This window comes from Patescibacteria group bacterium (genome assembly GCA_028715115.1).
In the GTDB taxonomy this organism is placed as follows: domain Bacteria; phylum Patescibacteriota; class Patescibacteriia; order UBA2591; family UBA4787; genus JAQUSN01.
Map to the genome: position 1 here is coordinate 1 of JAQUSN010000002.1, position 56127 is coordinate 56127.

General features: G+C 39.0%; 66 protein-coding genes, 6 tRNA genes and 1 other RNA gene (1 of these 73 only partly in view). 51 read left to right on the forward strand and 22 right to left on the reverse strand.

Translation table 11 applies throughout. From position 1 onward, the window contains the following. The 9 genes from PHV78_02515 to avd form a co-directional block, all read left to right on the forward strand. A partial coding sequence (locus PHV78_02515) for a hypothetical protein (protein ID MDD5396099.1) occupies positions 1–1169 on the forward strand: 1169 nt, incomplete at its 5' end. A gap of 4 nt (positions 1170–1173) precedes the next feature. After that, positions 1174–1389, forward strand: coding sequence for a hypothetical protein (locus PHV78_02520; protein MDD5396100.1), 216 nt, complete (start codon positions 1174–1176; stop codon positions 1387–1389). Next, positions 1379–1891: a peptidoglycan recognition family protein gene (locus PHV78_02525; GenBank protein MDD5396101.1), complete on the forward strand. Its 513-nt coding sequence runs from the start codon at positions 1379–1381 to the stop codon at positions 1889–1891. Before PHV78_02520 ends, PHV78_02525 begins: the two co-directional genes overlap by 11 nt. Positions 1892–2528: 637 nt before the next feature. After that, on the forward strand, positions 2529–2990 hold the full coding sequence (locus PHV78_02530) for a PH domain-containing protein (protein ID MDD5396102.1): 462 nt from the start codon (positions 2529–2531) through the stop codon (positions 2988–2990). 20 nt (positions 2991–3010) lie between these two features. Then, a complete protein-coding gene (locus PHV78_02535; protein ID MDD5396103.1) occupies positions 3011–3454 on the forward strand; it encodes a reverse transcriptase in 444 nt (147 codons plus the stop codon). 22 nt (positions 3455–3476) lie between these two features. Beyond that, positions 3477–4100, forward strand: coding sequence for an RNA-directed DNA polymerase (locus PHV78_02540; protein ID MDD5396104.1), 624 nt, complete (start codon positions 3477–3479; stop codon positions 4098–4100). Next, positions 4097–5563, forward strand: a complete 1467-nt coding sequence (locus PHV78_02545; protein MDD5396105.1) for a type II secretion system protein — start codon at positions 4097–4099, stop codon at positions 5561–5563. The genes PHV78_02540 and PHV78_02545 overlap by 4 nt, the downstream gene beginning before the upstream one ends. 323 nt (positions 5564–5886) lie before the next feature. After that, positions 5887–6150 carry an NYN domain-containing protein gene (locus tag PHV78_02550; protein MDD5396106.1) on the forward strand — a complete coding sequence of 88 codons (264 nt, stop codon included), beginning with the start codon at positions 5887–5889 and terminating at the stop codon, positions 6148–6150. Between the two features lie 119 nt (positions 6151–6269). Further along, positions 6270–6605, forward strand: a complete 336-nt coding sequence (avd, locus tag PHV78_02555) for a diversity-generating retroelement protein Avd (protein MDD5396107.1) — start codon at positions 6270–6272, stop codon at positions 6603–6605. On the opposite strand, the gene PHV78_02560 is transcribed toward avd, so the two are convergent. Together PHV78_02560 and PHV78_02565 are read right to left on the reverse strand one after the other, a co-directional pair. Then, entirely contained in the window at positions 6606–6785 is a 180-nt protein-coding gene (locus tag PHV78_02560; protein MDD5396108.1) for a hypothetical protein, read from the reverse strand. Between the two features lie 213 nt (positions 6786–6998). Then, complete coding sequence (locus tag PHV78_02565) at positions 6999–8048, reverse strand: reverse transcriptase/maturase family protein (protein ID MDD5396109.1); 1050 nt, start codon at positions 8046–8048, stop codon at positions 6999–7001. A 23-nt stretch (positions 8049–8071) separates the two neighbouring features. Here PHV78_02565 and PHV78_02570 point away from each other — a divergent pair, with 23 nt between their 5' ends. Further along, entirely contained in the window at positions 8072–8425 is a 354-nt protein-coding gene (locus PHV78_02570) for a four helix bundle protein (GenBank protein MDD5396110.1), read from the forward strand. A 603-nt stretch (positions 8426–9028) separates the two neighbouring features. Here PHV78_02570 and PHV78_02575 read toward each other — a convergent pair. The 3 genes from PHV78_02575 to PHV78_02585 all read right to left on the reverse strand — a co-directional run bounded on the left by PHV78_02575 (position 9029) and on the right by PHV78_02585 (position 12561). Continuing rightward, a complete protein-coding gene (locus PHV78_02575; GenBank protein ID MDD5396111.1) occupies positions 9029–9856 on the reverse strand; it encodes a hypothetical protein in 828 nt (275 codons plus the stop codon). Between the two features lie 315 nt (positions 9857–10171). Further along, positions 10172–10936, reverse strand: coding sequence for a hypothetical protein (locus PHV78_02580; protein MDD5396112.1), 765 nt, complete (start codon positions 10934–10936; stop codon positions 10172–10174). A 290-nt stretch (positions 10937–11226) separates the two neighbouring features. Further along, on the reverse strand, positions 11227–12561 hold the full coding sequence (locus PHV78_02585) for a recombinase family protein (GenBank protein MDD5396113.1): 1335 nt from the start codon (positions 12559–12561) through the stop codon (positions 11227–11229). Between the two features lie 305 nt (positions 12562–12866). Between PHV78_02585 and PHV78_02590 the strand changes: the two genes are divergently transcribed. After that, positions 12867–13721 (forward strand): thermonuclease family protein, encoded by an 855-nt coding sequence (locus PHV78_02590; GenBank protein ID MDD5396114.1) that lies wholly within the window; start codon positions 12867–12869, stop codon positions 13719–13721. Here the strand turns inward: PHV78_02590 and PHV78_02595 are convergent, their stop codons facing one another. The 3 genes from PHV78_02595 to PHV78_02605 are packed head-to-tail and all read right to left on the reverse strand — an operon-like array spanning position 13722 to position 16631. Next, positions 13722–14927 (reverse strand): hypothetical protein, encoded by a 1206-nt coding sequence (locus PHV78_02595; protein ID MDD5396115.1) that lies wholly within the window; start codon positions 14925–14927, stop codon positions 13722–13724. Beyond that, a complete protein-coding gene (locus PHV78_02600) occupies positions 14845–15297 on the reverse strand; it encodes a hypothetical protein (GenBank protein MDD5396116.1) in 453 nt (150 codons plus the stop codon). The genes PHV78_02595 and PHV78_02600 overlap by 83 nt, the downstream gene beginning before the upstream one ends. After that, positions 15294–16631, reverse strand: coding sequence for a DNA methyltransferase (locus PHV78_02605; GenBank protein MDD5396117.1), 1338 nt, complete (start codon positions 16629–16631; stop codon positions 15294–15296). Before PHV78_02605 ends, PHV78_02600 begins: the two co-directional genes overlap by 4 nt. A gap of 309 nt (positions 16632–16940) precedes the next feature. Here PHV78_02605 and PHV78_02610 point away from each other — a divergent pair, with 309 nt between their 5' ends. From PHV78_02610 to PHV78_02680, 15 genes are all read left to right on the forward strand, one after another. Beyond that, positions 16941–17588, forward strand: coding sequence for a S24 family peptidase (locus PHV78_02610; protein ID MDD5396118.1), 648 nt, complete (start codon positions 16941–16943; stop codon positions 17586–17588). A 176-nt stretch (positions 17589–17764) separates the two neighbouring features. Then, positions 17765–17941 carry a hypothetical protein gene (locus PHV78_02615; GenBank protein ID MDD5396119.1) on the forward strand — a complete coding sequence of 59 codons (177 nt, stop codon included), beginning with the start codon at positions 17765–17767 and terminating at the stop codon, positions 17939–17941. A 52-nt stretch (positions 17942–17993) separates the two neighbouring features. Beyond that, positions 17994–18587, forward strand: coding sequence for a hypothetical protein (locus tag PHV78_02620; protein MDD5396120.1), 594 nt, complete (start codon positions 17994–17996; stop codon positions 18585–18587). A gap of 9 nt (positions 18588–18596) precedes the next feature. Beyond that, complete coding sequence (locus PHV78_02625) at positions 18597–19376, forward strand: hypothetical protein (protein MDD5396121.1); 780 nt, start codon at positions 18597–18599, stop codon at positions 19374–19376. Next, positions 19373–19711, forward strand: a complete 339-nt coding sequence (locus tag PHV78_02630; protein MDD5396122.1) for a hypothetical protein — start codon at positions 19373–19375, stop codon at positions 19709–19711. Before PHV78_02625 ends, PHV78_02630 begins: the two co-directional genes overlap by 4 nt. Before the next feature lie 361 nt (positions 19712–20072). Next, positions 20073–20636 carry an AAA family ATPase gene (locus PHV78_02635; protein MDD5396123.1) on the forward strand — a complete coding sequence of 188 codons (564 nt, stop codon included), beginning with the start codon at positions 20073–20075 and terminating at the stop codon, positions 20634–20636. Positions 20637–20648: 12 nt separating this feature from the next. Further along, positions 20649–21389, forward strand: coding sequence for a sulfite exporter TauE/SafE family protein (locus PHV78_02640; GenBank protein MDD5396124.1), 741 nt, complete (start codon positions 20649–20651; stop codon positions 21387–21389). Positions 21390–21469: 80 nt separating this feature from the next. Continuing rightward, positions 21470–21814, forward strand: a complete 345-nt coding sequence (locus PHV78_02645; protein ID MDD5396125.1) for a DUF488 family protein — start codon at positions 21470–21472, stop codon at positions 21812–21814. A gap of 14 nt (positions 21815–21828) precedes the next feature. Further along, complete coding sequence (locus PHV78_02650) at positions 21829–22713, forward strand: EamA family transporter (GenBank protein MDD5396126.1); 885 nt, start codon at positions 21829–21831, stop codon at positions 22711–22713. Between the two features lie 138 nt (positions 22714–22851). After that, positions 22852–22936: transfer RNA gene (locus PHV78_02655), tRNA-Ser, on the forward strand. A gap of 199 nt (positions 22937–23135) precedes the next feature. Beyond that, on the forward strand, positions 23136–24614 hold the full coding sequence (locus tag PHV78_02660) for a hypothetical protein (GenBank protein MDD5396127.1): 1479 nt from the start codon (positions 23136–23138) through the stop codon (positions 24612–24614). A 164-nt stretch (positions 24615–24778) separates the two neighbouring features. Beyond that, positions 24779–25006, forward strand: a complete 228-nt coding sequence (locus PHV78_02665) for a DUF1653 domain-containing protein (protein MDD5396128.1) — start codon at positions 24779–24781, stop codon at positions 25004–25006. Between the two features lie 26 nt (positions 25007–25032). Continuing rightward, the gene (locus PHV78_02670) at positions 25033–25479 is read left to right on the forward strand and encodes an NUDIX domain-containing protein (GenBank protein MDD5396129.1); all 447 of its coding nucleotides are present in this window, start codon (positions 25033–25035) and stop codon (positions 25477–25479) included. Between the two features lie 23 nt (positions 25480–25502). Next, on the forward strand, positions 25503–26018 hold the full coding sequence (locus PHV78_02675; GenBank protein ID MDD5396130.1) for a hypothetical protein: 516 nt from the start codon (positions 25503–25505) through the stop codon (positions 26016–26018). 7 nt (positions 26019–26025) lie between these two features. Further along, positions 26026–26097 (forward strand) — tRNA-Arg (locus PHV78_02680). A gap of 53 nt (positions 26098–26150) precedes the next feature. Here the strand turns inward: PHV78_02680 and PHV78_02685 are convergent. From PHV78_02685 to smpB, 7 genes are all read right to left on the reverse strand, one after another. Further along, positions 26151–26229 (reverse strand) — tRNA-Asp (locus PHV78_02685). A 28-nt stretch (positions 26230–26257) separates the two neighbouring features. Continuing rightward, positions 26258–26602 (reverse strand): 50S ribosomal protein L20, encoded by a 345-nt coding sequence (gene rplT, locus PHV78_02690; protein ID MDD5396131.1) that lies wholly within the window; start codon positions 26600–26602, stop codon positions 26258–26260. 26 nt (positions 26603–26628) lie between these two features. After that, the gene (locus tag PHV78_02695) at positions 26629–26814 is read right to left on the reverse strand and encodes a hypothetical protein (protein ID MDD5396132.1); all 186 of its coding nucleotides are present in this window, start codon (positions 26812–26814) and stop codon (positions 26629–26631) included. 12 nt (positions 26815–26826) lie between these two features. Continuing rightward, positions 26827–27324 (reverse strand): translation initiation factor IF-3, encoded by a 498-nt coding sequence (infC, locus tag PHV78_02700; protein ID MDD5396133.1) that lies wholly within the window; start codon positions 27322–27324, stop codon positions 26827–26829. Between the two features lie 64 nt (positions 27325–27388). Then, positions 27389–27637 carry a GIY-YIG nuclease family protein gene (locus tag PHV78_02705; protein ID MDD5396134.1) on the reverse strand — a complete coding sequence of 83 codons (249 nt, stop codon included), beginning with the start codon at positions 27635–27637 and terminating at the stop codon, positions 27389–27391. 89 nt (positions 27638–27726) lie between these two features. Continuing rightward, positions 27727–28076: a transfer-messenger RNA gene (ssrA, locus tag PHV78_02710) on the reverse strand. 144 nt (positions 28077–28220) lie between these two features. Beyond that, positions 28221–28670, reverse strand: coding sequence for an SsrA-binding protein SmpB (gene smpB / locus PHV78_02715; protein MDD5396135.1), 450 nt, complete (start codon positions 28668–28670; stop codon positions 28221–28223). Positions 28671–28811: 141 nt separating this feature from the next. Here smpB and PHV78_02720 point away from each other — a divergent pair, with 141 nt between their 5' ends. The 16 genes from PHV78_02720 (at position 28812) to PHV78_02795 (ending at position 46065) form a co-directional block, all read left to right on the forward strand. Continuing rightward, positions 28812–29954 (forward strand): glycosyltransferase family 1 protein, encoded by a 1143-nt coding sequence (locus PHV78_02720; protein MDD5396136.1) that lies wholly within the window; start codon positions 28812–28814, stop codon positions 29952–29954. Between the two features lie 26 nt (positions 29955–29980). Next, positions 29981–30409, forward strand: coding sequence for a hypothetical protein (locus PHV78_02725; GenBank protein ID MDD5396137.1), 429 nt, complete (start codon positions 29981–29983; stop codon positions 30407–30409). A 67-nt stretch (positions 30410–30476) separates the two neighbouring features. Continuing rightward, positions 30477–31826 carry a hypothetical protein gene (locus tag PHV78_02730; GenBank protein ID MDD5396138.1) on the forward strand — a complete coding sequence of 450 codons (1350 nt, stop codon included), beginning with the start codon at positions 30477–30479 and terminating at the stop codon, positions 31824–31826. A gap of 9 nt (positions 31827–31835) precedes the next feature. Beyond that, positions 31836–32156 (forward strand): hypothetical protein, encoded by a 321-nt coding sequence (locus tag PHV78_02735; protein ID MDD5396139.1) that lies wholly within the window; start codon positions 31836–31838, stop codon positions 32154–32156. A 4-nt stretch (positions 32157–32160) separates the two neighbouring features. Continuing rightward, positions 32161–34881, forward strand: coding sequence for an AAA family ATPase (locus tag PHV78_02740; GenBank protein ID MDD5396140.1), 2721 nt, complete (start codon positions 32161–32163; stop codon positions 34879–34881). 18 nt (positions 34882–34899) lie between these two features. Further along, positions 34900–36009, forward strand: a complete 1110-nt coding sequence (locus PHV78_02745; protein ID MDD5396141.1) for a glycosyltransferase family 1 protein — start codon at positions 34900–34902, stop codon at positions 36007–36009. Between the two features lie 3 nt (positions 36010–36012). Next, a complete protein-coding gene (locus tag PHV78_02750) occupies positions 36013–36963 on the forward strand; it encodes a hypothetical protein (protein MDD5396142.1) in 951 nt (316 codons plus the stop codon). A 5-nt stretch (positions 36964–36968) separates the two neighbouring features. Further along, positions 36969–38018 (forward strand): YCF48-related protein, encoded by a 1050-nt coding sequence (locus tag PHV78_02755; GenBank protein ID MDD5396143.1) that lies wholly within the window; start codon positions 36969–36971, stop codon positions 38016–38018. 80 nt (positions 38019–38098) lie between these two features. Further along, the gene (locus tag PHV78_02760) at positions 38099–40117 is read left to right on the forward strand and encodes a ribonucleoside triphosphate reductase (protein MDD5396144.1); all 2019 of its coding nucleotides are present in this window, start codon (positions 38099–38101) and stop codon (positions 40115–40117) included. Between the two features lie 35 nt (positions 40118–40152). Next, positions 40153–40305, forward strand: a complete 153-nt coding sequence (locus PHV78_02765; protein MDD5396145.1) for an anaerobic ribonucleoside-triphosphate reductase — start codon at positions 40153–40155, stop codon at positions 40303–40305. Between the two features lie 28 nt (positions 40306–40333). Next, positions 40334–41344, forward strand: coding sequence for an endolytic transglycosylase MltG (mltG, locus tag PHV78_02770; protein ID MDD5396146.1), 1011 nt, complete (start codon positions 40334–40336; stop codon positions 41342–41344). After that, complete coding sequence (locus PHV78_02775) at positions 41344–43572, forward strand: S8 family serine peptidase (GenBank protein ID MDD5396147.1); 2229 nt, start codon at positions 41344–41346, stop codon at positions 43570–43572. Before mltG ends, PHV78_02775 begins: the two co-directional genes overlap by 1 nt. Further along, positions 43569–44021, forward strand: a complete 453-nt coding sequence (locus PHV78_02780; GenBank protein MDD5396148.1) for a GtrA family protein — start codon at positions 43569–43571, stop codon at positions 44019–44021. Before PHV78_02775 ends, PHV78_02780 begins: the two co-directional genes overlap by 4 nt. A gap of 5 nt (positions 44022–44026) precedes the next feature. Next, positions 44027–44482, forward strand: a complete 456-nt coding sequence (locus PHV78_02785; protein MDD5396149.1) for a dTDP-4-dehydrorhamnose 3,5-epimerase family protein — start codon at positions 44027–44029, stop codon at positions 44480–44482. 3 nt (positions 44483–44485) lie between these two features. Next, the gene (rfbD, locus tag PHV78_02790; protein MDD5396150.1) at positions 44486–45346 is read left to right on the forward strand and encodes a dTDP-4-dehydrorhamnose reductase; all 861 of its coding nucleotides are present in this window, start codon (positions 44486–44488) and stop codon (positions 45344–45346) included. Then, the gene (locus PHV78_02795) at positions 45343–46065 is read left to right on the forward strand and encodes a sugar phosphate nucleotidyltransferase (GenBank protein ID MDD5396151.1); all 723 of its coding nucleotides are present in this window, start codon (positions 45343–45345) and stop codon (positions 46063–46065) included. Before rfbD ends, PHV78_02795 begins: the two co-directional genes overlap by 4 nt. An 11-nt stretch (positions 46066–46076) precedes the next feature. Here the strand turns inward: PHV78_02795 and PHV78_02800 are convergent, their stop codons facing one another. Then, positions 46077–47531: a hypothetical protein gene (locus PHV78_02800; GenBank protein MDD5396152.1), complete on the reverse strand. Its 1455-nt coding sequence runs from the start codon at positions 47529–47531 to the stop codon at positions 46077–46079. On the opposite strand from PHV78_02800, the gene murA reads away from it, so the two are divergent. Further along, positions 47532–48788 carry a UDP-N-acetylglucosamine 1-carboxyvinyltransferase gene (gene murA, locus PHV78_02805; protein ID MDD5396153.1) on the forward strand — a complete coding sequence of 419 codons (1257 nt, stop codon included), beginning with the start codon at positions 47532–47534 and terminating at the stop codon, positions 48786–48788. It abuts the gene before it with no gap. Between the two features lie 55 nt (positions 48789–48843). Here murA and PHV78_02810 read toward each other — a convergent pair. From PHV78_02810 to PHV78_02820, 3 genes are all read right to left on the reverse strand, one after another. After that, positions 48844–48917, reverse strand: a tRNA-Ala gene (locus tag PHV78_02810). Positions 48918–49036: 119 nt separating this feature from the next. Then, positions 49037–49108: transfer RNA gene (locus tag PHV78_02815), tRNA-Arg, on the reverse strand. A 132-nt stretch (positions 49109–49240) separates the two neighbouring features. Then, positions 49241–49417, reverse strand: a complete 177-nt coding sequence (locus PHV78_02820; GenBank protein ID MDD5396154.1) for a hypothetical protein — start codon at positions 49415–49417, stop codon at positions 49241–49243. Positions 49418–49578: 161 nt separating this feature from the next. Here PHV78_02820 and PHV78_02825 point away from each other — a divergent pair, with 161 nt between their 5' ends. After that, entirely contained in the window at positions 49579–49956 is a 378-nt protein-coding gene (locus PHV78_02825; GenBank protein ID MDD5396155.1) for a polymer-forming cytoskeletal protein, read from the forward strand. A 48-nt stretch (positions 49957–50004) separates the two neighbouring features. Beyond that, the gene (locus PHV78_02830) at positions 50005–50784 is read left to right on the forward strand and encodes a diacylglycerol kinase family protein (GenBank protein MDD5396156.1); all 780 of its coding nucleotides are present in this window, start codon (positions 50005–50007) and stop codon (positions 50782–50784) included. 55 nt (positions 50785–50839) lie between these two features. On the opposite strand, the gene recR is transcribed toward PHV78_02830, so the two are convergent. Further along, on the reverse strand, positions 50840–51442 hold the full coding sequence (recR, locus tag PHV78_02835; GenBank protein ID MDD5396157.1) for a recombination mediator RecR: 603 nt from the start codon (positions 51440–51442) through the stop codon (positions 50840–50842). Positions 51443–51490: 48 nt separating this feature from the next. Then, positions 51491–52921, reverse strand: coding sequence for a replicative DNA helicase (gene dnaB, locus PHV78_02840; GenBank protein MDD5396158.1), 1431 nt, complete (start codon positions 52919–52921; stop codon positions 51491–51493). 99 nt (positions 52922–53020) lie between these two features. Here dnaB and PHV78_02845 point away from each other — a divergent pair, with 99 nt between their 5' ends. Beyond that, positions 53021–53260, forward strand: coding sequence for a hypothetical protein (locus PHV78_02845; protein MDD5396159.1), 240 nt, complete (start codon positions 53021–53023; stop codon positions 53258–53260). A 15-nt stretch (positions 53261–53275) separates the two neighbouring features. Further along, positions 53276–53349 (forward strand) — tRNA-Lys (locus tag PHV78_02850). 128 nt (positions 53350–53477) lie between these two features. Here PHV78_02850 and PHV78_02855 read toward each other — a convergent pair. Next, a complete protein-coding gene (locus PHV78_02855; GenBank protein MDD5396160.1) occupies positions 53478–54794 on the reverse strand; it encodes a recombinase family protein in 1317 nt (438 codons plus the stop codon). A 188-nt stretch (positions 54795–54982) separates the two neighbouring features. Between PHV78_02855 and PHV78_02860 the strand changes: the two genes are divergently transcribed. The 4 genes in view from PHV78_02860 to PHV78_02875 are tightly spaced (at most 19 nt apart) and all read left to right on the forward strand, a layout consistent with a single transcriptional unit that may run on beyond the window. Next, positions 54983–55246 carry a DUF5320 domain-containing protein gene (locus PHV78_02860; protein MDD5396161.1) on the forward strand — a complete coding sequence of 88 codons (264 nt, stop codon included), beginning with the start codon at positions 54983–54985 and terminating at the stop codon, positions 55244–55246. 19 nt (positions 55247–55265) lie between these two features. Further along, positions 55266–55601: a NifB/NifX family molybdenum-iron cluster-binding protein gene (locus tag PHV78_02865; GenBank protein MDD5396162.1), complete on the forward strand. Its 336-nt coding sequence runs from the start codon at positions 55266–55268 to the stop codon at positions 55599–55601. 2 nt (positions 55602–55603) lie between these two features. After that, positions 55604–55951 carry a NifB/NifX family molybdenum-iron cluster-binding protein gene (locus tag PHV78_02870; protein MDD5396163.1) on the forward strand — a complete coding sequence of 116 codons (348 nt, stop codon included), beginning with the start codon at positions 55604–55606 and terminating at the stop codon, positions 55949–55951. 16 nt (positions 55952–55967) lie between these two features. Beyond that, positions 55968–56127, forward strand: partial view of an ATP-binding protein gene (locus PHV78_02875; protein MDD5396164.1) — the beginning only. 704 nt of this gene lie beyond the right edge of the window; only the first 160 of its 864 coding nucleotides appear in the window; it begins with the start codon at positions 55968–55970; its stop codon lies off the right edge, out of view.

Genomic DNA, 56127 nt, shown 5'->3' on the forward strand with positions numbered 1-56127 from the left:
GGTTTCCTGCTTTCCACACAAGAAACTTCATGGGAGGAACTTTCAACAACTGGATTGCCGGCGTGACCAATCCTGCCAGATATTTGCAAGCTGATCAGATAGCCAGAGGATCAAAAGGAACAATTACCACCAAGCTCGGGACTAAATACGGATACGAGCAAATAAAAGAACTGGCAAGTAAATTAGGAGTCGTCGGTCAGCCGGGATATTTGGATGTCATGAAAGAAGTGGAAAAAGATGTCACTAAAGGGCCGGTGGCCAAGCTTATGGGAACACCTGCAAAAGCAATGGAAGTCGTGGAAAACAGACTGCGACTGCCACTGTTTGTTGATCGATTAATTAAAGGCGATGCACCCGAACAGGCCGCCAAAACAGTCTTCCAATTTCACTTCGACTATGCACCGGAAGCCCTAGCACCATTTGAGCAAAACATCATGAAGCGGTTATTGCCGTTTTACAGATGGACTCGTGGAAATATTCCTCTGCAACTTGAACAAATGGTCAAACAGCCAGGCAAATATTCAGCCATCGGAAAAGGATTGCAGAACCTACAATCAGACAAAGAGAAAGCTCAAGAGGAATTCGCCTCATTGCCTCCTTATATGCGAGAGGGGTTGCCGGTCCGACTTGGCGAAAAAGACGGCTTTTCGCAATACATCTACGGCTTCGGTTTGCCCGTTGAGGATATAAACCGACTTTATAAAGGAAGTGCAAAAAGAACTGTGGCCAGCATGGTTGGCGAATTATCTCCGCTTTTGAAATACCCGATTGAAGTGGGTACTGGACAAAATCTGTTCACTGGGGAGCCAATAGCCGAATCAAACCGGGTGTATCCGTTTATAAACAAAGTACCGGGGCTGAGAGAATGGCTGGAAGTTAGAGAAAAGGAAAATAAGAATGGTTCGGTAAGTTACACCGCCAATGCTTACAAGCTTCACTTTTTAAACACTGCATTGGGGAGGTTCTATACCACGGCCGGAAAACTAACTGACGATAAAACATCGGGTGCGGTTAAGTTTCTTTATGGATTACTCGGCTCAAAAGCAAAATCAGTGGATATAGAAAAAGAAAAGTATTGGCGAGATCAGGAACTGCAAGACCGGCTTGAACAGGCGTTGGAAAGCAGAGGTCTGATCAGACAATTTGAAAGAGCATATGTACCAAAATAAAAATATGAATGACGAATCTTATCAAAACAACATGCAGGACAAACGGCTTGATAGCATCGAAAAGCATATTGTCATTATTAACGAGGAAATGGGGTCGGTTAAAAATGACATGGCTTGGATCAAGAAGTTTTTCTGGCTTATCGCCACTGCATCAGTCGGCGGACTTATAACCGCATTAATCAATTTATTAATCTCATTAGCAAAACACTATGGAACTTAAACCTGACAAAATCAAATATTTGGTTATCCATCATTCTGCGACCGCCAGAGATACCACGACATTCGATGCGGTAAAAAGATATCACATCTCAAAAGGTTGGGGTGACATCGGATACCACTTTTTTATAACAGCCAGCGGTAAAGTGATGGCTGGACGATCTGAAAATACGATTGGGGCACATTGTGTAGCCGACAGCATGAATTTCAAATCGCTTGGAATTTGTCTGCCCGGAAACTTCATGACTGAAGTACCGACCGTTGAACAATTATCCTCTTTGTTGGATTTACTCAAAAAGCTGATGTCGAAGTACAGCATTCCGAAAGAGAATGTTCTCGGCCATCGTGAGGTCAGCGGAGCTTCGACAGCTTGCCCGGGAGATAATCTCCAAAAATGGGTATCTAATTTTAGAGGGCAAAAGAGCGAAACTGACCGATCTGTGATTGCCGAACAGGTCATGAACCATTTAGAACAAGCAATCGATAAATTAAAACAAATACTATGACACAAGCACATAAAGAAGCCTTAAAGCACCTTGCGATAGTTTTCCTATATTCCGGAGTCTCGTCCATTCTGCCGATCTTGTTGGCTTATGTACAGAATGACCCTCGTTGGGCATTATTAATACCGCTTATAAACTCAGCGTGGTATGCCGTAACCAGATACCTGAAAGAAAGGAAACTGATCGAGGAAGCCCTAACGAGAGGCGATGAATTTTAGCTAAATTAAGCAATTCAGATTAATAGACTTTTTGAGCAAAAGCCGGAACATCAAAATAGCTAGGATTATCCTTGTAAATTCGGCGTAATTGGCGTATAATTTTATCAATACGACTCATTGACCAGCTTCTGGTGGTGTAAACTGGTTCAAAGTTCCGGAAATCGCCACCGCCAGCACAAGCTGTTATCGTGCAACCCGAGAGCCCCCATCTTTACTGTGTTTTAAAGTATGCGGGAAATTCCCACCTAGATATGTAGATGGGGTTCCGAACTAAAAGGGCCGACATTCTTCCAACCATAATCAGCTCGGGTCAAAAGGGGCGGGATTTTATTCCGCCCCTTTTGCTTCAGGGCATACTATTCACTTCTCATCCTGACCGTTTATGTTATATTAATATTATATAATCAGTAAGCAAAATCATTATGGAGCTAAATAAAACATATAAATTCCCCCCAATATTTATATCATTCTTGTATGCAAAATTAACTCTACTTTTATTATTGATTTCTACCCCATTCCTTTTTCTCGGTCTTAATGGTTGGTTTGTCATAGTAATCTGCTTGTTTATTTTTCTCGGCCTCCCATTCGCTCTTTATTTTGCTCTAGATTACAACAATACTTCATTTTCAGTTGAAGAAAACAAGATAACGTTAAACTGGGGAATTATCTCAAAAAAATCAAAAACAATAGTGTTCGATTCAATTCAGAATGTAACGATCATCAGCGGATTATTGGCCAGAATATTCGGAATTTTCGTGCTTCGTATTTGGACGGCTTCACCAGGGCAAATTCACAAGGATTCTCCAGATGGTGTTTTATATCTTGCGGCTCTTGACGCCGGGTGGCTTAAGAATTTTATGACCGCAAATAGATTGAAGCAATAGTAATTTCGTTTTATTTGGATATGAAAACCCACTCTCACATCTTTCCTCAAGTCGTCGCTTGGCCGAATCTGTATTTAGCCTCATACGAAACCAGCCGAGGTAAACGTTTTTGTCCTTCAACCCTCAAATTCAACTGGGATCTTGAAACCAATATTTCTACTCTTCAACAAAGATTGTCGGGCCAAACTTATCGCCCCGGCCCATATCGTCCTTTTATGGTCTATGATTCCAAAAAGCGAGAGATTTTAGCTCCGACTTTTCCCGACCGCGTGGTTCATAGCGCTTTGCATCGTATTATTGAGCCCATCTTTGACCCTTCCTTTATCTTCGACTCCTATGCTTGTCGCAAAGGTAAAGGCACGCATCGAGCTATCAAAAGACTACAGAGTTTTTTAAAAAGCGCCTTTATGACCGGTAGCCGACCGAGCGCAGCGAGTTTAGAGAGAGAGAGAGAGAGAGGATAAAACTGCCGGCCAAATTTATGTTTTGCAGGGTGATATCAGCCGCTATTTTCAGAATATCGATCACGATATTCTTTTTAATTTAATCCAAAAGAAAATCAGGGATAAGTTCGTCCTTCGCCTGATTAAAATCATCATTGACAGCCACGCCCCCGGTCTTCCTATTGGCAATTTAACCAGTCAACTATTTGCCAATATTTACCTCAATGAGTTGGATAAGTTTGTCAAACACACCTTGGGCTTAAGATATTACCTTCGTTATATGGACGACTTTTTAATTTTGGTATATAGTAAACAAGAAGCTTGGCAGTTGAAAAATCAGATTGAAAACTTCCTGCGAGAACGGCTGAAATTACGGCTTAATCCTAAAAGACTGGTGATCGCGCCGGCTATCAGAGGCATTGATTTTCTCGGCTACGTAGTTTTCCCCAATTATCGATTGCTAAGAAAATCAACAGTCAAAAGATGCCTCAAGAGATTTAAAAAGGGAGTTAAAAAATTTGGCCCATCTTTTTTGGCCGGTCAGGACTTCCAAAAATCCTGGGTTTCTTGGGCCGGTTATGCCAAGTTCGCCAGATCATGGCAACTAAGGAAAAAAATACTTAAGATGCTGCAAAATTACGCTCAAGCGAGTTGTCATAAGCTATGAATCATTTCATGAAGTTTTTTTGTTTCCAAAAATTATCTCAGCGACGAGCTCTTACACTGGTCGAACTTATGGTCGTGATCGGCATTATTGGCATTTTGTCGGCTATAGCTGTGGCCAGCTTTAATTCGGCTCGGGTCAAAGCCAGAGACGCGGTTAGAGCCCAGAATCTTAAAGCCCTGTCTATGGCCCTGGAGCTTTACTATGCTAACAACAATTCCTATCCTAGCGGCGATATTGGGCCTTCAGATAGCGACTCTAATTATGGTTTTTGTTTGGAACAATCAACGAACTTTGCCACTTTAATGAGTTCATATATGACCCAAATTCCCAAAGACCCCCTTTTCCAAGATACGGCCTACCCCGATCATTGCTATTGGTATCGTACCGCTGGTAACGGCTCTCAATACCACATCTCGGTTTATGTCGAATCATCTAATTACGATCCGGCTCAGCAAGACGGCGGACAGGAAACCACCTCTTACGAAGTTTATGGCGGCAATAATGCCCAGCAATTAGCTCGAGGTGATGTTCTCGTGACCAAAACCGGCAACAACTCCTATTATTTTGACCGCACCGGCTCAGTTCTCAATGGTAAGACTGGTTTTTACGTTATGCAATACGAAGCTAAATATGACACTGACGCAGATGGCAAGGGCAATGATGCCGGTACCGATGTGCCGCCAACTGGATGTCGAGTCAGTGCTTCTTACGACACTTGGGATTGGGCCAACACCTCTTCTCCTTGTCCGTCTTCCTGGAATGCCAGCCAAGTGGTTTCTTCTCCGGAAGGATCGCCCATCGCCGGCATTACCCATACTCAAGCCATATCAGCCTGTCCGACCGGCTATCATTTGATTACCAACGACGAATGGATGGCCATTGCTCGAGACGCGGAACAAGTCCAAGCAAACTGGGCTAACAATCAAATCGGCTCGACCGTGGCTTCTGGCGGCGGCTTAAAACGAGGCAATGTCGGCATTACCGATTCAGCCAGCTACAATGGCGCTGATCCGGAAAAGGGCCTAGGCAGAAATTCCAAAGCTATGTTGACCTTAAGTAACGGTTCAACTATTTGGGATATTTCTGGCAATGTCTACGAACACGTGTCTTTTACGCCGTCTGGCGCTGACGCTACCCACCAAGAATTGGACCAACCAGACGATGACGATGTTTCAGGTTGGAATTACTATGAATTTACCGCTTTGAATAATAACGGGGCCAATACTTTTACTACCGGCTACACTGACGGCAAGGCGGTTTTTCGTCCCTCTGACGATACTTGGAATTCAAATTATGGTGTGGGCAAGATTTATGCCAACTCAAACTCAGCCGCTGTCACCGCTCGCGTGTTCGTTCGTGGCGGCAACTGGCACAATACGTCCCGTGCCGGAGTCTTCGGCTTGGACTTGCATTGGACCGCGTCGGGTTCGAGCTACGATGTTGGTTTTCGCTGCGCCCGGTAGTCCCCGTAGATATTTGGTATTTGGCCCGCCAGCAGGCGGGTTGGAAATTTGGCTTTCCGACTTAATCTTGTCTGTTCCGCTTCATTTGTATAATTTTTAGAAAATTTTAGAAAATAATTACGCTTTTATTGATGGAGCCAATTTACACATGGGTGTAAAAAGTTTAGGTTGGAAATTAGACCATAGAAGATTTAGAATCTGGTTAACCGAGAAGTACTCTGTCAGCAAAGCATATATTTTTATCGGCTTGATTCCGAAGAACAAAGATCTTTATACTAATCTGCAAGAAGCCGGCTTCACTCTAATTTTTAAGGAAGTTGTTTATGATGGTGACGGCAAAGGGCAATTGCGATGCCGATTTGGTCTTAAAGACAACCCAAGAAGCTTATGAAAATTTATTTGATAAAGCTGCTATTGTTTCCAGCGACGGCGATTACGCTGGGTTAGTAAAATTTCTTCAAGATAAAAATAAATTGGCGATAGTTCTTTCGCCAAATTTAGAAAATAAATGTTCGATTTTATTAAAAAGGACAAATGCGCGCATCGCTTATCTTAACGATCAAAAATCAATTTTAGAACTAAAATGAAAAAGCCCCCGATGGAGACGAGCTCCATAAGGGTCTTCTTCGTGGTGATAATGCTAGTACAATAGATTAGAGATTAAAGTCAAATTAAAATCTGTGGATAACCTTTAAAATTATTCAAAATGCTTCAAAATCTACCGATTTTTCAAAAAATTTACGATTTAATCCTTTGGCTGCATCCGGTAATTAATAAATTTCCCAAGTCGCAGCGCTTTATCTTGGGCCAGCAGACGGAAAATACAGCCTTGGAAATTATCAAAAACGTCATTGCCGCCAACGCCGAAAGAAACAAGACGGCCTATCTTAAACAAGCCAGTATTGATTTAGATAAATTAAGAATTTTAATTCGTTTAAGTAAGGACTTGAAATTTATCAGTCTCAAACAATATAGCTTGGCCGCGGAGAAAATTAATGAAGTCGGCAAAATGCTCGGCGGTTGGCTGAAGAGCAGTTGTTAATCAAAGGGGCAAAGTCAAAGCGCTCACGTGTTCATTCGTGGCGGCAACTGGAACAATACGTCCAATGCCGGAGTCTTCAACTTGAACTTGAATTGGAACACGTCGAATTCGAACAACAATGTTGGTTTTCGCTGCGCCCGGTACTCTTTTTTCTGGCCAGAGCAAAATGTCTATGGACATGAGCCAGCGTCAGAAGACTACGGATTTTGTTCCTCTCCTTAGTAGGTCAAAGCAGTGGCAGCTAGAGGTTTGACCGAACAGGGAAACCAAAAAGCTCGTACCCTTGAGGAATCAAAGTAGTTTTTTTCGAAATCTTTCCTTAAGGCCAATGGGCTTTGGCTAAAAATAACAGGACTATTTGTGTTGTCTTGTTGTTTTTAGTCTCCGACCTTTTTAATCTTTCAACCACCACCAAAATTGATTTTTGAGATATTGGCCTAATTTGTAAGTATTAGCATGTGACAATACACCGAGATATGATTGGAGCGATTGTTCGAGCGTCTTCTCGCTAATTATACCATTTTTATATTCTTTAATTCGGCCCCTTAACTTTCGCATTATTCTTTGTTTCGTTTTAGTTTTGATTAGGCGGTAATAGGGTAGGAGTAGGTGGCCTAGAAAATCAATGCCCTGATCAAATTTACGAATGATAATTTTCTTCGGATGAATTTTTAAGAATAATTTTTGCTCTAAAAGTTTTTTCATCGCTTTTAATATTTTTCTTAGATATTTTTTATCATTAGCCACGACAATAAAATCATCTGTATAGCGCAAATATTTTTTAATTTGTAATTCATGCTTTACAAATTGGTCAAACTCGTTAAGATAGATATTCGCAAATAATTGAGAGGTCAAATTACCAATCGGGAGGCCTCTCTTTTTAAATAGATCGGATTGATTAGAGCAAAAACTTTCAATAATTTCCTTAATTAACCACATTGCCTTGTCGTCTTTTATCTTTCTGCTGACAATTTCTAATAGAGTATCATGATCCACGCTGGCAAAGAATTTACTGATATCGCATTTGAGGATAAAACAAGGTTTGGTGTGATTAGCACTAGTAGCTCGTAGAATTTTGGTTAGACAATTCACGGCCTTGTGTGCTCCTTTGTTAATTCGACAAGAGAAAGAATGGCCGATAAAGGTTGGTTCAAAAATTGGATTCAAAACAGTAAAAACCGCATGATGCAGTACGCGGTCACGAACCAAGGCTTTGTGAATGTGCCGTTGTTTGGGATCGGTAATAAAGAAAGATGTGTATGGGCCATGCTTGTAAGCATGGTTTTGTAAGTCCCGGTACAATTGGAAAATATTGGGCTCTAAATTAAATTCAAACTTCAGGATATCTGATTTTTTCTTTTTATCTTGGCGAAATTCGTCCCAAGCTGAAAACAGATTTTCCAAAGAGATGATCTTTTCAAACAGATGGCTATAGATCTTCATTTTAATTTTTAATAAATAAAACTATGCCCAACGAATTCGACGTTCCCATCTTAAAAAACATCTATGATCTCTACAAAATATTCTATGGTTTTCGCCACGGTGTTTCCAAACAGGATCGCTACACTATTTGGCAAAAATCAGAGAACCTGATTTTAGAGATTATTGAAGCCATTCTTTTGGCTAGCCAGCAGAGCAAGATTAATAAAGTGCCAACCCTTGAGCGAGCTAGCGCTAAACTTAACTTCTTGCGAGTTTTTATACGCTTGATGAAAGAAGTCAAAATCATTGACCAGAAAAAGTATCTAACCTTGCAAGAAGCTGTTGATGAAATTGGCCGGATGCTTGGTGGTTGGTTAAAATCTAGTAAAGATTTTTAAGACTTCAATCAAAGGGCCCCTTATGGGGGCCCTTTGGCTTAGACAGAGAAATGACTTCCGGGCCGCGGACAGACCGATGTTGTCGTTGCGGTTGTCATCCCAGTTGTTGTTGACGTTGAGACCATTCGCATCGAAGTTGCCGACGTTGACGCGGTTACCGTCCGAAGTGAGAAAACTGTCTGTTTTCATCCAAATCTTCAGAAGTTGAGGTTTGCCGTTCCGTTAAGAATCTATATCCTCTTCTTCTTGTTTACCCTGAGTCGTGGGAAGGGTAGTTTATTCGAGAGTACTCCGATTAAATCAGAGATCTCCACTAAAAACAGACAAGAAGTTCTGCCTCCATCTTTTTTCACGCGCTATCGCAATCCGTAGAAAGGCGATACTCTGGTGAAGTCTCCCGCTTCCGCCGAAGCTTCGACAGGTAGGCAAAAGAAGAGACGTTCGGCGAGGTTAAACCTTGATCTAGCCTTCATTAGCCGAACATTATTATAATATATCAATTTTAACAAAAAAGAAAGAGCCTCCACACAGAGCTACCGGTTGTGGTAGATGTAACGGAGGCTCAAGGATTCAAGAAGTGTCTAGGTCTCGATGACTCAAGACTCAGAACTTCCGGGCCGCGGACAGACCGATGTGGTCGTAGCGGTAGCCATCCCAGTCGTCGACGACGAGACCATTCGCATCGAAGTAGCCGACGTAGACGCGGTAACCGCCCGAAGTGAGATCGGAGCAGCGGCCATATCTGGTCGGATTGACGTACTGACCGCTCTTCTTGAAGTACAGCATGGCCTTGGTAACTTCGGTCACAGCCGGCGGTACCTCATAGTTGGTCGGCAGCATACTCTGTTGGTCAGCGAAGGTCTTGTCTTCGGAATTCGGTACGATCTCGAGGGGCATCAGCCGCCAACGCAACTTGCCGGTCGTTCTGACGGCGAAACGCTGGTTGCTGTACCAGGCCTCGGAACTGTACTTGTAGAACCTGGGTTGGCCCGGGGCCGGCTGCAACTGCTGCCACTTCATGATGGTCAGCGGAGTGCCGTTGATCCGATCGAGCTCGAGGAAGGCGATGTGCGTTTCGCGAATCGTCTTGCCGGGCACGAAGGGGCACGGGCTGTTGAGCACTGTCTCGTTCCAGGGGAATCGGGCAATCTCTCGGAGCTGCTTCTTGGTGAAGCGTGCTCCGTAAAGCGCGGCCCAATCGTCAGGACCGAAGAAGCGTTCGTTACCCATCAGCTCACGGACGAGTTCCAGCGAGATCGGACTCTCGACTTCGCCGCTCAGGAAAGCTTCCGCCACCTTGCGGGCATAGTCAGGGTCGGTTCGCACACGATCCCAGTGGACCTTCGTCACTCCTCGATCTTGGAGTGCCTTGAGGGTCGATCCGATTTCTCCGAACTCCAGAGTCCAGAGACCATTTTGGTTTGTACCCATGGTACTTACCTCCTGTTGTGTTTGTATTCTCTTTGTCCTTTAGAGACTTTAGAGAATTTGACCTAGGCCGTAGGTCGCGGTCTCATCTTGGAATAAGACGAGCGTTTTAAAAATCAATTATCTTGATGCCCAAAACGCTCGTCTTATTGTCATCCCCTTACTTATTCTGATTATATTTTATCACATTTTTCCAAAAAAGTCAAGTTCTAGCTTGATCTTTAAGATTAAAAGAAAAGAGCCCTCACCACATGACCCGCCAAGTTTGGCGGATGTAGCGAAGGCTCAAGGAATCAAAAGGCTCGAGTGTTCGAGGTTTTAAGCTTCGAACTTCTGGGCCGCGGACAGACCGATGCCGTCGTCGCGGTAGTCATCCCAGTCGTCGCTGACGAGGAGACCATCCGCACCGAAGTAGCCGACGTAGACGCGGTTACCGTCCGAAGCGAGATCACTGCAACGAACGTAGACGCTTTCGAACAAGCGCTTGCCGGTGGCCAGGAAGTACAGCACCATGGTGTAGATCACCGTCTGAGCGGTGGGTGTGTATTCGTTCTCGGCCAGCAGCGCCTGCTGCTCGGAGTAGGTCTTGCCGATGGAGTTGTCCACCGGTGTCTTCCGAATCAGTTCCCAGCCGACTTTGCCGGGTTGCGAAGCGAACTTCTGGTTGTTGTACCAGTCCTGACCATAGAAGACTTTGCCCTTGCCGGCAACCAGGCGACGGATCTCGATGATCGAGGTGCCGAGGTTGGCTACCAGCAGGTGGGTGTTCTTGCAGGCTTCGAGTTCACCCTCGGTGAACGGCACTTCGGCCAGGGCCTTGATGATTTCGGGGCTCGGAGTGAGTCCGAGATGCTTGGCCGCCTCTTCGATGCCGAGCATGTTCGTGCCCATGATGGCACGGGCACGTTCCTGCGATGTCGTCGGCGTAAAGCCGCCGGCGGTTGCGAATGTGGCCAGGCGATCGACGAAGGCGGGGTCGGCGTTGATTCGATTGACGATCTGATCGGCGTTGTCTCCGAAAGCAACCCGGAGACGCTGTTCCGCGGCATTGAGATCGCCGGCGGGGACTTGTGTCCATTTCATGGCAGACTCCTTTCTCTGTTGACCCTTTGAGATTATTGCTGGGCGACTAGATGAGGATTTTGGGCTTACGATCCCTGTTTACGACCTGTCTCGGGAATGAGGCAAGTTATCTAAAGACCATTGTTTAATGATTTCCAGATAACTTGTCTCATTTTTTCTCTTGAATTCCTAATATATTTTGAGTTGTAAAGAACCTCCTTTGATTCTTATGCATATATTATAGCACAAAATAGGAAAAAGTCAAGAGCAAATTTTTGGCTTAAAATAAGTAGGGTTTGATGATTTTACGGTTATTTATTCTCTTCCATTACGGTAATCTTTTTATCTTTGTATTTTAATTTGCTTTTTAGATTAGCCAGTAGCTCCCGTTTGTCTGAGATACCGCCTTCTTTTAAGAGATACTTAGCATATTCGCGGATATTAACTTCACTTTCTTCAACCAAGGTTGGCGCGGTTTTGGTATTGCTGTCAACGATTTTTCTTAATTTATTAAATCTTTTAATTTCATCTTGGAGCTTAACTCTTATCCCCAGTTCATTGATACTTACAATATCTATAATCTTAAACAATTCGTCAATTAATTCCTCTTCCCTAATATATTTATTTTTACAGTTTCTATCTTTGGCCCTTGAGCAGCCGTAATAAATATAATGAGCCGAGCTGCCATCTTTGAGGGTTTTCCATTTTTCTTCAGCCGATATTCCTGACCCGCAATAGCCGCAAGTGAATAGTTTAGTGAAGGCGAACTCCTTGTTTTCTCGGACGATCTGATCTCTTTTTAATTGTGCTTTGGCCTTTTCAAATAATTCCTGAGTGATAATTGGCTGATGTTTGCCGGTATACCAGTTGCCGCTGCCTCGGGGATGTTCAAAAGCTCCATAATAGAACGAATTGTCTAGAATGCGATAAATCCCGCTTAGGGTTAGCGGCTTATTGCCTCGAGTATAGAAGTTCAGCTCGAATCTTAGCCAGTTGTACAGCTTAATGCCGGAACAATATTCGTAAGCAACCTTTTCGAACATTTTTTTAATTATTGGAGCCCTAGCCGGATCAACGACGATCTGGCATTTTTTATCCATCAATTTTTGGTTTAGATATCCAAGGGGAGCTAGTCCGGGCCATAAGCCCATTTCTACCCTAGTGCGCAATCCTCGTTTAACGTTAATACTGCGATTATCATTTTCCAGTTTAGCTTGCGAACCCAATATCATTAACAGAAATTTCTCGTTAGGGTTATTGGTAAATTTTTGGCCAAACGTACGAATCTCTATTAAAAGCTTGGCATCCATTAAATCAACTATTTTACCCAGATCGCCGGCATTTCTTGAAATTCTATCTGGCGCCCAAGTCAAAATAGCGTTATATTTTCCCTGTTTGATTTCTTCGATAATCTCATTGAAGATCGGCCTCTGTCCTGCTTCTTTGGCTGAATGCGACTCACGCTTCACGGCCGTGACCTCCAAGTTTTCCTTTTCGGCCAATTGAAACATTTCTTTAATCTGGCTATCAATCGACAGTACCTGTCTTTCTTCACTTTCAGTGCTTTTTCTAGCATAAAGGCAATATTTAGCCTTAATTACTTGATTAAGTCCTTGATTTTTTGCTAAGGTTTTTGTTTGTTCCATAGGTTTTTGTCTTATTGGTTACTATGGAAAGGAATGACAAAACTGCTCAAAGAGTCCAGAGCAGAGGAGTAGACAACCTGTCGGTAACTAAGCTTCACTTTTTACTTTGTTATGTTAAGATATAAGCACAATTAATTTGCCTAAACCCATGGATTTCTGTGGGCATGGCAATAAAAACCGGTAAAGGATATTAAGCTCGTCGTCAGAGCTCCTTTACCGGTCATATCCTCGAAAGGGGGTATGGGTAGCGCAAGCTATCGCTGGCGGCGAGCTTTGTGTTTTCCGCCAAATAGTAATTTTATTTTATGAAAAACAAGGTTATTAATTGGCTATTTATTCTCTGTCTTTTTCTAGTTTCTTTATCTTTGACTGGCTGTTCAAGCCAGACCACTAATTTAATAAACCAGCCAACAAACAATGTTGTTAATCAAACTAATAGTCCGACAGAAGCAGCAAACGAGGTGGTGCAAAACCTTCAAAACAATGTTGTCATTAACAATAAAGATAATAGTGTGGTGGATAATAATCAAATCCCCGACTATTATTCTGTCACTAAGGTGGTTGACGGCGATACTTTTAAGGTCTCAATCAATGGCTCAGAAAAAAGCATTCGTTTGATCGGCCTTGATACGCCAGAAACTGTTGACCCAAGAAAGCCAGTTCAATGTTTTGGAGTTGCGGCATCAAATAAGGCCAAAGAGTTATTGTCTAGCAAAAAAGTAAAACTCGAAGCCGATTCATCTCAAGGCGATCTTGATAAATATGGCCGCTTGCTTCGTTATGCTTTTTTGGAAGACGGTACCTTCTTTAACAAGTGGATGATCGCTAACGGTTATGGTCATGAATATACGTACAATTTGCCGTATAAATACCAAACAGAGTTTAAAGAGGCCGAGAGATCAGCCCAAACCAATAAATTGGGCTTATGGGCCGACGGCGCCTGTGATAGTCAAGCCAATACACAATCCCCAGTTCCGGCCACACCAGCAGCTACGGGGCATGTTTTTTACACCTCATCTTACTACACCTCTAAAACCTATTATTGTGATACAGATTTGGCATGGAAAAATCTTAGCCCAAAATACCTGAAACAGTTTTCAAGCGAAGTAGAGCTATCAAAGGTTTATCCTACCAAGACTCTTCACGAACCATGCAAATAGTTATCCGTTTGTTGAGCTATTATTTTTAGGTGGTGGCCATGGCTTACTAATCATGCCTCCCTCCTTATTATAATCTATAAGATATTCTCGTGTTTTCTCCTTGCTCTCCATGAGCTCAAGGAAATGGTTCCAGTCTTCTACCGTTACCACCTCTCCATTTGGACCGACGCTTTTTGAGCTATAGGGAGCACTGATGCAAAAATCAGGATGAATATTTCTCTTTTCTCTCTCTTCAGGACTTAAATATTGACCGAAATATTTTTCATAAAGCGCTGGTGGATAAAATTCGCGAGTTCGAGGGCCGGTTACTAGTAAATATTCCTGTAGCCAAATTAATTCATCCGAGCAACTGCTTTTTATTCTTTCAATATCTTCGGGTTTGAATTTCTCCGGCCAAAGGTTTCGATCATTATCATCCAAGAGGGGATAAATGCAGCAGGCAGCATTGGCAATCCGATTCTGAACAATTTCCCTATAAAGCTTCATAATCAATGATGAATTGTCTAATAGATTGCCCAATACGACAATGTTGGTTGATTTATCGCCGGCCGGCATAATCTCATTTTTAAACCATTCGCACATCCTTTTGCCTTCTTTGTAATTTTTCGCGGATTGCCTGTCTTCCAAATCGTCACAAATAATCAGGTCGGGTCGATGCTGTCCGAATTTTATTCCCCTGATATTTTGCCGTAATCCGGCAGCCATAATCATGGCTCCGTATTTTTTTAGCAAAATATGGTTTGGCCCCCAATCTTCATGATCTTGACGGAAGCCGCCGAAGTCATTATTTAATAGTTCATTGCTTTCCAGTTCGTATTTTATATTTTCCAGATGAAGCTTGGCTTGTTTTTTGTGCTGACTTAGAATCAGCACAAACTTTTTTTGCGGTTTGCCGATGATTGACCAAATAATGTTCGAAAGATTCATGATGGTGCTTTTGCCTGAACCGCGAAAAGCGATTATGTTAACCAATCGATATGAGGGATCTTCTGTGATAGTCAGCATCTGTTTGTGGAAAATAGCCAAAGGATAGCTTAAATGATCAGCCAAGTAAATTTTTGAAAACCAATAGTGACTTTGCTTGGCAAGTTCTTGTCGGAATCGGCGGCTTGTTTTTATCTGTTCAAAAATGGTCCCAATCGGCTGGGTCTCGTTCCTTCTTGGCACCAGCTCCGTCTGTTTTTGGCGGGATTCCTGATTTGTCATATTCCTCTTTTGCCACTTCCGTGGCTATTTTTAACAATTTAATTTGCTCCGGCTTTAATTCTTCATAATACGCTTCTTTTACTGTGTGCAGTTTCTCGGCATATTGCGAATGGTGATTCTTAAGCCAATAAATAATGGCCGTGATATTTCCTTTTTTTATCAAGCTGAGCAACTGACTTTCAGCCATATCGTTGATTAGTGACGATCCATCAGAAATGGCATCATCGGCTAATCGGGCAAAGGCTTTATCTTCCTTGCGCCAACGATAATAGCTGCTTCTGTTGAGCCCGACCTTTTCACAGGCAAACTGAACTATGGGGACCCTCTTTAGTTGCTCAAGCAGATTTCTTTTTATTTCTTTGGTCTTCATAAAACCTTGTGCGCTTTAACTCCGGTTAGCTTTTCCCATCGGTTCCGAATAACCTCTGCATAGACGGGCGACTTCTCCATTAGATAGCAGCGACGTTTCATCTTCTCGGCAGCGATCAGTGTTGATCCGCTGCCGCCAAACGGCTCAATAATTAAGTCATTTCTCTTGGTTAAAACCTTGAGATAGGGGATAAGAACTTCAAGCGGTTTGGTTCCGAAGATAATCCCTTGGCCTGAGCTTTTCTCGTCGGCGGCCGTATATTCGATATAATCGGTGGGGCAATATTTCTTGCCGGCTTCGTAGCTTTCCCAATGCGGTTTGCCGGAAGTGGCGTAAAGAGCGTTTTCATATTCCTCTTGCAGTAATCCTTCTTCGGGCCCCAAATTCAAATCAACTTTCCCCTGGGTTCCCACGGCGGCAATATCTGTCTTATTGAAGAATTTATATTTAGCTGCAAAGCCCTGGCATCTGTTTGGCACATGCCAAGTAATCGTATTTCTGTATTTCCAGTGTTTCTCTAATTCCAACCAAATAGTTTTAAGATTCTTGGGATTTTCAAAGACAATAATTGAAAAGTCGGACTTTTGAATCTTGGCAACATTAGCCATCCATTTTTCGGTAAAGTCCGGCGGCAATTCATCTGTTTCCAGATATTTGCGATCTCGCTTTAAACCAAATCCCTCGATTGCTTCGCCGTGCTTCTTTTTGCCTTTTAAATAATCTAAGAGGTAAGGTGGGTCAGTGAAACACATATCTGCACTTTCATTGCCCATTAGCCTCAAGACGTCATTTTCAATAGTTGAATCGCCGCACATTAAGCGGTGATTACCTAATTGCCAAACGTCGCCCCTTTGAATCTCAATTTGAGAAATGTTTAATTTATCCAATTCTTTCTTTAGATCAAATATTTCTGGGCTTTCGTCAATGCCAAAGATGTTATCCATCTCTTCCGAAGAGAATCCAACGTCGCCCAGCATCTTTTCGCCAAAATCAGCCAAAATGTTCCAATCAAACTCACCGGTGTTTTTATTGAGGCGAAGATTGATTTCTTTCTCAAGCTCTAGGCCTGGGATATCAACCCAAACAATGGGCACGGTGGTAAAGCCCAATTCTTTGACAATCTTTAACCGAAAATTCCCGCCTAACACCACCCCTTTGCGGTTTAACGCTGAATTAACAATTAAAGGATCAATTAGTCCGAATTTAGCAATTGATTCTTTTAGATTTTTGCTTGTTTCATCTGACCAGACTCGTGGATTATATTCACACGGTTTTAGTTGATCAATTGAAACGTACTCGACCTTTAGAATTGACTTCGCGACAGAAGTTTCCATAGGTATTAAATTAATGATTAATAAATTAAATAAACAAAAGCGACCCAAAAAAGAATTCATCAAAAATTGATGTAACCCTTTTTTGGGCCGCGTTGTACATGTTGGAGATCAACCTAGGTTGGTGATTATCTTGATTCGATGGCTAATGTTATCGTAGCCTATCGGCGGAATTACGCGGTCTGTATTAAATTGTTATTTATAGTATAAAACAAGAATATATTTTGGCAAGAAAAGTTATCCACATATCGTGAACCCTGTGAACATAGTATACACTTGACAGTTTTTAAAATGATGTTATGATAATTGCATATGACTATTCATAAAACACAACTTAAATTATTAGAATTAATGAAAACACACAATCTGAATGGCCTGTCTTTGCGTGATATTGGTGAGTTAATTGGGATAAAGGATAAACCCCATATAATTAGGCATCATCTTTTACAATTGAAGAAACGAGGACTCATCTATTGGGATCAATCAAAAAAAGAGATTAGAAAAATATCAAAGGGAATAGAGAGCGATAGCGGTTTAGTTCCCATTCCCATTCTTGGCGCGGCTAATTGTGGCCCGGCCACTCTTTTGGCTGAACAAAATATTCAAGGATATCTTAGGATATCAAAAAGATTTTTGCCTCGAGTTACAAAAAATATCTTTGCCATTAGAGCCGTTGGTTCATCTTTGAATAGGGCCGATGTTGATCACAAAGGAATGCATATTGATGATGGCGATTATGTTTTGATCGATAGTAGTTATCGAAACCCACAAAACAAAGATTATGTTTTATCTGTTATTGATGATGTTGCCAATATTAAGAAGTTTATCAGAGAGAAAAATAAAATAACTTTATTATCTGAATCAACAGAAAATATTCCACCCATCTATATACACCGTGATGATAATTATATGATTAACGGTAAGGTAATCCAAGTAATTAAGAAACCTAAAATAGATTAATAGTATTTATAGTTCTTTAAAAGCTGGCGAGGAAAAACGGCGCCCGATTTATGTTTCTTTTATCTCAGACTAATCACCTTTACCCCCTCCAAGAGTTATTTTACGATGATTCTTGGAGGGCTGGTTTAAAGGTTGAACAGTCCGAGTTTAATTAACAATAATTGACGTACTGTTTTATGAATGAACGAATTTCGGTTAAGACAGGACAGATAGCGCCAATCTCTGGTCAATATAGGCCGGTCGGCACTACTTTTGAGATCACCCTTTCTAAGGGCGATCGCGTCCCGCCTTATCAAGGCAGAGCCTGGACATTTGTTTTGGTTGATAAAACCAAACATATGATTAGGTACTAATCTTGCTTTAAGCCTCGTCAGCTTTTAGAGAACTATACGATGTTATAATTTTATGCTGTCTAAGAAATCTATCGAGGAATATAAAAGGATATACAAAGAACATTATGGTCAAGAAATATCAGACCAAGAAGCTCTCGAACAGGGGACCAATCTGCTTAATTTTTATAAGATTCTTTATGAGTGCGAACTGAAGGAATTTCGATGGAAAGAGAAATTAAAAGACAGCCCCAAGGGGGTTCACATAGATGCTGGGGAATATACTTGTTGTGTGTGCAAAAATCATGTTGATGGTACAGTTTGTTGGTATGATCAAAATGGTATTAAATGCCCTCTATGCCAGAAAGCTGTTGAGAATAATATCATTCCAGTAGAAGTTTGTAAGGATCGTGATAGTTGGTATGCTGTTTGGGAATTTGATCATTATTTTAAGATGAAAGCAGCTACCGTTCGTAAGTTCATTCGCAATGGTAAACTTAAAGCAAGAATTATAACAGATGAAAACGGGCATACACATTGCGAGGTTTTAATGATTAAAGAAAATTCAGAAGTTTTACCATCCAAGCCAAAGAGTCATATGGTGCAAAATAAAGATGGGTCGTTCCACGTAGAGTATGAAGAAGTTAATTTAGATAAGTTATTAAAATAAAAATATTTTATGGATAATGATGGAATAAATTTAGATTTATGGAATAAATTAAGTGCTGTTCAAAAGAAGACTCGAATAGAGTTCGCGCTAAAAATTATTATTAATGTTGCGCAGATTCAAAAACAATCACTAAAAAATATTAAAAAATTTGGTAATCCAGACGCAGAAAGGTTTCTCTATTTTGAGAAAACATTAGATGATATATGGGAAAACATAAAATTTGCTATTTCATTGGGAAAGGGGAAAAACAGAAAGTTTGCCTTTTATCCCGCTAGAAGTGTTTTAGAAAATTTTTTTAGATTAGATTATTTTACCCAGCAAAATCCGCAAGAACAAAAAAATATTGCCATGATGGAGGCTCTTAAAGTTTGTAAGATAATGTATGATCAAGAAAAAACAAACAATCATACAGAGGGGATGAAATCTTTTAATAATCACTATCAGAAAGTAAGCGATGGTACCTACCAAGATATTGATAGTATAAATTTAAGTAGTCTTGATGCGTTTCCGTCAATGAAAGAAATGATGAAGCGTTCAAATCTTCTAGATGGGAATGAATGGTATTTTATATATCGGAGCTTGTCAGAGTCTGCTCATGGAAAATTTATGGCTAGACTGATTAGAGAACTTGATGATAGGGCAGAGTATATTAGATCATTAATGTGTTTAAATCGTATAGCAATTGAAACAATTAAAATTACTGATTTCCATTTAAGATTTAAAACTAAAGATGACGTAAAAAGGGTTATTATACAGGCTAAGTCAATCATTGAGAGACAACAATCATGATTCAATTTATTACACCAAAATTATTTCAGAGCATTGTTGATCAGGGTTATGATATGGCGGCTTTATGGATGAACGAAGTGGTCAAAATGATTTTAAAATTATATTGGCCATATATTTTAGCTTTTTTGTTTTTCGCTGCATTGGTCAAAATTTGCCAATGGAGAATTGGCAGTTTAATTTATCATATAATTGCCGGCACCTTTTTAATGGTCCTATTTATAATTGGTGGGGGATTTAAAATATTTTTTAATCCCTTCTTTGATTTAATCTGTTTTTTCATATATAAACTTTCATTCTATTTAACGGGCCAAACTTGGCACAGTAGATTAAGGTAGTTAATGTTCTTCTGGATAGAGAAGAAGGGTATCTTAGCAAAAAGAGACACAAAGCACTCCTTTTTATAGTGTCTCATTTGTCGCATTTTGGGCTGCATAAGGTCGGCCTAGCAACCCACGTGCTTCAAAATTAGCACTAGACAAGTCGCCAAATAAGCTTTATAATTTCTATATATACGGGGTACTTAACCAGAGTGTCCCGCCAGCAAAAATATTTATTACATAATCAAAAAGCTCCGCAAGTGGGGCTTTTTGGTTAGTTCAACATGTCCTTGACGTACGCCCCAGCATATTATATTATTTAAATAGTTGGATATTGGAGGTCTTTTCGTCAGATATAACATTATTTTTTAATGGGTTTATGTCTGTATCGAAGGTGATCATAATATCCGGACCCCCATGTACGGGGAAAACTACTTTAGCGAAAAAAGTAGCAAGCGTTTTTGGTTTGCCTATAGTTAGTTGTGACTCGATAAGGGAAATACTGTTTGATATATTTAATTGTTCTAATTTAGTGATGTTTAGAAAAGATCGAGAAGCCGGCTTTGCCATCATGTTTAATATTTTGAAATTACTTTTTACTTGCAACCAGAATTTAATAATTGATTCGACTTTTTGGAGAAGAGAGGTTAGGAAAGAATTAAAAAAATTACAGAAACAATATAAGTTTAAATCTTTACAAATCAATCTTAAGTCATCTGGCATTGTTCTTTGGGATAGATATCAAGAGAGGGTAGCGTCTGGCCATCGGCATAAGGGATATTTAGATCATTTAAGGCAAAGAGAATTAAGGGCTAAGATTATAAAAGGTTTTTCTATTCCGCCTAAATTGAAGGGCAAAACCATAAAAGTAGATACAACCGATTTTACCAAGGTTGATTATAGGGGGTTAATAAAGAAGATAAAAATTTTTTTAGCAGCATAGATTATAATATAAATGGTCGAGATAAAATTAGTCGCTACTATTTTTATTGGTATTGTCGCCGGATTTCTTGGCGCCGTTGCTGGCGGTGGTGGGTTGATTTCAATACCTTTTTTAATTTTTCTTGGCGTTCCTCCACAAATAACTTTAGCCACTAATAAATTTGGCGGTCTTGGTCTTAGTCTTGGCGGTTTATACAAATTTATTAAAGAAAAGCAAATCGTGTGGAAGTACGCCATTTTTTTGTCTATCGCCGGTATTTTGGGCAGCATTATTGGGTCGAAAATATTACTTTCTTCAAATATCGTCTTCCTTCAGAAATTAATTGGCGCTTCTTTGATTGTTTTGGTTCCGACTATATTTCTTAAAAAAGATTTTGGTATTGTAGAAAAAGAAGTTTCTAGCGCAAGAAAAATTTTAGGATGCTTTTTGTATTTTATTGTCGCGATAATAGCAAGTTTTTTGGGCGGCTTAGGCGGCATAAGCATGAGTATTGTTATTTTGTTTTTCGGTCTTTCGATAATTAAAGCCAATGCTACTGAGCTTTTTTCTTATTCGGCCTTTTCTTTGTCGGCAGTAATTATTTTTATTTTTAATAAGATTATTGATTATCGAGTTGGCGTTGTGCTTTTTTTGGGCATGCTTATCGGCGGATATATAGGCGCCCATACGGCTATTAAAAAGGGCAATAAATGGGTTAAGGCTGTTTTTTCTATTGTTGTCGTTGCTTCGGCCGTTAAAATTCTTTTAAGTTAAAATGTTTATTAATTATTTTTTTAATTAGTTTTTGCATAATAATTAATGGCATATATTTTGTTTATAATAAAGTAATTATTATGATCGCATTAAAAAGAATTTATGAACCATATAAAAAGGATGACGGTTTCCGCGTCCTTGTCGATCGGCTTTGGCCGAGAGGTATTAGTAAAAGTAGGGCTAAAATTAATTTGTGGTTGAAAGATATCGGACCAAGTAATGAGTTAAGAAAATGGTTTTCTCATCGTGAAGACAGGTGGATGGGGTTTAAGAAAAACTACAAGCAAGAACTCAGGGGGAAACAAGATTTACTAATTCAATTAGCGAACCTATCAAAAAAACGAAAGAAATTAACCCTGCTTTACGGAGCTAAAGACGAGAAACATAATCAAGCGGTAGTTATAAAAGAAATGTTAAGACAATAAACAAAAGATTTTCTATGGTCATGGCACTGGTGTTTGCCATCTTGGCTCCTTGCATTTGGGCGTTCATGAATGTTTTAGATAAATACGTGATTGTCCACAAAGTACAGAAGCCCTTAAGCTTTGCTGCCGTAGCCGGACTTGCCAATTTAACCATTGGCGTAGTCTTGGCGATTTTTTTGAACTGGTCTGATATTCAACTAAAAGATACTGTTTTTTCCGTTATTTCTGGAATTTTGTTTGGCGCGCAATTCTTTTTTTATTATTTGATTTTACAAAAAGAAGACGTTTCGCATTTTGTTGGCTTGTTATACATTTATCCGATTATTATTGCGATTTTGTCTTTTTTGTTATTGCATGAGCGATTGTCGCTTTTTAGCTATTTAGGCATGATTATTACTTTGAGCGGCATCGTTATTTTGTCAGTTCGTGTTAGCCAACTTAAATGGCAAACCGGCATCTGGATGCTTATTTCGATGATTGTAGTTGTGTCACTTTATGAATTCAATATAAAAGTATCTACGGAAAAATTACCCGAATTAAATGGCGTATCTATTACCGGCATTTTTGCCGGGCTAACTGCTTTAACTATTTTATTCAAAAATGAAAATCGTCGTTGGTTTTGGTCAGAATTAAAAAATATAAAATGGGCATATTTAATAGAGACCTTCACTTTTTTGGGAATTTTAACTACTTATTTAGCCATGTCCGGCCTTTCAGCGACAATCGTTTCTTCAATGGCTTCAATTCAGCCATTAGCAGTTTTGTTATTTGAAAGTGCAATGGAGAGAAAATTTGGTAAAATGACGCGCGATAAATCTTTTAGACATAAATTATTGCCACTTAGTCTGGTCGTGGTTGGCATTTTCCTGTTATATTTGCCCGAAGCGCTTAAACGATAGATCTGGACTTTTCGTTTATTTTTGCTCTAGATATCTCGGTTTTCAGTGTGGTGGGGTGGCAGAGTGCCTGCCTGTCCTGACTGCCGTCAGGTAGGCGGTAGGCAGGGACTATTACACTGGCTTGTCCCGCAATAGAGCGGAAGGGTGGCAGAGTGGACTATTGCACCGGTCTTGAAAACCGGAGTACCGCAAGGTACCGCGAGTTCGAATCTCGCCCCTTCCGCTCTGATGCGGGGTCTTGAAAACCATCCGCTTACTGGCGGAAATCCCTGCCTGCCGGTAGGCAGGTCGCCCCCACCGCCAAGATATTTTTCGGTATTTAGATTTATTAGAAGTCGGCTCATTGTGAGTCGACTTCTGATGTTTTCTGGCAAATTAATCGGGGATTGACAAAAGAATATTTTTTTGCTTTAATGATATATATGAAGAAATTAGTAGTGATTATTGCTTTATTAATTTTATCTCTCTCGAGCGCGAGGGATGTTTTTGCAGTAGCTACGCCGATTACCCAAACTATTTGGACGGCCAATTTTACTTCAAAAAATTACGTTAATACCAGCAAAACCACCACTTATTGGCAATCTGGTTTTTATTCTTTACCGACTTCAAATGGGCAATATATTAATTCGGCTATTTTACAGACAAATGACATTTCTTTTAATCAGGACATTCTTCGTCTAACCATTTCTAATATTTCTAGCTTACCGGCCGGAACATCTATTATACCATACGTTAGTTTTGACCAAAATGTAGTTCAGCATACATTAAGTTGGGGCCAAGCCTTTGCGCCGACAAATAGGACTCGAAAGCTGCATTTAACTTTATATTTTGCCACTAACGACGTTTTGGTTACGCCAAAATTATATACCATTTATTTGCAGGTCGAAATGCAAGATCGTTCGCCAAGCGGCGCGGCTTCAAGGGACAGTAAGAGAATTTCAAATTTAAAATCAATGGTTAACATAGTTGAACGTTATCATAAAGACTTTCAAGTCTATCCGATAGTTAACGTGGACAAGGACGAAAAAACCGTTCAATGGGCTAGTTTAAGAAGCATTTTGGATTCGGCTACCAGTAATGGCTATAAGAAATATAATTCAGGTTTTATCGCCGAACCACAAGGCGTTGATTCCGAATATCAATATGGCTATTTAACAGATAGTGGGGGATATAATTATCTTTTCTGGACACAATTAGAAGACAGCGCCAATTCAAAAAATGCTTGGCTGGGAACCGCTTTTGATGTGGTTTGTTCGCCGCCAATCTTTTGTTTATCCTCAACGAAGGTTACTTCAATATCCGAGGGTGGTAATAGCAGTAATAATTCTTTTCCTTCGCCTTATGTTCCAATAGTTCCGCTTCCAGAAGAAAATAATCAAAACCAAAACACAACTAATATGCCATCAGAATCAGAGAATAATCAAAACATTTTTCTCAGACAAGTGGGCGACTCAAGAGTTTGGTTATTTATTAACGACAGAGTTGTTTGGTTAAGAACGCCGCAGGTTTTTCAACGATTGGGCGGTGATTGGAACGATATTTTGCCGATTAAAAATCTAAATTCAAGGAAACTTTTAAAATTTGTTAAAAGTCAAAGTTCGCCGATGGTTTATTTGATCAATTCTGGCTTTAAGCGACCGATGCTGAATTTACAAATGCTTGGTTTTTATGGTAAGACAAATGAAATAGTTACGATTAGCGACGACCTAATTAATGCGTTGCCTGATGATACGTTAATTAGAGCAGTTGGCGATGATAAGGTTTATTTGTTTGATCAGGGAATTAAAAGGTGGATAACCACACCCGAAGCCATGGTTAATAATAATTTTAATTTTAACGACATTATCCAGGTAAACCCGGCAGAGTTAAATTATTATCCAGACGGCAATCCGATTTTTTAAGTATTTTATCTATAAAAATAAGATGACGCCCAAAAGAGCGTCTTTTATTCTAGCCTCAATATCCTTCGGCCTACTTGCCGTTAGGCGGGTCTGTTGCGAGGTAATCGATTAATCTAGACAAAGAAGCAAGAATAGTTTATAATGGTTATGCAAAATAACAATTTATGAACGAAATTAAAATAGGCAAATATCAACATTATAAAGGTAAGTGTTACGAAGTTATTGGCTTAGCTTGCCACAGCGAAACATTTAAAGAATTAGTTGTTTATCGGGCGCTTTTCGATTCTCCGGAATTTGGCCATAATGCTTTGTGGGTCAGGCCAGCGAAAATGTTTTGCGAAGAGGTTGAGGTTAATGGTCAGAAAGTTCCTAGATTTAAACATCTTGGTTAAAATTATAAATAGTGTAAAATAATTTTATGACCGAAAATAGAAAAATTGGCGCTGGGATCGGTATTATGATTTTAAAAGATGGCAAAGTTTTACTTGGTCATCGCCACGAAGACGCGGAAAAAGCTTCAAGCGCTTTACATGGTGAAGGCACCTGGACTATGCCTGGTGGAAAACTAGATTTCGGTGAGAGCTTTGAAGATGGTTGCCGGCGCGAGGTAAAAGAAGAAATTGGAGTTAAAATAAACTCTTTTAATTTAATCAGTGTCACCAACGACGTTCGACCTGATGCGCATTTTGTGACTATGGGCTTTTTGTGTGATGATTTTACCGGTGAGCCTAAAATTATGGAGCCCGACGAAATCACAGAGTGGCGTTGGTTTGAGCTGGATAAATTGCCTTCGCCGATTTTTCCGCCCAGCATGGCGATTATTAAAAACTATTTAGCTAAAAAAGTTTATCAACCCTATTTATAAATAACCATTAAATTTTTAATTTTATGGCCGAAGAAAAACAAACACAAAACGATGCTGAGATGGTCGATCGCGGTGAAAAATTAGTGGAATGGAACTTTACCGAATATGTTCATTATCAGCGCACTAGAGCTTGGTATGTCTTAATTAGTTTAATCGGCTTGGCTTTAATCATTTATTCGGTTTTAAGTAATAATTTCTTGTTTGCCTTAATCACGGTTTTAGTTATTATTATTTTGGTTTTACATTCGCGCCGCCAGCCTATGGATTTAAGTTGCGCAATATTCGAAGATGGAATTCAGGTCGGCGGGAAATTTTATGAATGGGACAATATCAGAAGTTTTCGCATTGTTTATCGCCCGCCGCAGGCAAAATTATTATATATTGATTTAAAAAACTTTATGTTGTCGGATTTTTCTATTCCACTTAATGATCAAAATCCCCTTGAACTTCGCGATGCCTTAAAACAATATTTAACCGAAGAATTAGATCGCCCGTATGAAAATATTACTGACAGAATTAATCGCTGGCTGAAAATTTAAAGATTAGGCTCCCATAGCTCAACGGATAGAGTACAGGTTTGCGGAACCTGTGATAGAGGTTCGATTCCTCTTGGGAGCATATAATCAAAAAGAGCCTTTTGGCTCTTTTTGTATTTTAATTTTATTTTTATCTGGCGGTCCGTACGGGATTTGAACCCGTGATCTTCGCCGTGACAGGGCGACGTGTTAAACCGGGCTACACCAACGGACCATCGTAATCAATTCGTAATTCGTAGTAGTTATTTTACTGATTCAACTAGTTTTTGGAAAACAGCAGGGCAGTTCATTGCTAGTTCGGCCAAAACCTTGCGGTCAAGTTCAATATTATTTTTCTTTAAAGCGTTAATAAGGCTAGAATATTTAGTGCCATTTTCTCGGCAAGCGGCGTTTATTTTAATTTGCCAAAGAGCGCGAGCCGCTCTTTTTTTGTTACGGCGATCGCGATAGGCATAGCTGCCGGCTTTATAAACGGCGACTTTGGCCAATTTAATTTTGCTTTTTCTGCCCCACCTATAGCCCTTAGTTTTTTTAAGTAGGTTTTTTCGACGTTTTAAGTGTAGCTTTCCTCTTTTAATTCTAGACATAAAATATTCTGAAATTTTTAAATTAATTAAACAGAACGAAGAATAGTTTTTTTGAAAGATTTTGACATTTCCAGATTACGGCGTTTGTTTTTAGTAACTCTTGAAGATTCTTTGGCGTTAAAATGATTTTGTCCGCAAGCTTTGTGAAAAATTTTAGACTTTTTTGTCAGTTTTACTCTTTTACTGATAATGTTTTTTGTTTTCATGGCCATAATATTTTTAGATTACTTACGGGCAATGATAATATTTAATTTGTTGCCCAGACGAGCAATGGGTTGCTCTATTATAATATCTTCACCCAATAAGGCAATTAATTCGTTAATATTTTTTTCTCCTATATTTTGATGCATTCTTTCCCGACCTCGCAAGAACATTTCAATGCGGATTTTATCTCCTTCTTCGAAGAATTTTTTTGCTTGTTTGGCCTTAACTTCAAGATCATGCTTGCCGGTGCGCGGCGAAAGGCGAATACACTTTATCTCAGCTTTTTTGGTTTTTTTGACTTTATCTTTTTTGGTTTCTTCGTAACGGAATTGTCCGAAGTCCATAATTTTAGCAATAGGTGGATTTTGTGTGGGGTTGATTTCCACTAGGTCTAATCCTTTTTCTTTGGCTTTTTCTAGCGCTTCTTCGATGCTGACCACGTTCAAAAAATTGCCCTCTTCGTCAATAAGTCGGACTTGTGGAGCCCTGATTCGATTGTTGATGCGATAATACTTCAAAATTAATAGATTACAACTTAGTAGGAGATTCTATTTTAATAGACAGTTAAATTTTAGTCAATAGTTAAGACGCGATAAATGCCTCTTTTCTTTTGCGTCGCCATGATTTGATAAGAATTTCTTTTTTCAAGGCAGACGATCGATTCGGGTGTTTTTCGTTATAAACCAATTTAACCGGCCCTCTGGTTTTAGTGTAATGAGCGCCAAGTCCTTGGTTATGATCTTTAATCCTTTTATCAATATCTATTGTTATCCCGGTATATAGAGAATTGTCGCGGCAACGAACAATATATATAAACCAGGGTTTAGACATATTAAAAGCATTAATGCTGCCCTTCTTCGCCTATCGGCGAATCCGGGCACTCAGTTTTCCTAAAAATTTTATGAAAATTTTTGGAAAACTGGTGGAGATGGCGGGTATTGCACCCGCGTCCGTAGGTTAAGAAATAAAAACACTTACTTTCATATTCTGGTTTGTTTCTCGATCAGAGCGTAAGAACCAGACAAAAACGCTCCAACCAGAGCCCAGATTTTCTAAACTACCTGACCGAGGGCGCAATCAAATAGTCGATCCTGCTGAATAAAGCCGAGAGTACTAGCAGGAGTCACGCTCTCGACTCACTACCTAACAAAAATTAGGCAGTGGCAAATGCAAAGTTATTGGCATTTGTAATTGCGAGAGAATAACGGTAACTCTCAAACGGAAAGCCGTTTTTATTTCTTGTGAGCCTCGTCAATTTTTAAACATCCCCATATATAAAGAGGGCATTAAGCCCTGTGTTGTCAGCTCCGCTATTCGCCCTTGCCTTCGCTGGTTAGTGAATGGCGGATCAGAAAAGAAAAAATATTTTTCTTTTCTTCGTTTGCTTGACTATTTAAAGAACTTTTGAGCTGATTTAATAATTTTTTAAGGCTTGCTGGATTTTGCGGTCAGTATCTCTTTTTTTAAGGTCTTCGCGTTTATCATGTTTTTTCTTGCCCTTGGCTAGACCGATTTCTATCTTTACCAGGCCACCTTTAGTATACACCTTAATAGGGATGATTGTCAAGCCCTGGGTTTTAGCCTTAGTGCTTAATTTAATTAATTCATGTTTTTTAAGCAATAATTTACGAGACCTAGTCGGATCATAATTTTGTTGGACTTGTTTGGCCGGCGCATAAGCAGAAATATTAGCGTTAATCAGCCAGGGGGTTAAGGTTTTATCAATGGCAATATAGCTGCCGCCCAAGTCGAGAGAGCCACGTTTGGCAGATTTAACCTCTGGGCCGGTAAGCAAAAGACCGGCTTCATAAGCCTCTAGAATTTCGTAATCAAAATTAGCTTTTTTATTATAAACTGGATTCATATGATGATTTTAGCGCATTTGACAGATTTTATCAAGACAATTACTATAATTATAGTATAGGGCATTTTTGGCTTTACTTGTTTCGCCGATTTTATTATAATATTACTTGGCCTTATAATATTATTAAAACATTACTCATTTATGCGTATTGGTATAGATTGTCGGACAATTTTAAATCCTGATCACGGCGAGGGCGCGGGTATTGGTCATTATACTTATCAGTTAGTGCGGCATTTATTAATGATTGATAAAAAAAATGACTATTTTTTGTTTTTTGATCGTAGTATTGAGAAGCGTCGGTTGGATAAATTTAAAAAAGAAAACGTTTTCATAAAATTTTTCCCATTCAGTCAGTATAAAAGATTTTTACCGAGCAGTTATAGTAATTTTTTAACCAGCGCAAATTTGATGAAATTTAAGCTAGATGTTTTTCATTCTCCTGCGTTAAATTTGCCCCTAGCTTATCCCGGCAACACCATAGTGACTGCTCATGATTTAGCGATTTATAAATTCCCCGAGCTTTATACCAATCGTCAAGCAAGTTCCCTTAAGAATGTTATTCCGCAAATTGTTCAAAAAGCAAAAAAAATTATTGCTGTTTCTCAAACCACCAAAAAAGATTTAATAGATCTTTTACAGGTAGACAAAGACAAGATAAAAGTCATTTATCACGGCCTTGATAAAAGATTTTTAAGAAATACTTCACGTCAAGACATTGATCGGGTAAAAAATAAATTAAATATAAAAGGAGAATATTTATTATTTTTGGGCACTTTAGAAAAAAGGAAAAATATTATTCGCATTATCGAAGCCTATGAAAGATTAAGAGAAAAAATTAATAATGGTTATAAATTAGTTTTAGCCGGTTCGCCGGGCTTCGGATTCAAAGAGATTAAGAAAAAGACAAGTCAATCAAAATATAAAAACGACATTATTGTCACGGGTTACATTATGCCAGATGACGTCGATCCTTTATTTGAAGGAGCCAAAATTTTTATTTTTCCAACTCTTTATGAGGGCTTTGGTTTGCCAGTTATCGAGGCCATGGCTGATCGCGTACCCGTTATCACTAGTAATATTTCTTCTTTACCAGAGACCAGTGGTGGCAATGCGCTATTAGTTGATCCATACAATGTTTCGGAAATTTATCGGGCAATTTTAGAAATTTTGACTAAACCAGGGTTGACTCAAGAGTTGCGGCGCGAAGGCATAAAATGGGTTGCGCAATTTGATTGGGAGGCTACGGCCAGAGAAACATTAGATGCCTATCAACAAGCAGTTTAATTTATTAATTTTTTAATTTAAAATTTATGGAAAATACAAATCCAATGTTAAATCCAGAAACCGGGAAGACCGCTTCTTGTTGCCGAAAGCGATTTTGGCCGTGTTTCATCTTTTTGCTGGTCATTATTATTGTAATTTTAATCGGTATTTCCATTTACTTAACCAGTCAAGCTTCTTCTTTGGTTGGCAATACCAGATCTTACAAGGCAGTATTTTTAACTAGTGGCCAGGCCTATTTTGGCAAGGTGGTGAGTGAAACCAAAAAGACCATTGTTTTACGCGAAGCACATTATCTACAGGCCGCTAATGAGAATGAGGGATATAATTTAATGGCCGTAGGATCGGAAATTTATGGGCCAACCAATGAAGTGAGAATAAATAAAGATCAGGTGGCTTTTATTGAAACCCTAAGCTCAACTTCTGAGGTGGCGAAGAAAATTCAAGGCGGTAAGTAAAGGACCGTCGCCCTTATTGCCAGCGCTCGCTCGCTTGGTAAAAAATTTATTTTTTTAAATATTGCATATGGCTCGAAAGGCCGCTCTTAACAGCTCGGGCACAAGATCATCCCTTTTGCATAAACTGATTATCGTTATTGTGATATTAATTTTATTAATATCTGGAGCAATTTTAACGAGCGTTTTGATTTTCGGGCGTTCGACTGGCAGCGCGGGAGATAGGTTGGTAGAATTAGACGTACAAGGAGAAAATATGGTTGATAGTTTAGCTACTAATAGATATAGTTTTTCATTAACCAACAGAGAAATATCAGATCTTAGGTCTGCTGAAATGAACGTTGTTTTTCCAGATGGTTTTATTCTAACCAATACCGATCAGCCTTGCGAAGAGAAATTAACTTCAGGATGTACCTGGCTGTTAGGGAAAGTTAAAAGAGGCGAAAGTAAAAATATTTCCATTGAAGGTTATTTTTTGGGAGCCAGTAAAACAGAACAGGATTTCAAGACGATTAAAGGTACAATAAATTTTCAGTTAGAAGACTTTAGTTCCAACTTCCAAAAGCAGTTTGCTAAAAATATTTTTGTCCGACCAGTTTTAACCATAGGTTTGATAGGTCTGAATGACGCCGTGGTTGGCCAAAAAAGCGAATGGCAGATCAACTTGTCTAATACTTCTGATAAAACCATTAATCAAGTTAGTGCATCACTTATTGCGCCGAGCGGTTTTAACGTAGAGTTTAATCAAACAGATTCAGACTTATTTTTTAACCAATCTCGCTTGGTTTGGGCGGTTAAAAATTTAGGCCCACGCGCTGAGCGCATTATTAAGTTTAGGGGTTATTTTAGCGATTCTAATATAACCACGGCCCAGCTAATTGTTAAAGCCGATTTGCCGGACAATGAAAATAAATTATTTCTGCAGGCCGAAAGTAGCCAGGAGGTTAGCGTTAGAAATGAAAACGTCGGCTTATCGTTGTTAATAGATGCTAGCGAAGGCGCGCTTGCTCCGAGTCAGGAAATACCCGTTTATATAACATATAATAATATACCCGCAGATATAAAAGACTTAACACTAAGATTGTCTTTCTCTGATTCCAGCTTGTTTAATTGGTCAGATTTAACCACTAAGTCTTGGCAATGGCAAAGCGGCGGAAGCAATTTAAACTCACAGTCATGGCTGATCGAATCATCAGCCGACGCTCGATCGATTGTTTGGGGTAAGGCGCAAATTGGCGCGCTTGAGAATCTATCATCGGCCGATTCAGGCACGATCGAATTAAACATTAAATCAACAGATGTTTTTATTAGCAACAATTCTTTGGTGGAAATAAAATTAACAGCCACCGGTAAATATGCCGACAATAGTCCGTTTTCTATTGCCGGTCCGGTGAAATTATTAACGGTTAAAGCATATTAAAGCGATTCTATGATAGATATTTTGTATTTTCCGATTTGGTGGTATACGATTGGGCTTATAAAAAGGCTCAAGGGCTTTATTGACAACTTGAATTATTTAAGCCGTTACTTGGCGATTAAAATACTTTTAGCCAATTTGTTTAAGCCGATGTTTGGCCAATATAGCTGGCAAGGGAGAATCATCAGCTTTTTTATGAGAATTTTACAACTAGCCTTTTCGTTGGTTGTTTTTGTTTTAGGTACGATATTTTTCTTGGCAATTTTAATTCTCTGGATTGTAACAATTCCGATAGCAGTTATTCAGATTATTCGTTTAGCCAGCTTATTTTAATTTTATGGAATACATATATTGTCCGACATGTCGGGGATTTGGTCGGTTAGAAAAGCGGGTTTGCCCAACCTGCCGTGGCCGAGGACTGTACGCCTGGGTCGGCGGTTATTTGTTGTATTGGTATAAAAGATTCAGCAAAACTGAATTAGCTTGGTTAAAATTAAAAATAGCCGTCATGTTTTTAATTAATTTGGCTCTTTTTGCCTTTGGCCTTTTGGGTATTTTAGCGTTGGCGCAAAGCATTTTTCATTTATATTATTTTGATAAAGTCTGGAATTTTTTTACTCAAAGCAAAAATTTTTTACAACTTATTTTTTGGATTTCTGTTATCACAGACGCTTATTTATTTTATCGATTTGAAAAGTTAACGGAAAGGCGCCGCAAAATTTGGCCGAAAACTACGCAAAATTTATTACCGCCGACCAGTGACTGGATGACAATTAATCATTTGAGCTCCAAATTTAAAATAAACGTTGCCGATTCTTTATCCGACGAAGCCAAAAAATTAATTTTAAACGCTTGGCAATTGGCCGAAAAAATGAGCAGCGCAGAAATTTTGCCGATTCATTTATTGGCTGCTGGGTTGACTAGTTCGCAAATTAGTTTGGTAATTAATCGTTTAGGCTTAAACTGGCCCAAGTTAAATGAAAAAGTTGCTCGAGCTTTAGCCGTTACTCCAAAAGTTTCTGGGCTGATAGACCCCAAAATTTCCAAAGACAGTAAGGCAGTAATTTTAACGGCCTATGAACTTGCTTGCCAAGACAAAATGATTAACGTTGATTGCCTTAAAATTCTCGAAGCCTTAGCTGCGCCAGAAGGAGTGATTAAAGAAATTTTTTATGACTTAGAAATTGGTTTAGATGAAATAAAAAACGTTTCGGTTTGGGTGAAGGTTTACGAAGCTTTACAAAAAGAATACCATCGCTTTCGTGGCGCTGCGCGTTTTAAACCCAAGGGCGCTATGAATCGGGCCATGACTGCCATTGCTACGCCCAATTTGGATTCTTTTAGTCAGGATTTAACTCAGGTGGCTCGTTATGGTTATTTGGGTTATTGTTTAGATCGAGAAAAAGAATATGCGGAAATTCTGCGAGCCATTGAAGGCGGACACGGCAGCGCGGTTTTAGTCGGCCAACCTGGCGTTGGTAAAACGACCATCATTAATGGTATTGCCAGACGAATGACCACTGAAGATGTGCCTTCGGTTTTGCGCGATAAAAGACTAGTTAGTTTGTCGTTGGCGAGCTTAGTGGCCGGTGCTTCACGACCCGGAGAAATTGAACAGAGATTACAGCTTTTAATGAGCGAGATAGTTCGTTCTGGCAATATTATTTTATTCATTCCCAATATTCATAATATGATCGGCGTTAAAACCACGGAAGGCGAATTGGACATTTCTGAAATTTTAGCTGATGCTTTAAAGAAAAAACTTTTTACAGCTATAGCCACGACAACCACGGCCGATTATCGTAAATACATCGAAAATAAGAGCTTGGGCGAGGCCTTGCAAAAAATAGAAGTTGAAGAGCCGGGCAAAAATGAAACCATCCAAATTTTGGAGGCCAATGCGGCGTCAATTGAAGGAAAGGAACAGGTTTACTTTTCTTACGGATCACTCACCAAGGCCATAGAATTATCGGTTCGTTATATTTCGGAAAGATTTTTGCCGGACAAGGCAATTAATTTGATGAAAGAAGTGGCTATTTTTGTTCGCAACAAACGCGGTCGGCAAACTGTGGTGCAAACTGAAGACGTGGCTGCGATCGTGGCGGAAAAAACCAACATTCCGGTGACTAAAATCACCGAACAAGAAAGTCAAAAGTTATTAAACCTTGAGGATGAAATTCACAAAAGAATTATCGGTCAGGATGAAGCAGTCGAAATGGTGGCTTCGGCCTTGCGTCGAGCTCGCGCGGAGTTGCGCGACAATAAGCGACCAATTGTTAATTTGCTCTTTTTGGGCCCAACCGGCGTTGGTAAAACCGAATTAGCTAAAACCGTAGCTGAAGTTTATTTCGGCGATGAGAATAAAATGGTTCGTTTAGATATGAGCGAATATCAGACCGCCGAAAGCATCAATCGTTTAATTGGCGCGACAGGCGGCGAAGAGGGCGGACAATTAACCGAGCAAGTTAGGCAAAATCCTTTCACCTTATTATTATTAGATGAAATCGAAAAAGCTCATCCGGATATTTTAAATCTTTTCTTGCAATTAATGGACGATGGGCGTTTAACTGATGCCATGGGCCGGACCGTGGACTTTACCAATGTAATTTTAATTGCCACCTCTAATGCCGGCACTGATTTTATACAAGAGCAGATAAAAAATAACGTGGCCGTGGCAACAATTCAGGATGTTTTAGTGCGAGAAAAGCTTAAAACATACTTTAAGCCAGAATTTATTAATCGTTTTGATGGGGTTATTGTCTTTAAGCCGTTGACAATGGCGGAAATAACCAAAATCGCCCAGTTAATGATTAATAAATTAGTTAAACAAATGTTAGCCAAGGGAATTATTCTTAGGGCCACTGATGCTGCAATTCAAGAGTTATCACAAAAAGGATTTGATCCTATTTTCGGCGCCAGGCCCTTACGTCGTGTGATTCAAGAGAACGTTAATAACGCCTTAGCAGATTTTCTATTAAGCGGTAAGATTGGTAGGCGAGATGTGGTAGTTTTAGATAAGGGCAATCAAATTAGGATAGAAAAGGGCTCTAGCATTTAATATTATAATAATTTTGGCATGCTCATCGGCATTGATGCTTCAAGGGCTAATCGCGCCCACAAAACTGGAGTAGAATGGTATTCTTTTTACCTGATTCAGGAACTAAAGAAAATCCCCGTTAAAGCAGGGGATACTTTTGTCTTATATGGGTCAGGCGAACTAAAAGGAGAGTTAAGTAATTTACCGGGACACTGGTATGCTAAAATATTAAAATGGCCCTTAAAATATTTTTGGACGCAAATCAGATTGTCGTGGGAAATGATGTTTAATCCGCCAGACGTGCTATTTGTGCCTTCACATGCTTTGCCTATTTTTTGCCGAGCTAAGACCGTTATCACCTTGCATGATTTGGGATTTGAAAGATTTCCTAAGGCTTATAGTTTTTGCCAGAAAAATTATCTAAAATTTGTTTATAAGTGGGCTGTTAAGCGAGCCAATAAAATAATCGTGCCTTCAGAATTTACCCGCCAAGAGCTGATTAATCTTTATAAAGCAGAAGAAAATAAAATAGAAAAAATTTATTTGGCCTATCAGCCCGAGACCTTTCGATTAATAAGCGACCAAGAAAAAGCAGAATCCGTATTGATAAAATATAAGATTAAAAAACCATATCTTTTATACATCGGCCGCTTAGAAAAAAAGAAAAATACACTTGGCCTATTAAAAGCCTGGCAAGAGATTTCCCGAGCTGACAATAATTTAAATTTGGTTTTAGTCGGGCCCGAAGGTTATGGCTTTGAAGAAGTAAGGGAGTTGTTAAATAAATTGAAAAATAAAATTATTTATTTGCCATATATTGGTCAAGACGAAACGCCTTATTTATATTCTGGAGCTGTTTGTTTTGTGTTTCCAAGTTTTTATGAAGGATTTGGTTTGCCGATTTTAGAAGCCATGGCCTGTGGTTGTCCGGTAGTTGCTTCTAAGGTCGCCTCCATTCACGAAGTTGGCGGCGAAGCATTAGAATATTTTAATCCGCAAGAAATCGACGATATGGTAGGGACGATTAGGAAGATAGTTTATAATTCAGAGATTCGAGAACAAATGATTGCCAGGGGGCTAGCGCGGGTTAATAATTTTTCTTGGGCTAAATGTGCCCAAGAAACCCTTAGCGTTTTAAAAAATTTGTAATTTATGGTCCAGGTTAATTGGCCGATTGCCGGTCATAAAAAAATTGTAGAATTTTTACAAAAAAGCATTGCCAATAATCGATTGGCTCATGCTTATTTGTTTTATGGCTCACAAAATGTCGGAAAAGGTCTGGTGGCCTTAAATTTTATTTCGGAAATTTTAACTAAAAATTCAATCGGTCGTGATAAAAATTTAATTCAAGAACAAATTAGGCAAAAATCACATCCAGACGTTTTTTGGATAGAAAAGCTTGAAAATAAAAGGAATATCAGCATTGATCAAGTCAGGGATCTGAGGATAAACCTAAATTTAAGCCCCTTTTCAAATGGCCATAAAATTGTTATAATCAATAATGCCGAGGAGTTGAGTGAGGCGGCTGCCAACTCTTTTTTAAAAATCCTGGAAGAGACGCCGAGCAAAACGATAATCATTTTATTAGTAAATAATCTAAAAAGAATTTTGCCGACCATTACTTCGCGCTGTCAATTGATAAAATTTAATCCGGTTCCACTGGAAGAAATTAAAAAATTTTTGGTCAATAAACTAAAAGTTAAGGCCGGGGAAGCGGAGATACTGAGTCAATTGTCCTTCGGTCGTCCAGGATTAATCGTTGATTGGTTGGAGCAAAAAGAAAAATCAAAAGAATATCAGCAACAAATAAAATTTTTTATAAAAATTATTAATGGAACATTGCACGAAAAAATAAATTTTGTGTCGCAAATAGAAGATGTTCCGTTTTTTGCCTGGCAAATTATTTTAAGAGACATGCTTTTGTTTAAAAATAATTTACCCATCATTAATTCAGAGATAAAAATTTCTATTGAACGACTGATAGGGAAGTGGTCGGAAGAAAAAATTTACGCCGCAATTAAATCTCTTGAGCGAACAGAAAAATTATTTAGATTCAATATAAATAAGAAACTAGCTTTGGAGAATTTTTTTATTAATTTATAAACTCTATGAAAAACAAAATTATTTTTCTCGGATTAATTTCGTCTTTGCTTTTAATGGGAGCTGGTTGTAGTAAGGTGCAAGTTGTTTCTAATGATGGCGGTGTTTATAAATCTTTTGACAACGGCACCAGATGGGAACAGAAGGTCGCAGTTCTAAGTGTGGGTCAGCCCAAGAGCATTGCCACCATCAATGTGGCTAAATTAGTTTTTGATCCATCAGATGCCAATTTGCTTTATGCCGTATCTAGCGACGGTAGATTATTTACAACTCTTGATGCGGCTGAATCTTGGCAGGAGCTAACCAAAGTCCCAAAGGGAATTATAAATAGTATTGCTTTTAACCTACAAACTGGCGAAACAGTTTATTTGGCTATTGGCAATAAGATATATAAAAGTGACTGTTCTTGCCGTTCTTGGCAAAACGTTTATTTAGAAGCATTGCCGAATATTCAGGTAATGGCCTTGGCGGTTGATGGCGGTGATGTAAATAAAGTTTTAGCTGGCCTTTCTGATGGCCGAATCATTAAAAGTAGCGATGGAGGTAACAATTGGTCAACCTTTTATGACTTTAAAAACAAAATTGCCCAGATTATGTTTAGCCCCAATAGTACAGGGGTTATTTATGTGAACACAAATGGCGGTGGCTTATGGCGATCGACCGATGCCGGAAATAGCTGGCAAAATCTAGACCAAAATCTTAAGAGTTTTAGAGGCGGTCGAGACGTTAGTTTAATGGTTGCGGACGCGACTAGGCCGGATTCATTGGTTATTTCAAGTACTTATGGTCTTTTGCGCTCAAATGATGGCGGCCAGAGCTGGACCGATTATAAATTATTGTCTCAACCGGGCAAGGCCACTATTTCGGCCTTTGGTTTCAACCCCAAGAACCCCAATGAAATCTATTATACCACTAACAACACCCTATATCGGTCTTCAGACGGAGGAGCAAAGTGGCAAACCAAGCCCTTACCCAGCAAAAGGACTCCGACCGTACTTCTGGTTGACCCGAACAATCCACATGTCCTTTATTTAGGACTTGCCAGAATTGAAAAATAGTTCTAAACTAAAAATCCATTTATTATAATTAATTAACGCTGATTGATTTTTTAGAATTAATCGGCCCTAAAGAAATTCTTATGCCCAAAACAGCCAAAACCAAAATCGCCAACATTAAAAAAAGAGACGGACAACTCGTTGCTTTCGATCAAAGTAAAATTACCAATGCAATTTATCGTGCCGTGACCGCTGTCGAGGGCGAAGACGGAAAATTATCAAAAAAATTATCTAAACAAGTGGTAGAAATTCTAAATAGGCGCTTTAAGAAGACCATCCCCAGCGTCGAAGACATCCAAGATATTGTCGAAGAAGTTTTAATCTTATCTGATTTAGTCGAAATAGCTCGCGCTTATATTCTCTATCGTGAACAGCGCAGAAAAATTCGCGAAAGCAATCTAGCCACGCAAGAGACCGTCTCTTCAGTCGATCAATATTTAGAAGAATTAGATTGGGAGGTTCACGAAAATGCCAACATGGCTTATTCGCTACAGGGACTAAATCATTATGTAACGACTTCGGTCATCAAACAATATTGGTTGAATAAATTTTATCCAAAAGAAATTCGCGAAGCGGCTAAGGGTGGCGATTTTCACATCCACAACCTGGATTGTCTCGGACCGTATTGTATGGGTTGGGATTTATATGATTTTTTGGTTCGTGGTTTTGGCGGAGTTGTCGGCAAAATTGAAACTAAGCCGGCTAAACATTTAAGAACAGCCTTAGGACATTTAGTAAATTTATTTTATACACTACAAGGAGAATCAGCTGGTGCGCAAGCTGTTTCTTCATTTGATACTTTACTCGCGCCGTTCATTCGTTTTGATAATTTGGATTATAAGGGTATTAAACAGGCCGTGCAAGAGTTTCTGTTTAATTGTTCAGTGCCGACTCGAGTAGGTTTTCAGACTCCGTTTACTAATATCAGTTTAGACATTAAATCGCCATCAAATCTGGCTAATACGCCAGTAATTATTGGCGGAAAACCACAGAAAGAGACCTATGGTGAATTTCAGGAAGAAATGAATATGTTAAATAAGGCGCTTTTTGAATGTATGACCGAAGGGGATGCCAAGAAAAGGGTTTTTACTTTTCCCATCCCGACCATTAGTATTGGTAAGGACTTTAATTGGGAAGATCCGGCGCTCGATACGATGTGGGAGGCGACAGCCAAATATGGCATTAATTATTTCAGCAACTTTATTCAGTCAGATATGAAGCCAGAAGATGTGCGTAGTATGTGTTGCCGATTAAGACTTGATAAGCGAGAGTTATATAAAAGAGGCGGTGGTTTATTCGGCGCCAATCCTTTAACCGGCAGCATGGGGGTGGTAACATTAAATTTGCCGCGTATCGGGTATTTATCTAAAAATGAAAAAGAATTTTTTGCTCGTTTAAGTCATTTAATGGATTTAGCTAAAGAAAGTTTGGAAATAAAAAGAAAAGGATTGGAAGATTTAATAGAAAAAGGTTTATATCCTTATTCAAAGTTTTATTTATCCAGCATTAAAAAGGTCCGCGGTAGTTATTGGGCTAATCATTTTGCTACCATTGGTATTGTTGGGATGAATGAGGCCTTGCTAAATTTTGTTAAAATCAAAAAAGATATCACCACCAAAGAAGGCAAGGCGTTTGCCATTAAAGTGATGGATTTCATGAGAGATAAATTACTTCAGTATCAAGAAGAAACCAGCAATATCTATAATCTGGAAAGCACGCCGGCAGAAAGCACTTCGTATCGTTTGGCTGAAAAAGATAAATTAGCCTATCCGGATATTATTACTTCGGGCGAGAAAGTTCCTTATTATACCAACTCAACTCAATTGCCGGTTAATTTCAGCAATGATATTTTTACTTCACTGAAACTACAAGATGATTTGCAAACAAAATATACGGGTGGAACTGTCTTCCATATCTGGTTAGGAGAACGATTGCCGGACGGAAAAACTTGTAAAAAATTGGTTAAGAGAATTTTCGAAAATTTTAAACTACCTTATATTACCTTTACCCCCACCTTTAGTATTTGTCCTAAGCACGGTTATTTAAGCGGTGAGCATGAATTTTGTCCGATTTGTGACGAAGAAATTGGCTATAAAAAGTAAAGGGCTAATTAATAATTAATATTTATTTAACAAATATGAATAAATCCGAAAAATCAACCGAAAATTTATCCCGCACGCGTTGTGAAGTTTATTCTCGCGTGGTTGGCTATTTAAGGCCTGTTCAACAATGGAACAAAGGCAAGAAAGAGGAATTTCGACAAAGACAGACCTTTAAGGCTAAGATTTAATAATTTCAGATAATTTGAATTTTAAGATATGCCCGTTAAGGCTATAATTATTGGTTATCTTATTTTTGCTGTTTTAGCTGTTTTTTTATATTTTAATTGGCAGGCCATGGCGCCCAAAGCAAAAAACCTGGAGCCGCAAGCTTTTGTTTTAGAAAATGGACAGGGCGTAAAAGAAATCGCTGCGCAATTAAAAAATGCTGGTTTGATAAAAAATGATACCTTATTTAAAACGCTCGTGTTTTTAATGAATGCTAAAAATTCTTTCTGGCCAGGAAAATATTATTTAAGTCCGGATATGGACGTAATCAAGGTAATTAAAACCCTAACGGCCAGACAGGGACCAGACGAAGTGAGTGCTACAATTATTGAAGGATGGAGCAATAAAGAAATTGCCGCTTATTTAGAAAAACTAAACTTAGTTTCTCAGAAAGACTTCCTGGCAGCTTTGGCTAACGATCAGGATAAATTTAGAACCAGGTATTCTTGGTTAGATGACGTTCCGAAATCAATTAATTTAGAAGGATTCTTATTTCCCGACACTTATCGTTTTTATAAAGAGACAACAGCCGACGATATAATTGATAAAATGTTGGCTAATTTTGATCAAAAAATTACTCCCGACATAATTACCGCGATTAATAAAAACCATCGTACGTTATTTCAGACAATCACCATGGCCAGTTTGGTTGAGAAAGAAGCATCGGATGACGTAGAAAGAAGGTTAATCGCCGACGTTTTCTGGCGCCGGTTAGAAAACAAAATAGCCCTGCAATCTTGCGCTAGCGTTAATTATGTTTTAGGCGAAACCAAAAAAAGATTATCCATTGCCGATACGCAAACCAAGTCTCCCTATAATACTTATTTAAATCGGGGTTTGCCGCCCGGGCCGATCGACAATCCAGGCCTGTCTTCAATTAAAGCGGCTGTTTATCCACTATCCAATGATTATTGGTTTTTTTTGGCAGCGGATAATGGTAAAACTATTTTTAGTAAAACACTGGAAGAGCACAATCAAAATAAAAAAGTATATTTAAAATAATGAAAAATAAATTATCAAAAATAAAATTCATTGTTTTTGGCCTTAGTATAATCGCGGCTAGTTTTAATTTTTCCAATTTTAATTTAAAAGCCCAGGCCCCGTCTCTAAATTATGCCCCTGACGAATTACTAATTAAATTAAAGAAACAAGATACTATTTATAAAGTTCATTATTCCGGCGCTGTTGATATTTTGGCGCAGCAAAAATCAGTTGCCCAAATGTCCGATGTTGAAGCAGTTGAATTAAATTATTATTTTATTTCGGCTTATATTCCCAGTGATACCTATTTTTCCGAAGAGTGGTATTTAAACAAAATTCAAGCGCCGCAAGCTTGGGATATTGTTCGCGGTGGATTTGAAGATGTGACTATTGCCGTTTTAGATACAGGAGTAGATATTGATAACCCTGACTTAAAAGATAATATTTGGGTTAATAAAAAAGAAATACCCGGTAACGGGATTGATGATGATAAAAATGGTTACGTGGATGATTATTATGGCTGGGATTTCGTAAAAAACACCTCCGATCCGCGACCTAAGTTTGAAGACATTTTTACCGCTGGTGCGATTAATCATGGAACTATTGTGGCCGGAACTGCGGCGGCTATGGGTGATAACGGGCAAGGAGTTGCCGGTATAACCTGGAAATCTAAAATTATGCCTTTAAGAGTTTTAAACGGTCAAGGAGTTGGCTCTATTGATGCGGTTATTGCCGCGGTTAATTATGCTAAGAATAGTGGAGCTAAGATAATTAATCTAAGTTTTGTCGGGACGAGCCCAAGTGATTTTTTAGCTCAGGCACTTAAACAAGCCTGGAGAGAGGGGGTGTTTATTGTCGCGGCCGCTGGAAACGAAGCAACGGGCCAAACTGAAAATCTAAACAATGTTCCCTCATATCCGGTTTGTTTAGACGCCAACGATACAGATAATTACATTATCGGCGTGGGAGCTACTGATCAGTTTGATCGTAAGGCTAGTTTTTCCAATTATGGTTCGAATTGCGTTGACATCATGGCGCCGGGCAGTAGAATTTTTAGTACTTTGGCTTATAATCCTAATTTGCCAGATTATAAAGATCGTTTTGGTGGTTATTGGTCTGGGACTTCAGTGGCCACTCCGCTGGTTTCTGGTGCGGCGGCTTTAATTAAATCACTTAATCCCTTGTTAACCAATCAGCAAGTCAGGGATATTATTTTAACGCAAGCAGATGATATTTCTTATATTAATCCCGATTATGGAAACGGCTTGGGTCGCGGACGATTAAATCTTTACCGCGCCGTTGATTACGAGTATTCGCAATTAGCCGAAGCGCCGCAAACTAGATATATTGTGACAGCCGCTGGCCCGGGTGGCGGGCCCCATGTTCGCGTTATGAAATCCAATGGCTTGCCTGTTAGCGGATTTATGGCTTATGATTCCAAATTTCGCGGTGGCGTGAAGATAGCTACTGGTGACGTTGATGGCGATAATCAAGAAGAAATTATAACTGTGCCTGCCACTTTGGGTTCGGCCCAAGTAAAAATATTCGACATTAACGGTAACATAAAGGGCAGTTTTTTGGCGATTAAAAATTATAATAAAGGATTAAATTTGGCAAGTTGTGATTTAGATGGCGATCAGCTTTTTGAAATAATCGCTAGTCCGAACGGTCGTGCCGATCCGTATATTTATATCTTCAATGGTCAGGGCCGATTACAATTAAAATTTTTAGCTTATAGCCCCAGGATTTTCCGAGGAGAAGTAAGGGTTGGCTGCGGCGATGTCGATGGTGATGGAGAAAGCGAAATCGTTACCGCCTTGGGTTCCGGCGGTTCGCCGCAAATAAAAATTTTTAGCCCCACCGGACAACTTAAAGTCCAGTGGTATGCCTTTTTGCAAAAGTTTACCGGTGGAGTTAATGTGGCCGTGGGAGATGTTAATGGTGATGGTCGAGCGGAAATAGTCACGAGCATTGCCTCCAAGGCCAGTCCTTATATTAGGGTTTTTGATTACTTCGGTTTTTTACAAACTCAGTTTTTAGCTTATGACGCGAACAATTTTTACGGCGTAACTTTGGCGGTTAATGATTTAAACGAGGACAATGTTTCAGAAATAATCACTGGCGTAGGCAAGGGATCTCAGCCACACGTAAGATTATTTGATTATTTAGGCGTCAGTCAAGGCGGATTTTTTGCTTATGACAAAAAGTTTTTGGGCGGCATATTTTTGGCGACCATTAAAGGAAAATGATGTTTAAAAATTTATACAACTCGGCGGTTAGCAGGGTAAGGAATAATTTTTGGTTCGAAAAATATCCATGGACAAAGCAGTTTATTAAATTTTCTATCGCTGGCGGAGTTTGCGCGATTATAGACTTTTTAGTCTATATAATTTTAACCAGACTTTCTCCCTTTTGGGCTCAACGTGCAGGTTGGGCTAATTTTTTGGCGATTTCCTTGGCTTCGACTGTTAATTTCGTTTGGAATAAGAAGTGGACCTTTCATAGCAATCAACCGAATCTACTTGCGCAATATATAAAATTTTGGGTAGTAGTTATTTTAGGCATAGTCGTTTATCAGTGGATTTTTGTTTTTTCAATTAAACAATTCCATTTTTTCGATCTTTTAGGAAAGGCTATCGCGGCCGCTATCGTCTGGATTTTAAGATTTATATTTAATAAATTTTGGAGTTTTAAGTAATTTATATGATTCAAGGAGTTCAATTAAAAAAAATTAACGCCAATTTCGATGATCGGGGTTTTTTGTGTGAAGTTTTTAAAGATTCAGAGATTAGCCCCAACCAGATCAAGCAGACTACTTATACGGAAACTTTGCCCGGAGTTATCAAGGCTTTTCATTGGCACAAAAAACAACGGGACTACTGGTTTGTAGCGGGAGGCTTAGCCCAGGTTGTTTTATATGATTTACGTCAAGATTCTTCGACTAAAGGGCAAATAGATGTTTTTTACTTGGGCGAGAAAAATTTAGCCCTATTAATTATTCCGCCAGGAGTGGCGCATGGTTACCGAGTTTTGGGCAATAAACCGGCTTGCTTATTTTATCATACCAGCGAAGTATATAATCCTCAGCAGCCGGACGAAGAAAGAATATCTTTTGATGATCCACAAATTAATTTTAATTGGCAGACAAAAAATCGTTAATTTATGAAAATTTTAATCCTTGGAGCCAAGGGGCTTTTAGGTCACGACCTAATGGCCGTGTTTAAAAATTATCGGCCGATTGGCTACGATATTGAAAATATTAATTTGATCCAGCGGAATAAAATATTCGAAGAAATAAGCCGCTTAAAACCAGACTTAGTCTTGAATGCCGCTGGCTATACTGACGTTGATTGCGCCGAAAAAGAGTTAAACATGGCAAAATTAATTAATGGTATTGCTGTTGATTATCTTGCCGAAATATGTTCCAAGCTTAATATCATTTTAGTTCATTTTAGTACCGATTACGTATTTTCTGGGCGGCAAAAAACCGGTTATTTAGAAAAATATTTTGATCATCAGCCGGTTAATGCTTATGGCCGTTCCAAATTGCTTGGAGAAGTTGCCATTAAAAAATGGGCCAACAAAGGATTAAAATATTATTTAGTTAGAAGTGCTTGGCTCTTCGGTCCGTTTAGTCATTCTCATCAGCATAAAAATTTTGTTGATACTATTTTAAGGTTAGCTAAAGAAAAAGACGAAATTAAGGTGGTTAATGATCAATTTGGCTGCCCGACTTATAGTTTAGACTTAGCAAAGGCAGTCGAGAGGTTAATCATAGAAAAACACCCTTTCGGTATTTATCATTTAATCAATGATGGATTTGCCAGCTGGTGCGATTTTGCCAAAAAAATAGTCCAAATCGCCGAAGAAAAAACAAAGATCATTCCTTGCTCAAGTAAAGAATATCCGCGCCCAGCCAAGCGACCAAAATATTCGATTTTACTCAACACCAAATGCTTCAAATTAAGAAAATGGGAGGAAGCCCTAAAAGACTATTTAAAAATTAAAAATACTATCTTATGAAGGGAATTATTTTGGCCGGAGGCAATGGCACCAGGATGTTGCCATGTACCCGAATTACCAATAAACATTGTTTGCCGGTTTATGATAAACCGATGATCTATCATCCGCTTGAAACCTTGACCAAGGCCGGCATTAAAGAAGTAATGATTGTCACGGGTGGTAATAATCCCGGCGATTTTTTAAAGCTTTTAGAAAACGGTAAGGAGTTTGGTTTAAAAGAAATCCGTTATGCATATCAAGAGGGCGCTGGCGGGATTGCCGAAGCCTTAGGCCTAGCTGAAAATTTTGCTAAGGGAGACGGAGTGGTGGTTATTTTGGGCGATAATATATTCGAAGACGATATAGCGCCGTATGTTAAAAAATTTATAAATCAAGTCAGGGGTGGCAAGGTTTTTTTAAAAGAAGTAAGCGACCCAGAAAGATTTGGTGTAGCTGATATAAAAGGCGACAAGATTACTGATATCGAAGAAAAACCCAAAAATCCAAAATCAAATTACGCGGTTACTGGTTTATACATGTATGACAGCCAAGTTTGGGATTTAATTAAAAAATTAAAACCCTCCGGAAGGGGAGAGTTAGAGATAACCGACGTTAATAATTTTTATATCAGAAACAATTCTTTGACTTATGAGATTGTAAAAGGATTTTGGTCAGATGCTGGAACGTTTGATTCATTATTGCGAGCTGCTAATTTTTTGGCCGGTAAAAACAAAAATTAAGGACATTGAAATTATTGCAATTTTAATCGCCAAATTCCTGATTGTTCGCCAATTTTTCCCAAAACATAAACCAAGTTTGGATTAGCGTTGTTCCAGATGGTTTGTAGGTTATCAAAACGGAATAGGTTGTATATATTTCGAGAATCTCGGCCGTCCAATTCTATAGCCATCAAATTGTTGTTTTTATCGGCGTTCAGAATGTAATTATTGCCAGTTCGCCAAAGAACTTGATTGACTTGATTACTACTGCGATTAATTAAGTCATTTTTTATTTGCCACAGATCATTTTTTTTATTAATGGCGTAAAGAGAAATTTCAAAATCATTATAAGCTAGAATATTTTTAGCTTCTGGCTGGACAATAATTTTTTTTGCTGGATTCCTGGCAATAATATAATTTGTTTTTTGCGATGGATCTATAATGAAAAATTCTTGATTAGCAGTTAAAATCATCAAATCGTCATTTAGTTGTTGGGGGTTAATCGCAAATAAATAATTAGGCAGAGATAAGCTGTAGACAATTGATTGTTTGGTATATTTTTCGGCAGAAATTGCTAAATTTATTTTATCGAGATAAATGTCACCATCTATTTTTTTAATTAAAAATATCGCATCTTTACCAATAAACCAATCTTTAAGCTGCGACCTAGTGGGCGATATGTTTGCCAAATCGAAAAATAAATTTACTTTTTGTGTATTCGGATCAAGGGCGTATATTTTTTTGTTTGATTGAACATAAAAAATATTATTAAAGAGCGATATCTTTTGTGGCGATGAAACTAAATTATTGATTAAAATAGTTTTAGTGGCGTCATCAAGATTAATTAAATAAAGACCGGTATCAGATTTAACCGCCAAATAATTGTTATTTTTTTCTAGAGACGAAACCTTTCCTTTTATTTTTGTAATTAATTCAGCCGCGGGCTTAGGCTGTTCTGGTCTGATGATTTTTATTTCAGAAATTTTGGCGCCGGCATCATATATAGAATAAAAAATCTGTTTTCCATTATCGGTTGGCAGTAAATATGATATTTTTTCAGCTAAAACTAATTCCGGAGAAATATCTTGCAAGAACAAATATATTCTTCCGGTATTAGTCGTTTGTTCTGGTAAAATCTCGAGACTTTTTTGCCATAAACGATAGCCATCTTTTTGTACAACCAAGTTATACTTATTAGGAATAAGGTTAGAGACGGCTGTCGGTGTAGTGCCGCTGACCTTTGCTAGTCCAAGCATTTTCTTGTGGATAAATATTTTTTGATACCAGGGCTCAACCGGAGATTGATCGTTGATTAAAATCGTAGCATCGCGAGGCGTAGAGTCGACATAAAAATTACCGGTTTTACTTAAGCGTTTATTTTGCCAATCATAACGATAGCCTTCGCCGTAAAGAATCAGGGCTGGTCCGCTGATGACAAAAATTATAACTAGTGGTATAATTATTAATAATCTGTAACGAAAACTCATATGGCTCAATTTATTATTAATGGCGGTCAACATCTTAAGGGTGAAATAGAGGTGATGGGCATGAAAAATGCCGCAACGCCGATTTTAGCCGCCACGCTTTTAACCAAACAAACTTGTATCTTAAAAAATATTCCCAACATCTCCGACGTGAGAGTGGTGATTGATATTTTAAAAAGTCTAGGTTCACGAATAGAGGCTATTGGCGAACATGCCTTTAAAATAGATAATTCGCAAATTAACCCCCAACAATTAGATGAAAAATCCGTTCGCCATATTCGCTCTTCGGTTCTTTTTATGGGGCCGCTGTTGGCGCGATTTGGTCAAGTGGAATTGCCCGAGCCGGGCGGATGTATTATTGGTAACCGGCCGCTTGATACTCACTTGTATGCCTTAGAACACCTTGGGGCGCAAATCGCGAAAAAAGATCGTTTTTATGGTTTAAGTGCTAAGCATCTTAAGGGCGCAGTAATTATTCTACCAGAATTTTCAGTTACGGCAACAGAAAATCTGTTAATGGCCGCCACGTTGGCCGAGGGTCGCACGATTATTAAATTAGCGGCGGCCGAACCGCATGTCCAGGATTTGTGTAATTTTTTACAAAAAATGGGCGCAAAAATTTCCGGTATCGGTACTCATACTTTAGTAATTGATGGCGTTAAAGAATTGAAAGGCACTGAGCATACGATTATTCCCGATCAAATAGAAGCGGGAACATTCGCCGCCATGGCTGTGGCCACGCGCGGAGAAATGAAGATAAAAAATATCAACCCGGAACATTTAGAAATTATTTTGTTAAAGTTAAAACAAATCGGCGCTGGCTTTGAGGTTGGACCAGACTATCTTAATGTTTTTCCTGCGAACGATTTAAAGGCTTTTAAATTACAGGCCCTGCCTTATCCCGGGTTCCCTACAGACCTACAGTCGCCATTTGGCGTTTTAGCTACCCAAGGCCAGGGGACAACCTTGATTCAAGATCCATTATTCGAAGGTAGAATGGGTTATGTTAATGAGTTGATAAAAATGGGCGCTAATGCTATTATTGCTGACCCGCACAGAGTTATTATTACCGGACCGACACCGCTTTATGGACAGGACATTAAGACTTTAGATTTGCGTGCTGGTGCCACTTTAATTATCGCTAGTTTAATAGCTAACGGTCAGAGCACAATTAATCAGGCCGAAATAATTGACCGCGGTTATGAAAAAATAGAGGAACGGTTGCTAAAATTAGGAGCTGAAATAAAAAGGGTTAGTTAAATTATTTTAAAAGATTTTTTAATTTAAAACCGAGCATAGTGCTCGGTTTTAAATTTGGTGGACCTAGGCGGAATCGAACCGCCGTCTCGGCAATGCGAATGCCGCGTACTACCGCTGTACTATAGGCCCCTCAATTTTTTATCATGCCCTGACGAGGAGCCTCGAATCTTGACCTTATCCTCCCGCCCGCAGCGCCAAGCCGCAGCTTTGGCGGGCGCGGTAGGACGGATTTATTTTTATAGTATCTATGCCCCCAGGAGGAATTGAACCTCCATCTAGAGCTTAGGAGTCTCTCGTTCTATCCGTTGAACTATGAGGGCTAATTCGTTTAAATTATTCTGGGTGGCTATGGCAATTTTTAAAAACAAAACAGAGTTTTTAGAAAGCTCCGCCTAAAGCTGTATTATGAATCTATATTAGTAAATGATTGCTGATGATAAAGTGGTCGTCGTTTATTTTTTAATAGCTATTATTTGCGCAAGCTTCATTAAAAATCCGGTTTTATCGTCAACAATTTTAATGACGATCAAAAAAACAACAATAGCCAAAAGCACCAAAATTAATTTTCTTAAATCTCGGCGGACGTAATCAAGATTATTTTTTTGTACTGGTTGATTGTTTCCGTTCATAAAAATTTCTTTTAAATTTTTAATAATTAGTTTAAAAATATTATAGCACCCACTGGCATTTTGTCAATTTTTGTCCACTTCCAAAGATTTGACAAGTGGGCTCTAATTTTCTATAATAATGCTATAAATTTTAATTTTAACTCGTAATTTTATCAAAAGCTATGGATAAAGATCGCAAGCTTAATTCAGCAGATACCCAGACCGTTATTGGTGCCGGGGTAAAAGTCGAAGGTAAATTTGACGCCATCGGCGATGTAGTTTTAAAGGGTAGGCTCACCGGAACATTAGATACGCAAAGCGCTTTATTTTTGGAAGAGGGCGCTTTTATAGATGGCGACATGACGGCAAAGAACGCCAATTTAGCCGGAGAAATAAAAGGTAACGTGAAGGTTCAAAATCAGGTTGGCCTTACCAAGACCGCCAAGATTAAAGGTGATTTAGAATGCCAAATCTTATCAATCGAGGCTGGCGCTATTTTCAACGGCCGCTGTTCCATTGGTCGACAAGTTCCCGAGAAGGCAACTGAAGAAGGGAAATAATTATTTATTTCTCTTTGTTCCCATTTTTAATTTTTAATTAAAAGGGAAATGTATTTGTATTTATACGACTCATTTTTAGTTGACCAGAAATATCGCCGGCTGATTGATCGCATTGAAACCAGGCTGACCGACTTGGGAATTAATGGTCGGACAATTCGTTTAACTATTTTAAAAAACGCTCGTGAGGTCATTAAGGATAATCTTAAGGCAGAAATTGATACGGTGGTGGCGATTGGCGGTGATAAACTATTTGCTGAATCGGCAACGGCCCTAGCTGGAACCGATGTGTCTCTTGGTTTTATCCCGGTAGGCGAGTCAAAACTGGGGCAAATTTTAGATATTCCGGTCAGCGAAGCTGCTTGTGATATTATTTCCGGTCGACGTTTAGAGCAGATTGACCTAGGGAAAATCAATGGTCAATATTTTTTTAATGCCATAGACATTAATACTTCTAAGGTGAATATTTGGTGCGACGATTCGTACGAAATTAAGCCACAAAGGATTAAAGCGGTTAAAATAGTCAACTTAGGTTGGGTTAACTTTCGTCTTAGCGAGCCAGATATTGTTATTGATAGACTGGCCAGCAATGCTCGAGATAAGTTTTTAGAAATTGTTTTAGATCAACCAGATAAAGCCAAGTTTTTATTTTTTAAAAAAATAGAAGAAAAAGATAGCTTGTTTTTTGCCAAAAAAATAAAAATTTCATCGTCGAACGACAAAGAGGTAATGGTTAGGGTTGATGGCGATAGAGTTCTGAAATTACCGGTTATTGTTGAGGTTGTGCCAAAATGTTTAAAAATTATTGTCGGTCGGGACAGAATGATTTAAAAATTTTTAAAATTAAGAATAGGCGAGAGGCCTATTTTTTTATTTTTATTTAAATTTATTCGATAACCTCGCGCCTTTTTATAGCGTTAGATAAAGTTATTTCATCGGCGTATTCCAAATCGCTGCCAATCGGTAAACCTCTAGCAAGACGGCTGATTTTTATTTTTAATGGTTTTAGCAAGTTAATTAAGTAAAGAGAAGTGGTTTCGCCTTCCAGATCAGGATTAAGGGCTAGAATTATTTCTTTGACTTTAACGGCCGATTTGGCGATGCGCTGTAATAATTGGTTGACGCGCAGGTTCTCCGGGCTGGTATTTTGTGTAGTACTGATTAAACCGCCCAAGATATGATAGACGCCCTTAAAATCTTGAGTTTTTTCCAAGGCCATTAAATCCTGCGGATCGGCGACTACGCAAATGATCGAGTGATCGCGATTTTGGTTGCCGCAAAGAGGGCAAATGTTTTTTTCCGCGAAATTATTGCAAAGCGGGCAAAGCGATATTTTTTTTAATTCTTTAATGCTCGTTGAGAGTTTTTCCAGTTGGGCTGGCGATTTTTTTAATAAATAAAAAATAAACCGTTCGGCGGTTTTAGGCCCAATAGACGGGAATTGGGCAAACTCATTAATCAGATCTTGAAGATTTTTAGGATACGACATGACTGAAATTATTAAATTTTACCAGATAAAATTTTTATAGAAAATTCATTAAAATGGTTCTTCGGTTTGGCTTACTGGTTGTTCGCCCGATTGTTCTTCGTTATATTCATAACTAAATTCTTCTGAAGGAGCAAACTGCAAATTCTTAAAGCTAGCCGTGTGCTCGTCAAAGAACAATTTAACCATGACGCCAGCTGGGCCATGGCGATGTTTGGCAACATGAATTTCGGCTACACCCCGCTCTTCAGGCGGGCAGAATTTAATGCCACGGTCAGTGGCCTTGCGATAAATAAACAAAACCACGTCGCTATCTTGTTCTAAACTGCCACTTTCTCTTAAGTCTGCTAATTTAGGAATAGCCGGTGTACGCGCTTCAGTAGCGCGAGATAATTGAGAAAGAGCGATAACCGGGATGTGCAGTTCTCGAGCAATGGCCTTTAAAGCGCGAGAAATAGCGGAAACCTCTTGAACGCGATTGTCAGCCCCTTCGCCGCCTTCCATTAGTTGTAAGTAGTCGATAATAATAAGTCCTAGTCCATGTTCAGCTTGTAGTCTTCGGGCTTTAGTGCGGATTTCCATGATATTAGCCATCGGTGAATCATCAATAAAAATCGGCGCTTCAGATAAAATATTAATTGAGTCGCCGATTTTTGAAAAGGCGCCTTCGTCGCTTTTTGATAAGGCGCCGGTTCGCATTTTCCATAAGTTAATATTGGCCTGAGAGCAGATCATACGATCAACGATTTGTTCACGAGACATTTCCAGGCTAAATATGCCAACCGGAATTTTATGCAAGACCGCCACTTGGCGGGCGATATCAATTGCTAAAGCGCTTTTACCAACCGATGGGCGAGCGGCTAAAATAATTAAATCAGAAGCTTGTAAGCCGCCCAAAGCGGCATCGAGGTCGGAGAAGCCGCAAGGTAAACCGCGCAACTTACCGCCGCTTTTATGAATTTCTTCGATACGAGTGAAGGCATCGCCAAGTACATCTTGGATGGGCGTGAAATTTTGTTTTAAAAATCTTTGGGAGACGGCAAAAAGTTTTTGCTCGGAACGATCGAGTATTTTATCAACCTGTTCTTCTTCGTCATAAGCCATTTTGGTTATTTCGGTTGAGGCATTAATGAGATTCCTTAGAGTTGCTTTGCGTTGGATTATCTGGGCATAAGAAACTACATGAGTAGCACTGGGTACGCCATTAGCTAAATCGGCTAAATGGCTTCGTCCGCCGATTAAGTCCAGCTGTCCCTTTTCCTCTAAACGGTTAGAGATACTTAAAATATCAATTGGTTCACGATGCTCAAAAACTTCGAGCATAGCTTCGTAAATAATGCGATGAATGTCTTTATAAAAATCATCTGGGCCGATAATATCAGCGATTTTAATAATCGCATCTTTGTCTATTAGAAGACAGCCAAGCAACGCCTCTTCAGCTTCGATGTTTTGTGGTGGAAGTTTTTCTAGATTATTTTTCATGTGAGATTTTCCCCATTAAACCCTTTACAATTTAATTTCTTTATTCTATAATTTTAGAACGTTTTAGACAACTCTCGTTTACACATTTTATCCCCATTTATGCTTGATCATAAAGAAAACATTCATGGTTATTTGGTTTATTATGATGACGAGGCGAAGTTGGGCATAGAACATTTGGCTCATGTTTTGAGTTTTGATGAAGCGCGGTCGATGTTTTTAGCCGCTCATCGTACTTTAGATAAAATAGATTTCGAAGATCGCCTGGGAAGAAACTTTGTTCTTATAGGCAGAATGGATGGCAATTTCGAACTTTATGCACGCAAAGAAGGATGGTTCTAAGTAAAACCAAAATACGCCCCCTTAGCTCAGTGGTAGAGCAGTAGCCTTTTAAGCTATTGATGAAGGTTCGATTCCTTCAGGGGGTACCAAGTAGTGCTAAGTCAAGTGACCGTGAGGGGTCGGCTAAAAATCGACCAAACATTGCCCTTGACTTAATCACCTTAAAAGAAAAACCACGGAATTTTATCCGTGATTTTTCTATTTTATCTTTACCTTTTTACTCCAGATGTATTTTTCTGTCTAGAAGTATTAACTTGCTTTGCAGACAAGTCAGCAATTCTCTTTTTTCAATCAGCGTTCCTTCTTTTAAGATGTATTTGGCATAGTTCCGGGTATTAATATCAGTATTCAATTTTACTTTATTACTTACTCCTAAGACCCCAATTCTGAATTTGTTATATCTGGTCATCTCGTGTTCAATTTTTGCCTTGATACCCAGATCATCTAGATTAACTTTATTAATCATTTCAATTAATTCTTTAATCAGGTTTTCTTCATTAATAGCCGAGTTCTTACAATCAATATTTCTGGCCTTGGTACAGCGGTAGTAGACATGGCGGTTGACTCCGCCATCTTTTAATTTCTTGAATTTCTCGTCAGCCGTAATGCCCGAGCCACAACAGCCGCACTTAATCAGTTTAGTGAAGGCAAATTCTTTGCTCTCGGTCTTGGGGATATAGTGTTGGTCTAGGGCTTCTTGAACTTTACCAAACACCTCTTTGTTAATAATCGGCGTGTGTTTGCCGGTATACCATTGACTACTCTTGGCAGGAAACTCGAATTCGCCGTAGTAGAACGTATTTCTTAGCAGCTCATAGACATTGGCAATTGATAGGGGTTTATTGTTTTTAGTCTTAAACCCTATTTCCTGAAACCAGCGATGAATTTTTCGGCCACTCCAGTTTTCATAAGCTACTTTTTCAAACATTTGTTTGATAATTACCGATCTTTTGGGGTCTAGCCGGCACTGACCCTTTTTATCAACATGGCTTTCCATTAGATAGCCAGTCGGGGCCATGTTTGGTCGCCAGCCCATTTCGCATTTAGCTTTTAGCCCTCGTTTTACATTAACCGACTTATTATCGTTCTCCAGTTTGGCATGACTACCTAGAATCATTAATAGAAATTTTTCATTTGGGTTGTTGGTAAATTTCTGGCTGTAGGTTTTAATTTCGAGCAACACTCCTTGATCCATCAAATCAACCAAAGTTCCTAGGTCGCCGGCATTCCTACTTAAGCGATCCGGCGCCCAGGTTAGAATGGCATTAAATTTGCCACTTCGTATCTCCTCAATCATTTGATTGAAGACAGGTCTTTGGCCAACTGCCTTTGATGAATGCGATTCCTTCTTGATCTCAATCACGTTGAGATTGTCGCGTTTAGCGATTTCTGACATTTCCTTGATCTGGCTATCAATGGAAAGTGCCTGCATTTCATCTTGCTCGGTCGACTTGCGAGCATAAAGGCAGTACTTGATGATAACCGGTGTTTGGATTGCTTGCGGGTGTCTACTTAAAGTTGTTGTTTGTTCCATAGGTCTAAGGTTATTGATTAATCCCATGGAACATTGATGACGCACCTGGTCAGGGAGTCCAGGCCCTATTGTAGATAACTAATTCTTCATAAAGTTATCCACAAATTTCTATTGATAAAAATTAGTTTTGGTTATATATTCATAATATCAAGGTCGAATTATTAATTAATAAATAAACATTTAAAATTATGCCAAGATTTAATAGTAGTGGTCCTGCTGGTTATGGCCCTCGGACTGGCTGGGGCTTGGGTCCTTGTGGCGCCGGAATGGCTTGGCGCAGAGGCGGAAGGTTTAGCCGCGGTTTTGGTTGGAGGAGATTTTGGGGTTATTATCCTACTCCTACTCAGACTAAAAAAGAAGAAATAGAAACTCTTTCAGAAGAAGTTATTATTTTAGAAGAGGAACTCAAGACTATTAAAACCAGATTGGCCGAACTCAAAGGACAAAAATAAAATTAAACAAGAAAACTTTATGAAAATAGCAGTAAGTTCGATAAGGGAAACTATTGACAGTAGTGTTTCTGATATTTTTGGAAGATGTCCTTATTTTATTATTGCTGAAATTGAAAGCCAGAAAATAGAAAAAACCGAAGCAATAGAAAATAAAAACACAGACCAAATGAGTGGTGTTGGTATTTCAGCTGCTCAATTAATGGCAGAAAAAAATATCGATACCGTAATCACAGGTAATGTGGGTCCGAGAGCCTTAGATGTGTTAAGGCAATTTAATATTGATGTTTATTACGGAAATGGAACGGTAAAAGAGATTTTACAAGATTTCATAAATGGAAAACTTAAGAAAATTTAAAAATGAAAATTGTAATTCCGACTAATAAGAGAAATGGGCTTGACGATAAAGTGGCCGACCATTTTGGTCGTTGCCCGACTTATACCTTTCTTAATGAAGAAGGCGAGATTGTTGAGATAATAGACAATACCAGCGAACATATGGACGGCGTTGGTCTGCCGCCGGAATTGATGAAAAAACACGGAGCGAACATTTTACTTTGTAAGGATCTTGGACCGAGGGCTTTAAATTTATGTCAAGAATTAGGTATAGATGTATATGTTTGTCGAGCAGAAACAGTAAGAGATGTTTTTGAAATGTGGAAAAATAATATAATTAAAAAAGCAAGTATAGGGGATACCTGCAAATAATATAAATAGTAAATTTATGAAAATTGCGATTACTGGTGGAAAAGGTGGGGTGGGAAAATCAATGGTAGCGACTTCATTAGCAGTAGAATTTGCAAAACGAACCAAGACAATGCTGGTAGATGCTGATGCGGAATGTCCAAATGATCATCTCCTACTTTCCGTAAAAAGAAAAAAAT

What these genes read in the sequence shown, in the direction of transcription:
- PHV78_02665 (MDD5396128.1), top strand. Translation starts at nt 24,779, where the DNA reads ATGAACGAAATTAAAATAGGCAAATATCAACATTATAAAGGTAAGTGT.
- PHV78_02705 (MDD5396134.1), bottom strand. Translation starts at nt 27,637, where the DNA reads ATGTCTAAACCCTGGTTTATATATATTGTTCGTTGCCGCGACAATTCT.
- PHV78_02595 (MDD5396115.1), bottom strand. Translation starts at nt 14,927, where the DNA reads ATGACAAATCAGGAATCCCGCCAAAAACAGACGGAGCTGGTGCCAAGA.
- smpB (MDD5396135.1), bottom strand. Translation starts at nt 28,670, where the DNA reads ATGAATCCAGTTTATAATAAAAAAGCTAATTTTGATTACGAAATTCTA.
- PHV78_02695 (MDD5396132.1), bottom strand. Translation starts at nt 26,814, where the DNA reads ATGGCCATGAAAACAAAAAACATTATCAGTAAAAGAGTAAAACTGACA.
- PHV78_02785 (MDD5396149.1), top strand. Translation starts at nt 44,027, where the DNA reads ATGATTCAAGGAGTTCAATTAAAAAAAATTAACGCCAATTTCGATGAT.
- PHV78_02820 (MDD5396154.1), bottom strand. Translation starts at nt 49,417, where the DNA reads ATGAACGGAAACAATCAACCAGTACAAAAAAATAATCTTGATTACGTC.
- PHV78_02630 (MDD5396122.1), top strand. Translation starts at nt 19,373, where the DNA reads ATGATTCAATTTATTACACCAAAATTATTTCAGAGCATTGTTGATCAG.
- PHV78_02745 (MDD5396141.1), top strand. Translation starts at nt 34,900, where the DNA reads ATGCTCATCGGCATTGATGCTTCAAGGGCTAATCGCGCCCACAAAACT.
- PHV78_02605 (MDD5396117.1), bottom strand. Translation starts at nt 16,631, where the DNA reads ATGGAAACTTCTGTCGCGAAGTCAATTCTAAAGGTCGAGTACGTTTCA.
- PHV78_02765 (MDD5396145.1), top strand. Translation starts at nt 40,153, where the DNA reads ATGAATAAATCCGAAAAATCAACCGAAAATTTATCCCGCACGCGTTGT.
- PHV78_02530 (MDD5396102.1), top strand. Translation starts at nt 2,529, where the DNA reads ATGGAGCTAAATAAAACATATAAATTCCCCCCAATATTTATATCATTC.
- PHV78_02640 (MDD5396124.1), top strand. Translation starts at nt 20,649, where the DNA reads ATGGTCGAGATAAAATTAGTCGCTACTATTTTTATTGGTATTGTCGCC.
- PHV78_02795 (MDD5396151.1), top strand. Translation starts at nt 45,343, where the DNA reads ATGAAGGGAATTATTTTGGCCGGAGGCAATGGCACCAGGATGTTGCCA.
- PHV78_02585 (MDD5396113.1), bottom strand. Translation starts at nt 12,561, where the DNA reads ATGGAACAAACAAAAACCTTAGCAAAAAATCAAGGACTTAATCAAGTA.
- recR (MDD5396157.1), bottom strand. Translation starts at nt 51,442, where the DNA reads ATGTCGTATCCTAAAAATCTTCAAGATCTGATTAATGAGTTTGCCCAA.
- PHV78_02775 (MDD5396147.1), top strand. Translation starts at nt 41,344, where the DNA reads ATGAAAAATAAATTATCAAAAATAAAATTCATTGTTTTTGGCCTTAGT.
- PHV78_02825 (MDD5396155.1), top strand. Translation starts at nt 49,579, where the DNA reads ATGGATAAAGATCGCAAGCTTAATTCAGCAGATACCCAGACCGTTATT.
- PHV78_02730 (MDD5396138.1), top strand. Translation starts at nt 30,477, where the DNA reads ATGGCTCGAAAGGCCGCTCTTAACAGCTCGGGCACAAGATCATCCCTT.
- PHV78_02560 (MDD5396108.1), bottom strand. Translation starts at nt 6,785, where the DNA reads ATGTCCATAGACATTTTGCTCTGGCCAGAAAAAAGAGTACCGGGCGCA.
- PHV78_02650 (MDD5396126.1), top strand. Translation starts at nt 21,829, where the DNA reads ATGGTCATGGCACTGGTGTTTGCCATCTTGGCTCCTTGCATTTGGGCG.
- PHV78_02580 (MDD5396112.1), bottom strand. Translation starts at nt 10,936, where the DNA reads ATGAAATGGACACAAGTCCCCGCCGGCGATCTCAATGCCGCGGAACAG.
- PHV78_02625 (MDD5396121.1), top strand. Translation starts at nt 18,597, where the DNA reads ATGGATAATGATGGAATAAATTTAGATTTATGGAATAAATTAAGTGCT.
- PHV78_02520 (MDD5396100.1), top strand. Translation starts at nt 1,174, where the DNA reads ATGAATGACGAATCTTATCAAAACAACATGCAGGACAAACGGCTTGAT.
- PHV78_02780 (MDD5396148.1), top strand. Translation starts at nt 43,569, where the DNA reads ATGATGTTTAAAAATTTATACAACTCGGCGGTTAGCAGGGTAAGGAAT.
- PHV78_02720 (MDD5396136.1), top strand. Translation starts at nt 28,812, where the DNA reads ATGCGTATTGGTATAGATTGTCGGACAATTTTAAATCCTGATCACGGC.
- PHV78_02845 (MDD5396159.1), top strand. Translation starts at nt 53,021, where the DNA reads ATGCTTGATCATAAAGAAAACATTCATGGTTATTTGGTTTATTATGAT.
- mltG (MDD5396146.1), top strand. Translation starts at nt 40,334, where the DNA reads ATGCCCGTTAAGGCTATAATTATTGGTTATCTTATTTTTGCTGTTTTA.
- rplT (MDD5396131.1), bottom strand. Translation starts at nt 26,602, where the DNA reads ATGTCTAGAATTAAAAGAGGAAAGCTACACTTAAAACGTCGAAAAAAC.
- PHV78_02620 (MDD5396120.1), top strand. Translation starts at nt 17,994, where the DNA reads ATGCTGTCTAAGAAATCTATCGAGGAATATAAAAGGATATACAAAGAA.
- PHV78_02670 (MDD5396129.1), top strand. Translation starts at nt 25,033, where the DNA reads ATGACCGAAAATAGAAAAATTGGCGCTGGGATCGGTATTATGATTTTA.
- PHV78_02590 (MDD5396114.1), top strand. Translation starts at nt 12,867, where the DNA reads ATGAAAAACAAGGTTATTAATTGGCTATTTATTCTCTGTCTTTTTCTA.
- PHV78_02615 (MDD5396119.1), top strand. Translation starts at nt 17,765, where the DNA reads ATGAATGAACGAATTTCGGTTAAGACAGGACAGATAGCGCCAATCTCT.
- PHV78_02550 (MDD5396106.1), top strand. Translation starts at nt 5,887, where the DNA reads ATGATGGTGACGGCAAAGGGCAATTGCGATGCCGATTTGGTCTTAAAG.
- PHV78_02855 (MDD5396160.1), bottom strand. Translation starts at nt 54,794, where the DNA reads ATGGAACAAACAACAACTTTAAGTAGACACCCGCAAGCAATCCAAACA.
- PHV78_02870 (MDD5396163.1), top strand. Translation starts at nt 55,604, where the DNA reads ATGAAAATTGTAATTCCGACTAATAAGAGAAATGGGCTTGACGATAAA.
- PHV78_02760 (MDD5396144.1), top strand. Translation starts at nt 38,099, where the DNA reads ATGCCCAAAACAGCCAAAACCAAAATCGCCAACATTAAAAAAAGAGAC.
- PHV78_02750 (MDD5396142.1), top strand. Translation starts at nt 36,013, where the DNA reads ATGGTCCAGGTTAATTGGCCGATTGCCGGTCATAAAAAAATTGTAGAA.
- PHV78_02675 (MDD5396130.1), top strand. Translation starts at nt 25,503, where the DNA reads ATGGCCGAAGAAAAACAAACACAAAACGATGCTGAGATGGTCGATCGC.
- PHV78_02865 (MDD5396162.1), top strand. Translation starts at nt 55,266, where the DNA reads ATGAAAATAGCAGTAAGTTCGATAAGGGAAACTATTGACAGTAGTGTT.
- PHV78_02565 (MDD5396109.1), bottom strand. Translation starts at nt 8,048, where the DNA reads ATGAAGATCTATAGCCATCTGTTTGAAAAGATCATCTCTTTGGAAAAT.
- PHV78_02860 (MDD5396161.1), top strand. Translation starts at nt 54,983, where the DNA reads ATGCCAAGATTTAATAGTAGTGGTCCTGCTGGTTATGGCCCTCGGACT.
- PHV78_02800 (MDD5396152.1), bottom strand. Translation starts at nt 47,531, where the DNA reads ATGAGTTTTCGTTACAGATTATTAATAATTATACCACTAGTTATAATT.
- PHV78_02645 (MDD5396125.1), top strand. Translation starts at nt 21,470, where the DNA reads ATGATCGCATTAAAAAGAATTTATGAACCATATAAAAAGGATGACGGT.
- PHV78_02635 (MDD5396123.1), top strand. Translation starts at nt 20,073, where the DNA reads ATGTCTGTATCGAAGGTGATCATAATATCCGGACCCCCATGTACGGGG.
- PHV78_02535 (MDD5396103.1), top strand. Translation starts at nt 3,011, where the DNA reads ATGAAAACCCACTCTCACATCTTTCCTCAAGTCGTCGCTTGGCCGAAT.
- PHV78_02660 (MDD5396127.1), top strand. Translation starts at nt 23,136, where the DNA reads ATGAAGAAATTAGTAGTGATTATTGCTTTATTAATTTTATCTCTCTCG.
- rfbD (MDD5396150.1), top strand. Translation starts at nt 44,486, where the DNA reads ATGAAAATTTTAATCCTTGGAGCCAAGGGGCTTTTAGGTCACGACCTA.
- murA (MDD5396153.1), top strand. Translation starts at nt 47,532, where the DNA reads ATGGCTCAATTTATTATTAATGGCGGTCAACATCTTAAGGGTGAAATA.
- PHV78_02525 (MDD5396101.1), top strand. Translation starts at nt 1,379, where the DNA reads ATGGAACTTAAACCTGACAAAATCAAATATTTGGTTATCCATCATTCT.
- avd (MDD5396107.1), top strand. Translation starts at nt 6,270, where the DNA reads ATGCTTCAAAATCTACCGATTTTTCAAAAAATTTACGATTTAATCCTT.
- PHV78_02600 (MDD5396116.1), bottom strand. Translation starts at nt 15,297, where the DNA reads ATGAAGACCAAAGAAATAAAAAGAAATCTGCTTGAGCAACTAAAGAGG.
- PHV78_02575 (MDD5396111.1), bottom strand. Translation starts at nt 9,856, where the DNA reads ATGGGTACAAACCAAAATGGTCTCTGGACTCTGGAGTTCGGAGAAATC.
- dnaB (MDD5396158.1), bottom strand. Translation starts at nt 52,921, where the DNA reads ATGAAAAATAATCTAGAAAAACTTCCACCACAAAACATCGAAGCTGAA.
- PHV78_02545 (MDD5396105.1), top strand. Translation starts at nt 4,097, where the DNA reads ATGAATCATTTCATGAAGTTTTTTTGTTTCCAAAAATTATCTCAGCGA.
- PHV78_02735 (MDD5396139.1), top strand. Translation starts at nt 31,836, where the DNA reads ATGATAGATATTTTGTATTTTCCGATTTGGTGGTATACGATTGGGCTT.
- PHV78_02610 (MDD5396118.1), top strand. Translation starts at nt 16,941, where the DNA reads ATGACTATTCATAAAACACAACTTAAATTATTAGAATTAATGAAAACA.
- PHV78_02755 (MDD5396143.1), top strand. Translation starts at nt 36,969, where the DNA reads ATGAAAAACAAAATTATTTTTCTCGGATTAATTTCGTCTTTGCTTTTA.
- PHV78_02830 (MDD5396156.1), top strand. Translation starts at nt 50,005, where the DNA reads ATGTATTTGTATTTATACGACTCATTTTTAGTTGACCAGAAATATCGC.
- PHV78_02740 (MDD5396140.1), top strand. Translation starts at nt 32,161, where the DNA reads ATGGAATACATATATTGTCCGACATGTCGGGGATTTGGTCGGTTAGAA.
- PHV78_02570 (MDD5396110.1), top strand. Translation starts at nt 8,072, where the DNA reads ATGCCCAACGAATTCGACGTTCCCATCTTAAAAAACATCTATGATCTC.
- PHV78_02725 (MDD5396137.1), top strand. Translation starts at nt 29,981, where the DNA reads ATGGAAAATACAAATCCAATGTTAAATCCAGAAACCGGGAAGACCGCT.